41 protein-coding genes, 3 pseudogenes and 1 CRISPR repeat array are annotated in these 41310 nt (G+C 42.0%); of the genes and pseudogenes, 35 read left to right on the top strand and 9 right to left on the bottom strand.

Annotation, left to right across the window (positions count from 1 at the left end; translation table 11 throughout):
• Nucleotides 1-142: 142 nt before the first annotated feature.
• Together NSB28_RS24315 and NSB28_RS24310 are read right to left on the bottom strand one after the other, a co-directional pair.
• A complete protein-coding gene (locus NSB28_RS24315; RefSeq protein WP_109748751.1) occupies nt 143-937 on the bottom strand; it encodes a tyrosine-type recombinase/integrase in 795 nt (264 codons plus the stop codon).
• Nucleotides 938-2155: a tyrosine-type recombinase/integrase gene (locus NSB28_RS24310; RefSeq protein ID WP_257497944.1), complete on the bottom strand. Its 1218-nt coding sequence runs from the start codon at nt 2153-2155 to the stop codon at nt 938-940.
• Between the two features lie 173 nt (nt 2156-2328).
• Between NSB28_RS24310 and tnpB the strand changes: the two are divergent.
• Both tnpB and tnpC read left to right on the top strand, forming a co-directional pair.
• Nucleotides 2329-2631, top strand: a pseudogene (gene tnpB, locus NSB28_RS25225) (IS66 family insertion sequence element accessory protein TnpB); the annotation flags it as partial.
• Nucleotides 2632-2696: 65 nt separating this feature from the next.
• Nucleotides 2697-4316, top strand: a complete 1620-nt coding sequence (tnpC, locus tag NSB28_RS24305; RefSeq protein WP_109748749.1) for an IS66 family transposase — start codon at nt 2697-2699, stop codon at nt 4314-4316.
• Nucleotides 4317-4485: 169 nt separating this feature from the next.
• Here the strand turns inward: tnpC and NSB28_RS24300 are convergent, their stop codons facing one another.
• Together NSB28_RS24300 and NSB28_RS24295 are read right to left on the bottom strand one after the other, a co-directional pair.
• A complete protein-coding gene (locus NSB28_RS24300) occupies nt 4486-6030 on the bottom strand; it encodes a caspase family protein (RefSeq protein WP_109748748.1) in 1545 nt (514 codons plus the stop codon).
• 38 nt (nt 6031-6068) lie between these two features.
• A pseudogene (locus NSB28_RS24295) lies at nt 6069-6595 on the bottom strand (helix-turn-helix domain-containing protein).
• 308 nt (nt 6596-6903) lie between these two features.
• Between NSB28_RS24295 and NSB28_RS24290 the strand changes: the two are divergent.
• Both NSB28_RS24290 and NSB28_RS24285 read left to right on the top strand, forming a co-directional pair.
• Nucleotides 6904-7128 (top strand): DNA-binding protein, encoded by a 225-nt coding sequence (locus NSB28_RS24290; protein ID WP_330665428.1) that lies wholly within the window; start codon nt 6904-6906, stop codon nt 7126-7128.
• A 155-nt stretch (nt 7129-7283) separates the two neighbouring features.
• A complete protein-coding gene (locus tag NSB28_RS24285) occupies nt 7284-7526 on the top strand; it encodes a hypothetical protein (RefSeq protein WP_257497943.1) in 243 nt (80 codons plus the stop codon).
• A gap of 234 nt (nt 7527-7760) precedes the next feature.
• Here the strand turns inward: NSB28_RS24285 and NSB28_RS25265 are convergent, their stop codons facing one another.
• Nucleotides 7761-8042 (bottom strand): helix-turn-helix transcriptional regulator, encoded by a 282-nt coding sequence (locus NSB28_RS25265; protein ID WP_330665427.1) that lies wholly within the window; start codon nt 8040-8042, stop codon nt 7761-7763.
• Nucleotides 8043-8275: 233 nt separating this feature from the next.
• Here NSB28_RS25265 and NSB28_RS24275 point away from each other — a divergent pair, with 233 nt between their 5' ends.
• The 7 genes and pseudogenes from NSB28_RS24275 to NSB28_RS24255 all read left to right on the top strand — a co-directional run bounded on the left by NSB28_RS24275 (nt 8276) and on the right by NSB28_RS24255 (nt 12945).
• Nucleotides 8276-8563, top strand: a complete 288-nt coding sequence (locus NSB28_RS24275; protein ID WP_109748746.1) for a type II toxin-antitoxin system prevent-host-death family antitoxin — start codon at nt 8276-8278, stop codon at nt 8561-8563.
• 180 nt (nt 8564-8743) lie between these two features.
• The gene (locus NSB28_RS25220; RefSeq protein WP_109748745.1) at nt 8744-8830 is read left to right on the top strand and encodes a hypothetical protein; all 87 of its coding nucleotides are present in this window, start codon (nt 8744-8746) and stop codon (nt 8828-8830) included.
• A gap of 37 nt (nt 8831-8867) precedes the next feature.
• A complete protein-coding gene (locus NSB28_RS24270) occupies nt 8868-9101 on the top strand; it encodes a hypothetical protein (protein ID WP_257497942.1) in 234 nt (77 codons plus the stop codon).
• Between the two features lie 585 nt (nt 9102-9686).
• Nucleotides 9687-11378, top strand: a complete 1692-nt coding sequence (locus NSB28_RS24265; protein WP_109748744.1) for a hypothetical protein — start codon at nt 9687-9689, stop codon at nt 11376-11378.
• A gap of 111 nt (nt 11379-11489) precedes the next feature.
• A pseudogene (locus NSB28_RS25215) lies at nt 11490-11624 on the top strand (HTH domain-containing protein); the annotation flags it as partial.
• A 54-nt stretch (nt 11625-11678) separates the two neighbouring features.
• Complete coding sequence (locus NSB28_RS24260) at nt 11679-12383, top strand: helix-turn-helix transcriptional regulator (RefSeq protein WP_257497941.1); 705 nt, start codon at nt 11679-11681, stop codon at nt 12381-12383.
• Between the two features lie 70 nt (nt 12384-12453).
• Nucleotides 12454-12945 carry a cysteine hydrolase family protein gene (locus NSB28_RS24255; RefSeq protein WP_109748742.1) on the top strand — a complete coding sequence of 164 codons (492 nt, stop codon included), beginning with the start codon at nt 12454-12456 and terminating at the stop codon, nt 12943-12945.
• Between the two features lie 211 nt (nt 12946-13156).
• Here the strand turns inward: NSB28_RS24255 and NSB28_RS24250 are convergent, their stop codons facing one another.
• Nucleotides 13157-13921, bottom strand: a complete 765-nt coding sequence (locus NSB28_RS24250; RefSeq protein ID WP_109748741.1) for an IclR family transcriptional regulator — start codon at nt 13919-13921, stop codon at nt 13157-13159.
• Between the two features lie 247 nt (nt 13922-14168).
• On the opposite strand from NSB28_RS24250, the gene NSB28_RS24245 reads away from it, so the two are divergent.
• The 7 genes from NSB28_RS24245 to abc-f all read left to right on the top strand — a co-directional run bounded on the left by NSB28_RS24245 (nt 14169) and on the right by abc-f (nt 21401).
• The gene (locus tag NSB28_RS24245; RefSeq protein ID WP_257497940.1) at nt 14169-15083 is read left to right on the top strand and encodes a dihydrodipicolinate synthase family protein; all 915 of its coding nucleotides are present in this window, start codon (nt 14169-14171) and stop codon (nt 15081-15083) included.
• A gap of 45 nt (nt 15084-15128) precedes the next feature.
• Nucleotides 15129-16445, top strand: coding sequence for an ABC transporter substrate-binding protein (locus NSB28_RS24240; RefSeq protein WP_109748739.1), 1317 nt, complete (start codon nt 15129-15131; stop codon nt 16443-16445).
• A 33-nt stretch (nt 16446-16478) separates the two neighbouring features.
• Nucleotides 16479-17354, top strand: coding sequence for a carbohydrate ABC transporter permease (locus NSB28_RS24235; RefSeq protein WP_109748738.1), 876 nt, complete (start codon nt 16479-16481; stop codon nt 17352-17354).
• Nucleotides 17355-17358: 4 nt separating this feature from the next.
• Entirely contained in the window at nt 17359-18135 is a 777-nt protein-coding gene (locus NSB28_RS24230) for a carbohydrate ABC transporter permease (RefSeq protein ID WP_109748737.1), read from the top strand.
• Nucleotides 18120-18389 (top strand): hypothetical protein, encoded by a 270-nt coding sequence (locus NSB28_RS24225; RefSeq protein WP_257497939.1) that lies wholly within the window; start codon nt 18120-18122, stop codon nt 18387-18389. Before NSB28_RS24230 ends, NSB28_RS24225 begins: the two co-directional genes overlap by 16 nt.
• Before the next feature lie 35 nt (nt 18390-18424).
• Nucleotides 18425-19354, top strand: coding sequence for a homocysteine S-methyltransferase family protein (locus NSB28_RS24220; protein WP_257497938.1), 930 nt, complete (start codon nt 18425-18427; stop codon nt 19352-19354).
• 502 nt (nt 19355-19856) lie between these two features.
• Nucleotides 19857-21401, top strand: coding sequence for a ribosomal protection-like ABC-F family protein (gene abc-f, locus NSB28_RS24215; RefSeq protein WP_109748735.1), 1545 nt, complete (start codon nt 19857-19859; stop codon nt 21399-21401).
• A gap of 20 nt (nt 21402-21421) precedes the next feature.
• Here the strand turns inward: abc-f and NSB28_RS24210 are convergent, their stop codons facing one another.
• Nucleotides 21422-21691, bottom strand: a complete 270-nt coding sequence (locus NSB28_RS24210; RefSeq protein ID WP_109748734.1) for a CD3324 family protein — start codon at nt 21689-21691, stop codon at nt 21422-21424.
• Nucleotides 21692-21718: 27 nt separating this feature from the next.
• Complete coding sequence (locus NSB28_RS24205; RefSeq protein WP_109748733.1) at nt 21719-22771, bottom strand: hypothetical protein; 1053 nt, start codon at nt 22769-22771, stop codon at nt 21719-21721.
• 317 nt (nt 22772-23088) lie between these two features.
• Between NSB28_RS24205 and NSB28_RS24200 the strand changes: the two genes are divergently transcribed.
• The 3 genes from NSB28_RS24200 to NSB28_RS24190 are packed head-to-tail and all read left to right on the top strand — an operon-like array spanning nt 23089 to nt 25434.
• Nucleotides 23089-24138 (top strand): bifunctional glycosyltransferase family 2/GtrA family protein, encoded by a 1050-nt coding sequence (locus NSB28_RS24200; RefSeq protein ID WP_109748732.1) that lies wholly within the window; start codon nt 23089-23091, stop codon nt 24136-24138.
• Nucleotides 24135-25028: a phosphodiester glycosidase family protein gene (locus NSB28_RS24195; protein ID WP_109748731.1), complete on the top strand. Its 894-nt coding sequence runs from the start codon at nt 24135-24137 to the stop codon at nt 25026-25028. Before NSB28_RS24200 ends, NSB28_RS24195 begins: the two co-directional genes overlap by 4 nt.
• The gene (locus tag NSB28_RS24190; RefSeq protein WP_109748730.1) at nt 25003-25434 is read left to right on the top strand and encodes a hypothetical protein; all 432 of its coding nucleotides are present in this window, start codon (nt 25003-25005) and stop codon (nt 25432-25434) included. Before NSB28_RS24195 ends, NSB28_RS24190 begins: the two co-directional genes overlap by 26 nt.
• A 66-nt stretch (nt 25435-25500) precedes the next feature.
• On the opposite strand, the gene NSB28_RS24185 is transcribed toward NSB28_RS24190, so the two are convergent.
• Nucleotides 25501-26127, bottom strand: a complete 627-nt coding sequence (locus NSB28_RS24185; protein WP_109748729.1) for a GNAT family N-acetyltransferase — start codon at nt 26125-26127, stop codon at nt 25501-25503.
• A gap of 124 nt (nt 26128-26251) precedes the next feature.
• Between NSB28_RS24185 and NSB28_RS24180 the strand changes: the two genes are divergently transcribed.
• The 14 genes from NSB28_RS24180 (at nt 26252) to NSB28_RS24115 (ending at nt 39393) form a co-directional block, all read left to right on the top strand.
• Nucleotides 26252-27079, top strand: a complete 828-nt coding sequence (locus tag NSB28_RS24180; protein ID WP_109748728.1) for a MerR family transcriptional regulator — start codon at nt 26252-26254, stop codon at nt 27077-27079.
• Between the two features lie 243 nt (nt 27080-27322).
• On the top strand, nt 27323-27697 hold the full coding sequence (locus NSB28_RS24175) for a GntR family transcriptional regulator (RefSeq protein ID WP_109748755.1): 375 nt from the start codon (nt 27323-27325) through the stop codon (nt 27695-27697).
• Between the two features lies 1 nt (nt 27698).
• Nucleotides 27699-28559, top strand: coding sequence for an ABC transporter ATP-binding protein (locus NSB28_RS24170; RefSeq protein WP_109748727.1), 861 nt, complete (start codon nt 27699-27701; stop codon nt 28557-28559).
• Nucleotides 28556-29206 carry an ABC-2 transporter permease gene (locus NSB28_RS24165; RefSeq protein ID WP_109748726.1) on the top strand — a complete coding sequence of 217 codons (651 nt, stop codon included), beginning with the start codon at nt 28556-28558 and terminating at the stop codon, nt 29204-29206. The genes NSB28_RS24170 and NSB28_RS24165 overlap by 4 nt, the downstream gene beginning before the upstream one ends.
• A gap of 301 nt (nt 29207-29507) precedes the next feature.
• Nucleotides 29508-29783, top strand: a complete 276-nt coding sequence (locus tag NSB28_RS24160) for a CD3324 family protein (RefSeq protein ID WP_109748725.1) — start codon at nt 29508-29510, stop codon at nt 29781-29783.
• 267 nt (nt 29784-30050) lie between these two features.
• Nucleotides 30051-31661 (top strand): ABC-F family ATP-binding cassette domain-containing protein, encoded by a 1611-nt coding sequence (locus tag NSB28_RS24155; protein WP_109748724.1) that lies wholly within the window; start codon nt 30051-30053, stop codon nt 31659-31661.
• A 146-nt stretch (nt 31662-31807) separates the two neighbouring features.
• On the top strand, nt 31808-32446 hold the full coding sequence (locus NSB28_RS24150; protein ID WP_109748723.1) for a DUF1062 domain-containing protein: 639 nt from the start codon (nt 31808-31810) through the stop codon (nt 32444-32446).
• Between the two features lie 119 nt (nt 32447-32565).
• Nucleotides 32566-33678 carry a Gfo/Idh/MocA family protein gene (locus tag NSB28_RS24145; protein ID WP_109748754.1) on the top strand — a complete coding sequence of 371 codons (1113 nt, stop codon included), beginning with the start codon at nt 32566-32568 and terminating at the stop codon, nt 33676-33678.
• 366 nt (nt 33679-34044) lie between these two features.
• Complete coding sequence (locus NSB28_RS24140) at nt 34045-34248, top strand: helix-turn-helix transcriptional regulator (protein ID WP_109748753.1); 204 nt, start codon at nt 34045-34047, stop codon at nt 34246-34248.
• Entirely contained in the window at nt 34245-34706 is a 462-nt protein-coding gene (locus NSB28_RS24135; protein WP_109748722.1) for a hypothetical protein, read from the top strand. The genes NSB28_RS24140 and NSB28_RS24135 overlap by 4 nt, the downstream gene beginning before the upstream one ends.
• Before the next feature lie 668 nt (nt 34707-35374).
• On the top strand, nt 35375-36325 hold the full coding sequence (locus tag NSB28_RS24130) for an ABC transporter permease (protein WP_392391522.1): 951 nt from the start codon (nt 35375-35377) through the stop codon (nt 36323-36325).
• Entirely contained in the window at nt 36322-37290 is a 969-nt protein-coding gene (locus tag NSB28_RS24125; RefSeq protein ID WP_109748720.1) for an iron chelate uptake ABC transporter family permease subunit, read from the top strand. The genes NSB28_RS24130 and NSB28_RS24125 overlap by 4 nt, the downstream gene beginning before the upstream one ends.
• Nucleotide 37291: 1 nt before the next feature.
• Complete coding sequence (locus NSB28_RS24120; protein ID WP_109748719.1) at nt 37292-38044, top strand: iron ABC transporter ATP-binding protein; 753 nt, start codon at nt 37292-37294, stop codon at nt 38042-38044.
• 158 nt (nt 38045-38202) lie between these two features.
• Nucleotides 38203-39393 carry a siderophore ABC transporter substrate-binding protein gene (locus NSB28_RS24115; protein ID WP_257497936.1) on the top strand — a complete coding sequence of 397 codons (1191 nt, stop codon included), beginning with the start codon at nt 38203-38205 and terminating at the stop codon, nt 39391-39393.
• 336 nt (nt 39394-39729) lie between these two features.
• Nucleotides 39730-41171: a CRISPR direct-repeat array (repeat unit 33 nt; unit sequence GTCGAGGCCTGCGAGGGCCTTGTGGGTTGAAAT).
• Between the last annotated feature and the right edge of the window lie 139 nt (nt 41172-41310).

The raw sequence follows: 41310 nt of genomic DNA, 5'->3' as shown, positions 1-41310 counted from the left end.
GTAAGAGTATCCGCAAAATAATCGCCGCTATATTTCAAGTATTTCTCAGTTTCGTATAAACTGTCATGTCCTAAATACGTTGATAGAAACGGAATGGATTCCCTATGACTAATGCCTCTTCTTTCATTTTTATCAAAGGATCTTACTCAAAAGTATGTCTAAAACAGTGAAGGCACGCACCACGTCCATTTTTATTTATCTGATTATTTTTTATTCCCGCCTTTTTTCGGATAATTCGATAATAATTTCCAACAGAATTAGCTGTTAATGGAGTATACCTATCCGTCGACGGAAACAGATATGCTTCGGAATCATTTAGAATTCCCATTGCACCACAATACAAGTATATAATTTCTGACAGCTTCTTATCAAAGGGTACCAATCTTTGTTTGTATTTTTTTGTGACACGCAGGAGGATCAGATCCCTTTTTAAATCAATATCCCCAACTTTAATGTTTATAGTTTCTCCTACACGTAAGCCACAGCAAAACAGTAATCGTAATAACAGCGGCATTTCGTTTTCGATGTTTATGTTTTTTACAGCACGTGGAGCTGTGAAGGAGTCCGCTGTTTTAAAAATATTTTCAATATCCTGATCCGTATACAGATATGGTACATATGTATCTCTTGTCCTAATTGTTTTCGGGATAAAGCAATCGTAGCCATGATCTATCAGGAATAAAAGAAGTTGCCTGATAAAATGAACGTGCCCACTTACGGTATTTATTGAAATTCCATTGCTTATCTCTTTAATCCACCCATCTATTATCGGTTCCTCTATTGATTTTTCTTTAAGATTAATGCTGTAAAGATAGTCATCAAATAGCTTTATCGTATGTCTGTAATGTCTGAATGCCTCTGAAGCTAATTCTTCTTTTCGAAGCATTAGATGTAATCTAATCTCATTACTAAAGATCGATTTGAATTCGTCTGTCATTTATATCACCTCCCCTTGTAAGAAGGCTTTAAAATTTCCAGACACTTCTGGCGGTTCTAAACAATACAGCCTTAATTTCTCTACGTCGATTCTGGCATAATGCTTTATGGCGTTGTTAGAGCTATGCCCTAATATCTTTCTTACGGTTTCATAAGGTATATCATCATTGACCATAGAACTTGCCAAAGATGATCTTAAAGAATGGGGACCTTTCTTTCGGTTTCCGATATCTATATCAGCCAACACTATATATTTCTTTAGTGCATTCCTAATAGTTCCTGTTGTTATTGGATTATGCGGAGCATACACATTTAAAAATATTTCATTCGCTGCTGAAGGAGGTCTAATGGATAGATAATCTTCAATAGCAGCCATAACTTCACGAATGAGCGGGAGATGCAGAGTATTTCCTGTTTTTTCTTGAATGATGTCAATGCCGTTACGATTTCTTATATCTTCCATTTTTAGTTTTACAATGTCACCTGAACGCATCCCCATTCGTGATGCAAGAAGGATGATCGCATAGTCTCTTTTTCCTTGCATAGTGCTGGTCTCAATAGCATCCTCAATCCTTTGAATTTCATCAATTGAATAAACGCTTGGTACTACACAGGGTTTACTATAATGAGGAACAAGTGTCGAATAATCTACACTTAATTCGCCCACCTCAGTTAAATATCTCAAAAATACTCTGATTTCTCCCCAAAGATTGTGATCTGTTATCTTAGCACAGGCTATAGTGATCCCTCTTGGCGATAATTGTTCAAGAGAAGCACACTGTAACTTCTCTAATTCATCAAAAAACCATGATGTTGCATATCGCTTATATTTTATAGTTCCGGCAGCGAGTCCAATGCCAGTTTCATAGGCACAATACTTTTCGATAGCTGCAAGGAATTCAGCAGAAAGCACAAAATGCTTTCCTTTGTCTGAATATGCATCCTTCCACTTATCATCTAAAAGATCATTTAGCCGAAAGATTACCATTTTCAGATTAGAATAATACGGATTGTTGCCATGCTTACTATAATAATCTTGTAAGAATACATTCCCCCTTTCTTGAGTGTAGTAACCAAATCCGTTATCTTGCAGCCATGCAATGATACTGTTACATAAATACCTATATCCTGTAATGGTTACAGAAGTATAACCACGAGCCTTAAGTCTATCTAAAAGTTCGTTTTCTAGTGCATCAAATGATTTGAATTCTTCCCGCATAATCAAAGTCCTCCTTACTGTATGATTGATATACAATAAGGATAAACCGGAAATCCTTATTCGAGAAGTTTTTTTGAAAATGCTGTAACTATAAGCTGTTACAGCAATCTTCTCGAATAACAATACTTCTCGGATAATCCGTATTATTCTAGAACTAAAATAATACGGATCTTCGCAGAGGAATTGATGGTCTTGCCAGAATCATACGTTTCCAGTTTCATCTTGATCCTTATGATAAACATACATTATTCTTGTTTTGTGGCAGGCGTACTGACCGGATAAAAGGACTCCTCTGGGAAGGCGATGGGTTCCTCCTTCTGTACAAGAGGATTGAAAACGGTAACTTTCGATGGCCGCGCACAAAAGACGAAGCGCTGGAGATTACCGCAGACCAGTATCAAATGTTGATGCAGGGCTTAGAAATCATTGCCAGGAGTCCGATTGAAGAAGTTCCGGAGCCGGTGTTTTCCATGTAATTGTGCAAAACAGCGAAAATCTGCCGTTTCTGCTATAATACCACTCAGGAAAGCGAGGTTCGGTTATGGCAGTTAAGTATACGGAAGAACAATTAAATACCATTGATAAGTCGTTTCTTATCCGTCTGCTTTTGCAACAGCAGGAACAATTGGAAACCTTAACAAAGGAACTTCATACATCAAATGAAAAAATGCAGCTTCTGATGGAACAGGTAATCCTTGGTAAACAAAATCGTTTTGGCAGATCTTCTGAAAAGATGGATGATACCAATCAGATCAGTTTTCACGAAGTGGATGGAAGCATCGTATTTTTTAACGAAGCTGAAGCTGTATCTGATCTTAGTGTATCAGAACCGGAAGATCTGGAACTCAGATCTCCAAAGCAACCAAAAAGCAAAGGAAAGAAAGAAGCTGATCTTTCCGGGCTTCCGGTCAAACGGATCGATCATTATCTATCCGAAACCGAACTTGAAGAAGAATTCGGTGAGAAAGGCTGGAAACAGTTGCCGGATGCAATCTCCAGGAAATATCATTTCGTACCAGCAAAGGTGGAAGTGGAAGAACATCACCTTGGTGTATATGCCAGCAAAACAGATGAACATATGGTCAAAGCAGGTCATCCAAAGGCCTTGCTGCATGGCAGCCTGGTATCGCCGTCTTTAGCAGCCGCGATCATTAACGGAAAGTATGTGAATGCAGTTCCGCTCTACCGATTGGAACAGGAATTCCAGCGTTATGGTCTTCAGATCACAAGGCAAAACATGGCAAACTGGTGCATTCGTCTCGGAGAAGAATATTTATCGGTTCTTTATGATCATCTTCATAAAAAATTGTATTCCTATCATGTGATCCAGGCAGATGAAACACCGGTGCTTGTAAACCATGATGGACGGAAAGCGGGTTCTAAAAGCTGGATGTGGGTATATCGTTCCGGACATCTGTATCAGAACCGCCAGATTGTCTTATATGAATACCAACAGACGAGAAACGCATCTCATCCACGGGAATTCCTGAAAGGATATGATGGCATCTGTGTGACAGATGGATACCAGGTCTACCATACGTTGGAAAAGGAGTTGGAAGAACTGAGGATTGCCGGCTGCTGGGTTCACTGCCGTCGCAGATTTGATGAAGCTTTGAAGCTGATCAACAGATCGCATCAAAAGGAATCCGAAGCGTTTCTACTGATGAAACAGATCCAAGCGATCTATCGGGAAGAGGGGAAGCTGAAAGACCTTTCTTCTGATGAACGGCTTAATCAACGGCAGGTGGTTATAAAACCGCTTGTGGATGCCTTTTTTGCGTATCTGAAAACCATAAAAGTATCCAGAAAGGATAAATTTGGAGATGCCGTCGGATACGCGCTGAACCAGGAAAAATATCTTCGGGTATTTCTCACAGATGGAGATATTCCAATAGATAACAATGCATCCGAAAGGGCAATCCGGGGATTTTGTATCGGGAAGAAAAACTGGCAGATGATAGATACGATCAATGGAGCCAAGACTTCCGCAATCATTTACAGTATTGTAGAAACAGCAAAAGCCAACCATCTGAAACCCTTTGATTATGTACAGTATCTCTTAGAAGAAATCCCACAACACATGGATGACACCGACTGTTCATTCATGGAAGATCTTCTTCCGTGGTCAGAAAAACTTCCGTCAGAAATCCGAAAAGCTTAAATATAGGTGGCTGCAAAGCAGCCGCCTAAAAATGTCAAGGTACTTACTATTTTGCGTTTACAGTTCAAGCTATCCGCCGAGGAGTTTGAATAGTAGACAGGGAGCCGGGAAGCCGCTTAGATAGCGGACTTTCCGGCTCTTTGAGTGGGGCGTGATACCTTTTTGATACCTATGTTTTATTTTTTATAAATTCATCAGCCACATTTTCTAATTCCCTAAGATTTTCTAATTCATCAGCATAACGTTTTATGGTACTATTTATTAAATATAGCTTATTTGCTTCTGTCCATTTGTCAGTGTAGCGCTCATCATAATATAAAGTTAAATCTTGTATAGTGGAAACTATTTGTATATTAGCTTGAAACCAATCATGCAATTCCTTTGGTGGCACATTTAAGTTACTTTCATCTAAATATAGTTGGGTTATATCAGTATTTAGTTTTTTTACTGATTGTATTAACTCTTTTTCGGTTATAGTTTTATTGCAATATTCTCGGAAAATTTGTATAAATTTTTCACCTAGTGATATAACCTTAGAAGTTATTGATTTGACTTCATTTATTAATTGTAAGGGATTAACTTCTTCACCATGCATTAATTTCTTAATCATAGTATACGATGGGTTAAAGTTAAAATGTATTCCATTTACCCATTTGATATTTTTTCCTTCTGTATACCAATTTTTCTTATCTTGTGAATCATCTACCCAAGTTGAATGACAAAGAAAATTACAATCAATCATATCATCTTCATCATATCCAAAATAACACCATATAATGTTAGCGGGCTTTCCTTTATATCTTTGTTCAGATTTTTGATTTTGGTATACATCATAATTAATTATCTTTTGATTTATTTCGTCAGCAATATAGGAGATCTCTTCATCAGAGGATTCATAACGCAAAATGATTTTTGCAGATAATCGTTTGGCCATTCCATGATGTACGGGTTCTATTGCATAAATAATATAAAAGTCTGTTTCTTCATAAACTTTTTTTATTTTATATGGATTATAGTGTTGTACTTCAAAATATATAGTGCCACCAATATTAGAACGAAATATTGGGTCTTGTATTCTACTATTACCTTTCCTATTCCAAGCAGTAGCATACTGAAAGATTGCTTGATTAATTGATTCTAATGACTTTTTACCTTGCCTTATTAAAAAAGGATTGTTTAAAGCATCACACAAAAAACTTGTGTATAAACTTATTGGCCTATCTGGGCTGAATCCAGATTTCTGTTCAGAACCACACGAAGCAAGAACTGCATATCCTTTTCCTGCAAAGCTTTCAACAGTTTCTGATAATGCCATTTGAGCGGGAGAGTCAACACTAAAACTGCCAGAATGACAGCTATCTAATATGATTATTTTGCTTTTGAGCGGAGTACTCTCAATTACTTCAATTAAATTTTGAAGATTAAGTAAGTTATCACTAAATGCTAATGTATTTTTACCACCATGACCTGAAAAATAAAAGATAAGAGTATCGTGTTGAGTGGAATAATTAAGTATAAATTTCAGAGCATTTACCATATCATCTATTGTTACATAGCCATTTTTTCCACACAAAATAATGTCGTGGGAATCAACTTTTAGTCCATTAATAAGTGCAGTTTTTACAGCAAATATATCATTTTTACATAGGGGCAAAGGATCATAATTTAATGTAGGATAAAAAGACACCCCCACCAAGATAGCTTTTATTGACATTTGTCACCTCAAACTCTAGTTTTTATTTTTTCTTTGATTCATTTCTTTGTACATCCATCACAAGTTTTCGGCCAGTTCAATTTCCACTCCAAATATTCCTCTCTGGTAATCTCCCCAGCTTTCAGCTCATTTTTCCTAACCAGCCATTCCCGCATAAAATCATCCACAACGCCATATTTAAACCACAAACCCACTGGCGGGTGAGCAGCCAGTCATCACTATCATTATAGCGCACAGAGGTATCATCCGAAGCGTTACACTTCCCCGGATTCCTTACAAGCTGGAAAAGGTTGATTGCGCCCGGATTATCTTCATCCAGCCAAAAGAAGGTTTGCATAATATCTTCCGCTGAACCGGAAACCTCACTAATGAAATTTAACGGATTCACGTCTAAAACTTTCGCTATCTGCAACAACGTATCTTTCTTAGGCACTTGATAATTCGTTTCATATTGGGCTATCCGGTTATCGGCTCCTTTTTCATCAAAGCCTATTCCTACCCCTAACTCTTTTTGTGTCATGCCTCGGAAGTTACGGATAAACTTGATTTTTTCGCCTACTGTCATCTTCTATTCACCGCCTTTTCCCTTATTATAATGGATAATCTGAAAATAGCAAATAGAAATATTAACATTTTTGCGAAATAAATACCTGGCATTAACATATAAGCGAATATATAATACTGATACAACATTAACAACAATGTTAATAGAACTGAATGAGCTGTATCATCTGCCAACAGACTTCCGCCAAGACCCCGTAAGGGCGAGCGAAGAAAGACACTCCTGTAAATGGTGGGAATTTCGAAAAGGAGCAATCCCATAGCCGTATGAGCGGTTGAGGTCAGTTGAAACACTAGCACCAGACGATACAAATGGAAGCCGTAAATCAAAAAGGAGGAGATTTATTATTGAACAACACTTTATTTGTAACAGCCGGGGAAATTGCAGAAGAATTAGGCATTTCAAAACCATTTGCCTACAAACTGGTACGACAGATGAATGAAGAATTAGAAGCAAAAAGTTTTCTTACTATTGTAGGAAGGGTAAGCCGGAAGTATTACGAAGAAAAGTTTTATGGAATAACAAAATCGAATTAAGAAAGGAAGTGGCAGCATGGCAGCCTATAAAGACGAGAAGCGGAGAACGTGGTTCGTGTCGTTCCATTATAATGACTGAACTGGAAAGAATTGCAGGAAGGTCAAGAGGGGCTTTAAAAAAGGCGTGAGGCGGTGGAGTGGGACAGCACTTTCTGATGAAAGAAGGTTCTGATTTAGATATGACGTTTTCTGAATTTGTAGCCGCATACACCAGAGATATGCAGCCGAAGTTAAAGCACAACACATGGTTCACGAAAGAACAGTACCGCGCCTGTGGCGGCCAGAAAACACCGGAGGAAGAAAGTATTCGGGAACAGTTACGGCGCTTGGCAGAGGAAGCAAAAAGAAATGAAGTTAGAATAAAAATTTCAGTCAAAAAAGAAAAGGGAGATAGGTGACTATGCCAGAAATGGAAAAGCAATTAATGTTCCGAATGGCAGTTAAATTAGCGGAATATGGAATTACTGAACAGGACAAAGAAGCTGAAAATCTGGTGCAGCTTTGAAAAAATACCATATAATTAACAAATAAGTTAATAACCTAGGGAGTTCGAGTAATGGACAGAACCCCGAAAAGCCCTCTGGGGCAATTCCCGGTATTTTATTTTTACGACATTTTATAAATTTCATCTTTTACTCTAATTTTCTAACAACAAACACCGATGGAATTTTTACTATAATTGTAGAAGTATAGACCCATTGTAATGTATTGGTATACTGTAGATATTCTATTATACCAAATGATCCGCCTCCTGTGAACTTAGCTATCACATTTATAATGACAACAAGCCATATTAAAGCTACAATACTGGATTTACCAAAATTTTCCAGACTCGGATTGTATCTGTTTCTTTCAAGCTGTATAATCGTTTGCTGTGATACACCTGCGAGGTCGTCAAGTTCTTGTTGACTCATTCTTTTAGTAGCTCAAAACACATATATTTTATTATTAAATTTATAATTATGTTTTTTGTCATCTGCCACCGCTTTTTTCTATGAATATAATATAACTCTTACATATTGTGAAATTTTATATTAACTCTAATGTAGATAAAAACCAAGTTTTCGTGAGAGACAGAAATGCTGTAAAATTTTAAGTTTAATTTCATAGCATTTCATTGTACAATACAGATGAACAATGAAATAACATCAGAGAAGGAGTTGATGATAAGCCTAGTATTTTACCAGTATCTGATTTGAGAAATTATAATGAAGTTTTCAAAAATTGTCGGGCAGGAGAGCCGGTTTTTTTAACCAAAAATGGCAGAGGAAGATTTGTAGTTCTAGACATTGAGGATTATGAAAAAGACAGAGCAGAGAAAAAGCTGTTAGTTAAATTGCAGGAGGCAGAAGAAGCGGTTGCAGATGAAAAAGGGTGGATGAGCCTTGATGAACTAAAATCAGCAATGGAGACGCTTGATGAAACTAAGGATTAATCATTTTGTAGTGGCTGATTTGAAAGCAACTCGGGATTATATCGCAGAGGATAATACAGAAGCTGTAGGAAAGAGGGTAGAACAAATTAAAATAAAGATTTGTGTGAGATAATGAAAAATTATGTTTAGGGAAGAAAGACAAAGAGATATTGTGAAAAGAGAAATGAGACAGGAAGAATTATGGTGTCTGAAATTCGAGCTATATATCAAGTGTCTTCGGATTGTGCCAGAAGAGACTTGTGGGAATTAGAGAGTAAAGGACAATAGGAATTAATCACATTGAAATAGAGGTGGAAATTTGAAAATGTATTGTATACTAATTACCGGGATTCCTGCCGCAGGGAAGAGTACAATGGCAGCGTTTTTATCGGAGTATTTTGGAATTCCGGCAATTTCAAAGGATAAAATTAAAGAGTTAATGTATGATGATATAGGATTTCATTGCAGAAAAGAAAAGGTTAAATTAGGTATTGCCAGTATGAATATTATGTACTATATGGCAGAACAGCTAATGAAAAATAAACAGCCATTTATTTAGAAAATAATTTTGAAAAAATATCAAAAGCACCTCTGCTAAAAATTCTTGAGAAATATACTTATACAGCTATTACTGTAACATTGACGGGAAATTATGGCGACATATACCAGCGTTTTGCAGAGAGAAATAATAGCCTGGACAGACATCGTGGTCATGTTGTAAATGACAGCTATCCTGAAAAATTTCCGAATAGAGATGTTAAATGTATTTCATATGAAGCTTTTGTGAATGGGATTACTGATAGAGGAATGGATAGTTTTGTGGCGAATGGCCCTCATATTGTTATAGATACAACGGATTTTAATAGAATACATATTGAAAAGCTGATAAAAAGGATAGAGGAATACAGAGAGAAAATTTTGCAGGGTTAATGCATATGTCCATATGGAAAAAGATAACAACAAAATGGAATTAGTGTAGATATCGGGAAATTGATACATGAAAAGAACGATATTGTTTCTGGAGCTGAAAAGGTTATGCAGCTCCATTGTAATAACGGAGCTTTAAAAAATAAAACGCGGATAAAACCAATAAAATACTATGAGCGCATGTGATAGGCTCATGCCGAAAAAGAGGGGGATTTACATGGAGTTTAAACTATTTATGCAGGCAGTAGAACAGAAGATTGATAATTTTCGGTCGGAATCAGAGATCAAGGAATGGCTGAAGAATTACGCCAGAACAATAGAGGAGGAGAGGCGTGAAGAATTTCTTAAACAGTTCGAGAAAAAGAAGCGTTTATCCCATAAGGAGGAACTGAAAGCTGTAATTGACTGGTGCAAAAAGATCGAGGAGCAGGAAGAACTGGTTCTTTCCTGCTGCGGGTATGAAGAGTATGGGGAATATTACTGGGATAATGACTGGGTGTATGAGTATGAGGATCCTAATGGAATAGGTGTGCAGCTAAAACAGTTTTATCAATTAGCTGAGCAGTGTGTTTTTGACAAGGACTATAAAACTGCTGCCGCTATATATTGGAATTTGGGGAGTCTGAACTTTACAGCAGATGACCAGAGTGGCGGGGATTCCGTAGATCTGTCGGTAGAAGAACTGGTCCAGGAGAATATTGTTACATTGGATCTTAAGAGGATCGCACTTTTAACTTTATATTCCACGTATCAAGTGACGGAGATGAAGGCGAGGCCCCAAAAACTCTATGAATATTTTACAAGGGAAATGTTTAGGGAAATAAAACTGGATGAGATAATGGCAGTGGGGATTGAGCCCTTGGAACAGTTTGATACCTTTATGGAACTATGGATCACATATCTTCGTGGCCATCAAGAGAGGTGGACATCCAGACTGTTGAAAGAAGCAGTTTTATACCGCTACGGTGAGGATGGACTTTTAGATGAAGCAAAAAAAAGTGCAAATGAGCATCCTAAATTATTTATTGAAATTCTGGAAAAATATTATGATGCCCAACACTGGGAAAAGCTATATCAGGAGGGAAAGGCGGCATTGTCACTGATGGAGCGGAGAATGAAGATCCGCGGATGTGCGGCCCGCCTGATGGCTGCAGGAGCAAGAGCACTGGGAAATGAAGAAGAAGTAAAAAATGCATGTATAGAGGCGTTTTATTCGGAGTTATCAGCAGAGAATTACCTTAGAATGATAACTTGTGAAGGGATTACCGGGATAGAAAAAAATAATGCACTAAACTATCTGGAGTGTGCCTGTAAAAAAGTAAAGGAGAGAGGGCGTAAGCCAGATATTTATTTGAGGTATAAATCAAAAGACACAGATGAATACATAATAGAAGAAAAAGAATATCTGATAATTCAATTTTTTTCACAGAATTTCTGGGCGGTTTTGAGTGAATGTAAAAAACAAAAAGAAGCCTTGGGCTGGACAGGAGAATATATCGGCACAGGTGTTCCGCTGCTGCTTTTTTTGATATATAAAGGAAGTGTTTATCCGCCGGGAATGCAGGCAATTTTAGCCGATATACAATCTAAAATACAGTATCAGAATAAGTATAATGAACCGTCATTTGAATCTGTGGCGAAAATATGGCTGGATCAGGTAAAAGTGGATGAGGATATGGAAAAGGCGATTTTAGTTTACCTGCAGAAAATCATTGATGCCAGAGTGGAAGCTATTGTCTCAGGTGGACATAGGGGGAGTTACAATAAAGCAGCAATGCTTGGGGCTGCGTTGGGAGAGGCAGAGGAATCCAGAGGAATTCTGCCGGGAAAGGCATGCCGCATACAGACGTATCTCTCCAAATTCCCCAGACATCGAGCATTTAAAAGCGAGATGAAAGAATACCAGTGATATGATGCCAGGGTCAAAAGACCTTTTGGCTCCAGCATCATGATATACAGTTAATAAAATGAGAAAGGGGAATAATTATACTTGAAAATAGACCGTCTAATCGGAATTACAATGTATCTGCTGAATCGAAATGTAGTTTCTGCAAAGGAACTGGCAGAGCGGTTTGAGGTATCGGTCCGGACCATTGTGCGCGATATAGGTGCTCTCTCCATTGCCGGAATTCCTATATCATCATCGACAGGGGCGTCAGGCGGATATGAAATACTTGACACCTTTAAATTGAATAAGCAGATTACCACGATGGAAGATTATTTTTTTATTATCACAGCACTCAAGGGTATGTGTTCGGCTTATGACAACAAAAAAATCAATTTAACGCTGGAAAAGCTGCTGACGGCAGGACATTATAAAGATGAGGAACAAAAGGTATTCATTGATTTTGGGGTTGTCAGAGAGGGAGGGAATATTCCTGAATTTGTGCGTGAAATCGAAGAAGCAATCCATAAAAAAAGTATAGTCGAGTTTGATTATACTGACAGCACAGGACAAATAAGCCATAGGAGGGTTGAACCTCTGGCGCTGAACTATCGTTGGTACGCATGGTACCTGTTGGCGTATTGTACCGAAAAAAATGATTACCGATTCTTCAAACTCAACCGCATAACGTATTTAAACGTTACAAATAAATCGATAAACTGCGAACATGGAAATGTCCCGGAATTGCTGGAAAAGAAATGGAGCAATGATACCCGCCGGTATATTCCTATGAAATTATTGTGTAAAGCGGAAGTCCGGGTTCCTGTAATGGAATATATGAAAGGAAAAGTAGTCGAAGAATATGAAAATGGTGATTTTATCATAGAGACACGCGGAATAGAGAACGAGAGAATATGGTTTTCTATGCTCCTGGGTTTTGGTGATTCTGTGAAAGTTCTTGAACCTCAGGAAGTTATTGACATGCTTAAAGAAAAAGCACTGCAGATTCAAAATCTTTACAGAGATTAGTGACATACTGCTGTCATTAATAATCAGTTATAATAGCGGTAACCAAATCACAATATCAGGAGGAACCGCTATGCAGAAAAAAGTATTAGTAATAATAGATATTCAAAATGATATAACAAAGAATTACAAGGAAATAATTGATAATATAAACAAATCCATAGACTGGGCAGTAGAAAATGATATGTTTGTTGTTTACATAAGACACGAAAATTTATCAGACGGTACAAGGACATTTAAACCCAATACGCGCGGGTCTGAATTAGCTTCTGATTTGAAAATAGTATCAAAAAATATATTCACAAAGTACAAAGGAAATGCATTAAGCAGCCAGGAGTACGCAGAGTTTATTAATAAAAATGAAATAAACAAATTCTACATAGCAGGAGCAGACGCCGCTGCCTGTGTCAAATCCACCTGTTACAACCTGCGTAAAGCAAATTATAGAGTCAATGTTTTATCAGATTGTATTACAAGTTATGATAAAAGAAAAATTGATGAAATGCTGCGCTATTATGAAAGTAAGGGCTGCAAAATAATTAGTTTGAATGAGTTTATTTATTAAGCCAATGCACTTTTCCTTTCGCATCTATAACATTCCAAGTGAACAACATCCATGCTGGGCCTTTAACAGCCTACAATCCCGGAAATGCTGACAGAGTGAGCGTTTCCGGGATTGTTATATGGTGTGTTACATGGCAAGACCACATTCCATTTCTACGGCAATACAGCCTTCCTGCCGCCGTTCCTGAATGGCAGGGCTGGTTCAGAAATTTCTAAATATCCAAAGTCATCAAAGGCGCCTCTAATTGTTTTTTTGCTTCAAATAAAATATCGCGGTAAGCCCCTGGATTGATATCTGTCTGGTAAATTGGAAAAGATACAGATACAGCGGCTATGACTTTTCCCATGCGGTTGTGGATTGGAACTGCTATACAGCGTACATAAGGGGAGGACTCTTCGGACTCATAGGCAGCCTGGGTCCTGCGTACCTCCTCCACTTGGGCGCACAGTTCATCCAGGGAGGTGATGGTGTACTCTGTCATGGGCTGCAGAGGGTAATCCCTGTAAAGTTCCAGCAACTCAGCTTTTGTAAAACCGGACAGCAGGGCCTTGCCTAAGGCGGTAGCATGGGCGGGAATACGCTTCCCTGTGTGGGAAGCAATGCGGAGAGGCTGGTTGCTGTCAAATTTGTAGAGATAGATCGTGTCATGTCCGTCTAAGATACCAAAGTGTGAAGTTTGGTTGCAGCGGGCGGATACATTCTCTACTATTTCTTTTGCTATGGAATAAAAAGGATTTGTAGAGAGGTAGGAGTTACCTACCTCAAAACATTTCAGACCGATCCTGTATTCGTTATAGTTTTCCTTCTTCTGTAAAAAATCCATATTGCACATTGTCTGAACCAGATTATGTACTGAGCTTTTGGGAAGGTCTGTAATTGTACAGATCTCTTTAAAGGATACCCCTTTAGGCTGTTCCGATATATATTTCATAATTTCTAAAGAGCATTGTAAAAGACGGTGGTTCTTTGGCTCCATAATCAAATTCCCCCTGGTTTCTTAATAGCACAAGTATAACTGAAAAGCATTCATATATACATCTTACATGATTTTTTGGTAAATTCAAGCAAAAAGATACTTCATAGTAAAAAATAAACAAAAAACAATGATGAAATATAATAAAAATACCATTATTGACAGTGCTGAGGTTCTGTGCTATCATCAATTTAAACAAAGTACAGATATATAAAAAACGTTCATATATATAAACAACGGAGGCGAGACTTTGCAGGGGAAAGAGATTGAAACAGGCACCTATGGGGTTGTTCTTACTCCTTTTGACAGGGAGGGACACCTGAATCAGACGGCTCTGCGCCAGGAGCTTAAATATTGTACAGGGACAAAAGCGGCTGGATTGCTTCTGTGTGGTTCAACCGGAGAATTTGTCTATATGGATCAGCAGCAGCATAAAGAAGTATTGCGCATCGGAATGGAGGAGGCCGGAAGGTATAAGGTGCTTATCGGAGGAGCGAGTGGGGCCACTGAGCATAAAGTACTGGGTCTTTTAAACTATATGGAGGTACTGGGGTATACATATTGCATTATATGTCCGCCGTATTATTATCCTCAGACTCCGGAAAATGTAGTGAGCTTCTATGAAACCATATCCGGGCAGGCCCCGGCAGGAATGAAAATCTTTTTGTACAATATCCCATTCTGCTCGCCGGAGATTCCGCTGAAGTATATGGAAAGACTTCTGAGACTGCCGAATGTGATTGGCATGAAGGACAGCAGCGGCGATATGCTGTACCTGTCTAAGGTGATGGGAATAGTGAATGAAATAAGGCCGGATTTCATGGTATTTACCGGCCAGGATGCGGTTTTTCTTCCAAGCCTTACCATTGGAGCGTCAGGGTGCATGTCAGCGCTGTGCTGGATGCTGGATGAAGCTGCTGCTGATATATGGCAGTCTTATAAAAAGCTTGATTTAAAGCATGCCACAGAAATACAGCTTCGTATAATCCAGCTTGTGCGTCATCTGGATGCCGTTGCTTTTCCTGAAAATTACAGGATTTTATCCGAAATAGTAGGGATAAGTGCAGGAAAGCCCCAGCGCAGCCTGCACAATATGAGTGAAGAATTTTGTTCTCAGTGGATCAGTCAGGCGGTAGAGCTTGTGTGGAAACTGAGAATGAAATAGAGGGGTAACAAAAACTATAAAATAAGTAGAAGGAGGATTTATTCAATGAAGAAAAAGATGTTAAGCGTGATTCTCAGTGTTGTGATGGTGGCAGGAACCTTCAGCAGCTTTACTCGGGAAGTAAGAGCAGAAGATACAGTGGAACTTCAATTTTTACATACGGCCTGGGTTCCCGAACAGTTGGAAGTACTTGAAAAAGCAATTTCAGATTTTGAGGCTGAAAATCCTGATATAAAAATTGTGGAGACACGAAGCAGCTGGACAGACGCACCTTCACAGATCATGACTTCTATTGTCAGCGGCAATGCACCTGACCTGATCATGTGCAATACCTCTATGCTGGCAGAATACAGAGGAATAGGAGCGCTGGCGGACTTAAGCGAATATGTTTCGGAGGAAACACTTGATAGTTTTCTTCCCAGTGCAAAAGCAATGATAACAACCGAAGACGGAAAGATTGATGGCCTTCCCCAGGAAGGCTGCAACTGGGCACTTTTTTACAGAAAGGATCTTTTTGAGGAGGCCGGGCTGGATCCGGAAAAGCCGCCAAAAACCTGGGACGAATTTCTGGAATGTGCGCAGGCCCTGACAAAAGATACTGATGGTGACGGTGTGATTGACCAGTATGGTTATGCGTGGCCAGTGCAGGCGGAAAATGCTTCTGATTACTGGGTAAACTTCATGCAGATGTGCGGGGCTGAGATCTCTGCGTATGAAAATGGAGAATGGATTTCTAAACTTTCGGATGAGGCGGCAGTCAAGGGTACTCAGCTTATGACAGACCTTGTACAAAAATACAAGGTATCACCTGCAAGTATCGTGGACTATGACTGGGAAGCAGTGACAAATGCTTTTGTAAGCGGCGAAGTGGCAATGATGCAAAACGGTGCATGGGTGACCGGTTCTGTAGAGGAGAAGGGACCGGAGCTTGAAGGTAAATGGGGCACGGCAGTTCTCTTTGACGGACCGGAACAAACTGCATACAGGGGATATCCTAATACATTTAACATCCTGGAAGCCTCTGAGCATAAGGAAGAGACATGGAGATTCCTTGACTATTTCTATAATACACCGAGTGATGTAGAAGGCCTTACAATTGCAGGCGCTTTTTGCAATGCCGCAGGTGGAATGCTGTATACTGACGATTTTGTTGAATACGCAGGAGCAAATTATAATGATAAACTGCAGCCTTTCCTGGAGGAGGTTAACGATTGCCTGATACCGCCTCTTGACCCGCAGTGGCAGTCCCTGACCAGTATGTATGCAAATTCAACTGTGCAGCAGATGATCATGGGGAGCGTATCAGTTGAGGAAGGGATGAATACCCTGGATACAAAATTAAAAGAACTGCATGGTGAGTAACCAGAGATCAAAAAGATTTTGAAGAGGTGACAAATGAAAAAAAGAGTAAAGACAGTATTGAGTCCATATCTGTTTCTTTTACCATGTGCACTCCTGATTCTGGTGATTCTCATCTATCCTGTTTTATCCGGGCTGGTGAACAGTTTTTATAATGAAAACCTGATCCGGCCCATAACACCAGTATTTGTGGGAGTGGAGAATTATGCGAAACTGATGAAGGATTCCATGTTCTTAAATGCATTGTGGAGATCCATTGTATGGACTGTAGTTATACTTATATTTGAAATGGCTATGGGATTATTGTTTGCAGTGCTGCTAAGCAAGGATATCTATTGTAAAAAGCTGTTCCGCTGTCTGGTGCTGATTCCATGGATCATTCCTAATGCAATTGCGGGGATCATCTGGAAATGGTTCCTGAACGAGTCATTTGGAATGATGAATTATCTGCTGAAAAGTACAGGGCTTATATCCCACAATCTGGCATGGCTGTCTGATGAAAAGATGGCAGCAGTATCAGTAGTGACAGTAATTATATGGAAAAGTATTCCCTTTGTGGCAATTACGCTGCTGGCCGGAATTCAGGCAATACCGGGAGACCTGTATGAGGCGGCAAAGGTGGATGGAGCCAGGAGCAGCCAATGTTTCCGGTTTATCACGGTTCCCATGCTGAGAAATATTATGCTGATTACGGCGATCCTGACTTCAATATGGAATTTTAACCAGCTGGAGATCATACAGGTAGTGACTAAAGGAGGGCCGGGGGAGGCCACCTTATCACTTCCGGTATATATTTACAGGCTGTTTATGCAGACCTTCCAGACAAGTTATGCATCTGCAGCGGCTGTGGTCATGATGATGGTATTGATTATTCCCTGCATTGTATATGTGAGGAAGCTTTTGAAGGAGTGAGACAATGACAAGAGCACAAAAAAAGAAATACATCAGGATCGGACTTACTATGCTGGTTTTTGTCCTGACAATGATGCTGATTCTGCCCTTTCTCTGGATGATTTCTACTTCCTTCAAGGAAGCAGATGAAATTTTTAAGGAGGTGCCCAAATGGCTGCCCCGCAGGTTTAGCTTTGATAATTATTCTGAGATCTGGAACAGAGGCTATTTTAAGACTTACTTTGTAAATTCCCTGTTTGTTTCCTTTGCAACTATGGGTATATCTCTTGTGGTAGCAATGTTTGCCGGATATGGGATATCGCGGTTCCGATTCCACGGCAGGACCCTTTTCTCTGTGGTCCTTATTGTTGTGCAGATGTTTCCATCCATGCTTCTTCTTATTCCAATGTATATTATTATGAGCAAGCTTGGACTTTTGAACACGCATCTGTCCATGATCATTGCTTATACTACCTTTGCAATGCCATTTTGCGCGTGGATGATAAAAGGATATTTTGATACTATTCCGGTTTCTCTGGAAGATGCGGCCAGAATTGACGGGTGCGGCCGCCTGCGGATCCTGTTTGAAATCATAATGCCTCTTGCAGCTCCCGGAATCGTCACCGTAGCTATGTTTGCATTTATTCTTTCGTGGCAGGAATATATGTATGCACTCACCTTTGCAAGAACAGAGGAGATGCGCACCATCACTGTGGGGATTGCTCTTATGCAGGGGCAGCACGGAAGCGTAAACTGGGGACAGATTATGACGAGTTCTGGAAGAAGATGCACGCGCAGGTGAAGGCGGGGCCGGACGGGAAGCCGGAGTGGATATTCTATCTGCTGGAGAGTGACTGGCTGATCGCGGAACAGCTGGGAATAGTGCATCTGTATGACTGCCTGAAGGGAAAGGCCGTCAATAGTACCGGGGAAACTGGCAAAGTATATGTGACACATGAGATGGTTGATATGGAGGCTTTCGGCGAGGTCAAGCGTAAGATACTTGAGATGAAGGAGAGTCTGCAGTTTGATGAAAACGGCGGGCTGAAGGCATGATTACTGTACCTGCCTTCGGCTGGATAGGAGGAAAATTGGATTTTATTAAATGTATGGAGAATTCCAGGGCTGTCCTTATGGAAGGGGCTCTGGGGGAACGTCTTAAAAGAGAGTATGGATTTGTGATTGACGGCCCTGCCGCTATGGCAGGTCTGGTCCGCAGTGCGGCAGGCAGGGAGGCTCTTCAGGCACTGTGGAGAGAGTATCTGGCTGTAGCGGCCGGGTACGGCCTGCCGTTCCTGGCGATGACGCCCACACGGCGCGCCAACAGGGAAAGAATAAAGGCAGCAGGATTTGATGAGTCGGTTATTAAAGAAAATGTAGAAGCGCTCCGTGAGATTAAAGCAAATGCAGGAACGGAGATGTACATAGGCGGTCTGATGGGCTGCCGGGGGGACGCCTACACAGGGGAGGGCGCTCTTGGGACACAGGAAGCACGCAGCTTTCATGCGTGGCAGGCTGATCTTTTTAAAGAGGCGGGAGCAGACTTTTTATATGCAGGCATCATGCCGGTACTGGCAGAGGCAGAAGGTATGGCCATGGCAATGTCAGATACAGGTCTGCCCTATATCATAAGCTTTACCGTCAGGCAGGACGGCAGGCTGATAGACGGTACTGCCATTGACACTGCTATCAGAGAGATTGACAGCTGCACAGAGAATAATCCTGTTTGTTATATGACTAACTGTGTGCATCCGGATATTGTATACAAGGCTCTGTCACATGATTTCAACAGGACAGAAGCTGTGAGGAGGCGTTTCTGGGGAATACAGGCAAACACATCGCCTCTCCCCTATGAGGAACTGGATGGATGTTCAGATTTAAAGAGCTCTGCACCGGAGGCGCTGGCGGACAGTATGATGAGACTGAGAGATGACTTTGGTTTCAGGATCTTTGGCGGGTGCTGCGGAACAGATGCGTCTCATATGAGGGCTGCCGCAAAAGCCTTGCGGCCCGACTGGTGAACAGTAACCCGGAACCCGAATTAGTGGATAAAAGAGATTGAAATATTGTGCTCAGTATGTTATTATGGCAGCAGAATAATAAAGAGAGGTGTAAAGTGAGAATGGCTGGATTTATAAAATAATCTATTATGAAAACATGTAAATCATATGAACCATTGCGCGCCATTGGGGATTTGTTGTGTTGTCAAAGATGGATTATGTCCGGCCAGCCTCTCTTTTTTTGTGCCCATTTTTTGAAAAATATATAATCTGCGCAGCGCTCCGTTACGCTTAGGCATAAAATACCTGCCTGAATGTAACAGTCGCCAGCGGATGGCAAAAGTGCAAATGTGCAGGCGTATTATGCCGGGCCAGGTATTGTGTGCACTTTGCCCTGATCAGCACATTAAGAGGCCATACCCGGGACATTATGAGAATCGTTTGATAACAGGCGGTTCTCTTTTTTTAGACGCTTTAATATAAGCATGGCGTGCGGACAAAATGTGGACAGGAGTGAAATAATATGGCACAAATAAATGTTTCGGGGCTGACCTTCTGCTATGAGGGAAGCTATGACAATATTTTTGAAAACGCCTCATTCAGTGTGGATACAAACTGGAAGCTGGGGCTGATAGGAAGGAATGGCAAGGGGAAGACAACGTTTTTAAATCTGCTCCTGGGAAAGTATGAATATGAGGGCAGTATTTCAGCACCGTCTTTTTTTGATTACTTCCCATTTGAAATCAGGGAAAAGGATATGGACAGGGACACGATCGATGTGATAGAGACAGTATGCCCGGGTACTGAACTGTGGCGGATATGCACAGAGCTGGCTGGGTTAGAGACAGATGCAGGATTGCTGTATCGCCCGTACAGCAGCTTAAGCCATGGGGAGAGGACAAAGGTGATGCTGGCAGTCCTGTTTTCCAGAGAAAATTATTTCCTGCTCATTGACGAGCCTACAAACCATCTGGACATGCCTACAAGAGAGGCGGTGAGGGATTATCTGAACAAGAAGAAGGGATTTATCCTGGTCTCACATGACAGATGGCTGCTGGACGGATGTGTGGATCACGTGCTGGTGCTGGAGAGGAATCAGATACAGGTGGAGAAGGGCAACTTTACCTCCTGGTGGGAAAACAAGCAGAAGAGGGATGCATTTGAATTCTCAGAAAATGAAAAGTTAAAGGGAGAGGTCAGGAAGCTGGAGGAAGCGTCTAAAAGGACAGCAGCCTGGGCTGCCAGGGTTGAAAAGACAAAGATAGGGTTCAATCCCGTCAAAGAACCTGACCGCAGCAAGGATACGAGAGCCTATATAGGGGAGAAATCTAAGAGGATGCAGCAGAGGCGGAAGAATCTGGAGAGAAGGCAGCAGTCTGCCATAGAACAAAAGTCCCGGCTGCTTAAAAACCTGGAACAGCCGGGAGAACTAAAGCTGATCCCTCTCTCTCACTATAAAGAGATATATGTAAAGGCGGAGGATGCCAGCTTCTGTTATGGCGGAAGGGAGGTACTTGGCCGGTTTAATATGGAGCTGAGACGGGGGAGCAGGACTATTCTGCAGGGCAGGAACGGCTGCGGCAAAACAAGTGTCATTAAGGCGATCCTGACAGCGGAGGGAGCGGAGATCCTGAATCCCCTGCCGAATGAGATAAAGGAGGGCATCCCTGAGATACGCGGCAGGCTGGAAGTGGCGAGAGGGCTGAAGATATCATGGATCAGCCAGGATACCTCATTTTTAAAGGGCAGCCTGGATGATTATATAGAAAAGTCAGGAGTCGGCGCAAGTATGTTTAAAGCAGTTCTGCGTCAGCTGGATTTTGAGCGGGTACAGTTCGAAAAACCAATGGAAAAGTTTTCAGAAGGTCAGAAGAAGAAGGTTCTGATAGCAGGAAGCCTCCTGCAGCAGGCCCATCTGTATATCTGGGATGAGCCGCTGAATTATATTGACATTTTTTCCAGAATGCAGATAGAGGAGCTGATCATGAAATACAACCCTACAATGCTCATTGTGGAGCATGACAGATTCTTCGGAGAGAGATGCGCCCACCAGAAGATACTTCTGTAGGGCACAAATTATCCACGCAGTCAGCGGCCGGACTTGAAAATAATCTTTCTTATGCTTTCAACAGACAGATTAAATTCATCGGCCAGCTCCTGCATGGAGCAGCCGTTTTCTCTATATTTTTCCAGGATCTTTGAATTGCGCTCTATATAGTAGCTTCTGGAGCCGGAATTTTCTCCCCACTTCTTCCGTTCATTTTCTTTGGGAATATAGAGTGTCTCTCCCTGAGTGTACTTCTGTATCTCACGCAGGAGCTCATCCGGCAGTATTTCAGAAGCATTCAGATATCTCATCAGTTTTGACCGTCCTTTCTGCAGGTTTTACTCACCGCTGCTCAAAAACTCTTTAAGGGAAGCATATTCCCGGATTTTGGCATTATGGCTGAGCAGCGTATTGTGAAGGTATTCCTGTATTTTGTGGCCGCGCTGGTTCAAGGCCGTCAGATTATCAGGATCATAGGCATCTAAAATATCCATCTGATCCAGGCCGTATGCTTTTTGGGCAAAGTCCAGCTCCGCCTGCAGGCTGTACCCCCATTGCAGCGTCCTGGCTGCATCTCCTCTGCCGGTATAGCTATACAGGCGGCGGAACCAGTAGGTGCCTTCTTCATACCAGGCAGCCATATCACTGTAATCACAGGTACTGTCCTGTGAGCGGCAGCCTCCGTCCATCTGACTGCAAAGGCCTGTGAGAAATACACGTACTTTTTTAATCATCTCATGAGCGAGTTCACAGCAGTCTTCTATGGTCATGGCATGGATGATCCTGCGGTAGGCGTCAGTATATCCTTCAGGCACAAGAGGCAGTGTATCCAGCACCAGATCCTGCATTTCAGGCCCCTTTTTAAAATACGTGCCATTTATATGCGCCAGTGCTACAGACAGCTGATCTGCGATATAGCAGAGGCCCTTCCTCACATGGCTTAAGTTATCTTCGAAGGCCATGACTTTGTAGGTATCCATGGCTTCAGCGAGCCTGTTAAGTGCTGTTTTCATGGAGTATGAACGATCCTGCAGCCTTTCTCTGGCCAGCTGCTGCAGGTCAGTAAATCTTTTGCAAACTTCTGTATTCCTTGACCAGAGGATGGTGCCGTCAAGCAGGACTGAGGTTAAGCTTTCTTCCAGTGATGCAATATGTTCGAGCCGCTCCCAGGGCATTCCCCAGAAATCATAGCCTATATTTTCTATAACAAAGGTTTTGGCAATGCTCATGCCTTTTTCACTGTTGGGCAGAAAATAGGAAAAGCGGATCTCATTGCCGTCTTCAGGGACATTCCACTGTGGATGGCCCATCAGCAAGTCAACGTCATCAGGCGCCTCTGATTCAATCCTGCGTATAGCCCACTCGTTCATTTCCTCTACATAATATGCCATTTTGACATCTCCTTTCACACATTAGCAGTATTAATTGATCATAAGCCTATTATACTGGATTTAGGAAGATATCCAATACCAAACATTTTTATATTTATTTATTACCCAAAAGGAATAAAAGGTTTTATGACTGAATTCCAGAGTACTGGAGCGTGTATTGGTTTACAACCTTGTTATTTAGATATAATTATGCGCTTTATTCAGGTGGATTTAAGCTACATTATATAAGATAACTTTTGTAGGAGTATAAAAAGCGCTTGCGGGCAGCTGGGTTTAGAACAGCAGTGTCCGCAGATATTTGTGAAGGAGGTCTGTGAATGAATTATCTGGTGATTCCGGCTTATGAGCCGGATGAACATCTTGTGCAGCTGCTGACCGATATGTCAGGCACCCGGACTTTTACCATCTTGGTGGTAAATGACGGAAGCCCTGAAAAATACGATGAGATATTTGAATCTGTAAAAAAATACGGAACTGTTTTAACGCATAAAAAGAATATGGGGAAGGGGGCGGCCCTGAAGACAGCATTTACTTATATTGAACAGATAAATAAAGGCAGATGGGGGATTGTGGTCACAGCAGATGCAGACGGACAGCATCTGCGGGAGGATATTATGGCTGTGTATAATGCCGCTGCCTCACATCCGGGCGAGCTGGTGATTGGAAGCAGGAGGCTGAAAGGCAGGGTGCCTTTAAAGAGCAGACTGGGAAATACAATAACGAGATATATCTTCCGTCTGTCTACTGGTAAAAAAGTGTACGATACACAGAGCGGGCTGAGAGGATTTCCTGTGGACTTTCTGCAGTTCATGTGCAGTGTGGAAGGGCAGCGTTATGACTATGAGATGAACATGCTTCTGGAAGGAACAGAATGTTTTTCTGTCAGAGAAATACCAATTAAAACTGTTTATTTGAATAAAAATGCGGCGTCCCATTTCAGGCCCCTCAGGGATGCGGTGCTGATTTACAAGAATTTATTGAAATTTGCGGCTGCTTCTTTTATAGGCTTTCTTTTAGATTATGGCATTTACGCTGCACTTATCTCACTGCTTGTACAGCTTCCGGCGGAAACACGTCTTATAATTTCCAATGTAATTGCCAGGATATGCAGTGCCTCAGCCAATTATGCCATTAACAGAAATTATGTATTCAGGGACAGCGGAAACGTGCTGAAAACAGGGGCGGAGTATTTTGCATTATCAGGTTTTATCCTGCTGGCAGGTACGTGGGTCCTGGCAGGCATTGGAGGTTCAGGTCTTGTTGATCCTTATATAGCTAAGGTTCTGGTGGACGGTTCTATGTTCCTTCTAAGCTGGTCTGTACAGCAGAGGTTTATTTTTAAGAGGAAAGGGCAGGCAAAGCTATGAAGGATTTCTTAAAAAGGCCGGGGGTATTTGCAGTCCTTTTTGCTGTAGTTCTGATTTTTGCTGACGCTTTTGTAATTCTGGATACTTTTGTCATACCGCACAGCCTTGGAACAGTGGAGGATGATGAGATGCCGCTGATTACTGGTGAAGCTGTCATTACGCAGGATTCGTATAGTGATGATAATATACAGATATCCATCAAAACCATCCGTGAGTATGATACGGCAATATATATTGCAGACGTACAGCTAAGTTCTGCCAAATATCTGCAGACAGCCCTGGCGGATGATACCTTTGGCACAAATATTACACAGAAGACATCAGAGACAGCTGAAGAAAACGGCGCAGTGCTTGCAGTAAACGGCGATTATTACGGTGCCAATTCCAGGGGCTATGTCATAAAGAACGGTGTATTATACAGAGACACGGTGCGCAGGGACAGCAGCTACGGAGATATGGTCCTGTACGGGGACGGCCTGGCAGGAGTAATCTATGAAGAAGAAGTGAGCGCCCAGGAACTGGCAGATGGGGGCGTCAGCCAGCTGTTTGCTTTTGGGCCTGTATTGGTGGAGGACGGGGAAGTGAAAGTCTCTGAAGAGAATGAGGTGGGAAAGGCTATGGCCAGCAACCCGCGGACTGCCATAGGTTATATTGGACCTCTCCACTATATTTTTCTGGTGTCTGACGGGAGGACCGGGGAAAGTGAGGGTCTGTCTTTGTTTGAACTGGCGGGAGTCATGCGGGAATACGGATGCACATTTGCATATAATCTGGATGGAGGAGGCTCCTCAACCATGTACTTTAACGGGAGCGTAATCAACAATCCCACCACAAACGGCAGAAAAATCTCAGAGAGGGCGGTGAGTGATATTGTATACATCGGATATTGAATCCAGTAAGAGAAGATATGCCAGGACATCTCTTTGTTACCTGGCGGTATCTGTACTGTGCATTGTTTTCAGTCTGGTTTATGAAAAATTCAGCTATGGAGAGTACTCAGTATTTATGAGAAATATGTTCCTTTTTCCCCTTCTGGGAGGTATGCTGCCGGCTATTATCCTGCAGCTGACAGGAAAGACAGCGTCTGTGAAAAGAGTGTCATTTAACATGTGGAATGCAGGCATTGCGGTATTTGTGTCAGGCTGCCTTATCAAGGGCGTCATAAATATATCGGGCAGATTTACAGAATACGATAAGTGGTACTGGATAGCAGGGGGAGGTATGCTGGTCCTGGCTGCTGCAGTGGGATTGGCAGGGCGCCATGCCGCCTGTCAGGGCAGAGACAGGCGGCTGTAGGCGCAAAATTTGTTACAGGAACACTGGGGGGTATCAGACTGTACTTTAGGGGTATCAGACCGTACTCTAAATGGAATATTCATAGAGGAAAAATGTCATTTTGCACTTCTGATCCGCGATCTGGAAAGAATGCTCTTTCTGACAGCCGCGCGTCATCCCCTGGTGTTCATAAAACTGATAGTTGCAGCTTGTATCTGTAAATAGAAAGAACTGCTGTATATGTTCAGACCGCATGTAAGACAGCAGTGAATGGAATAATTTTTTGCCGATTCCTTTCCCACGGTATTGAGAGTTTATTGCAAAGAATGCCACTTCCCCCTGATAATTTTTCCGGCAGCTCTTTAATAATTCTTCATCAATGCTGCTTACACAGCCAAATATTTTAGAGACTGACCGTCCCTCTTTTGTGATGTAGAGTGATGCGATGGAGATGAGCAGTTTTATGTCAAGTATGGGTGAACGTTTATACTTACCTATATGTTTACCCATAATAATCCCAACCGGCTGTCCGTTAACGGCGGCTACCCGTGTAAAGGTCTGATTTGCCAGACAGCTGTTCAGGTAGACATGTGCCAGCCTGGCAGCTGTTTTTGGGCTGCTGAATTTATCATAGTTCCATGTCTTTCGTATTATGTCCTCCAGTGCCTGATGGTCTTTTTTGTCATAACTCCTGAGAATAATCTTGTCTTCCATATGTATGTTCCTTTCTGTGTTTTGTTTTTTGGTGTATAATCTACGTAATAGTTCAGGAAACTGAACTGCTGCTGTTTAATATCATAAAGCATACAGTAACTGTACGGTCAAGGGGGAATTTCAGGTGGAAAATGGGAAGTATAAACTTCTGACAATCGGACAATTTGCGGCTCTGCACGAGATCAATAAAAAGACTTTAATGTGGTATGATGAGACCGGGCTGTTCAGGCCCGCTGTTGTTAAGGAGAATGGATACAGGTATTATACGTATTACCAAAGCTCAACACTGGAAACAATCCTGATGCTGAGGGAGCTTGGGGTATCTGTGAGCGAGATAAAGGAATTTATGGAAAAGCGTTCAGCGGAGAAACTGGAGAATCTGCTTGGAGAAAAGATGGCGGAGCTGGACAGGAATATCCTGCATCTGAAGGAGATCAGAAAAGTACTTGTCAGGCAGAGGAAAGACCTGACTGACCTGATAAATATTGACTTGTCAGAAATAAAAATCATTAATAAAGAAGAACAGTACCTTGCAATAGTTGATACCACAAAGGATATGCCCATCGAGGAAGAGATTGAGCTGCAGATTGCGGAAATAAAGAAATACCGGCTGCGAAGGATGTATGACACATCATATGGCTCAATGATATCCGTGGAGAGCCTTGCAAGAGGAGAGTTTGACAATTATTCTGCACTTTTCATGAAGCTGGCGGACCCGTCAAAAAAGAAAGGGCTGCATATCCAGCCACAGGGAAGTTATATGAGGGCATACTGCAGGGGGAGCTGGGACAGGCTTCCGGCCAGATATAAAGAACTGCTGGAATATGCCCGGGAACAGGGACTGGAGCTGCACGGATATTCCTATGAGACGGGAATCAATGAGACAGTCATAGACTCTATGGATGATTACATAACCCAGATAGAGATTCCTGTAGCCTCCCTTATGAGGTGAATACATTTTAAGATTGAATGTATTTTGAGATAAGGTAATGTTTTTTTAAGAACAGAAATGGCAGATTTGAATAAACGGTGCGTATCAGAAAGAGACAGGGAATATGCTGTAATTTGCGGCATGCTCCCTGTCTTTTATGGTATTTATAATTTAGCTATTGACAAAGTGGTTCACTGTATATATACTGTACTTATCAAAAAAGTACAGTATATATACGCTAAGTACAGAAGTGCAGGTGATGAAGTGGAGATAATAATCAGCAACAGTTCGAACAAAGCTATTTATGAACAGATCACATCACAGATTAAAGGAAAAGTAATGAAAGGAGAACTAAAGACAGGAGATCCGCTGCCTGGTATCAGGAGCCTGGCGAAGTCCCTTCATATCAGTGTAATCACAGTCCAGCATGCCTACGAAGAGCTGCAGAAGGATGGATTTATAGAAACGATAGCGGGAAAAGGGACTTATATATCTTTGAAAAACAAAGATTTTCTGAAAGAGGAACAGCTGAGGCAGGCGGAGGATAAGCTTCAGGAAGTGGTGGATATTGCAAAAACAAATGGGATAGGGCTGGACACATTGATAAAGAGCCTTACGCTTTTTTATGAGGAGGAATAGGATGGAGCCGATACTGCAAATCAAAGATCTTACGAAAAAGTACAAAAATTTTACGCTGGATCATGTATCTATGGAAATCCCCCAGGGAATGATATACGGACTGGTGGGAGAAAACGGGGCAGGAAAAACTACGACAATTTCTGCAATTTTAAATATGGTTGAAAAAAATGAAGGCACGATCACTGTATTCGGCAGAGATTATGAACAGGCGGAGAGGGAAATCAAGCAGGATATTGGCGTGGTTATTGACGGACTGGGTCCATACTCCGGGTACTATGTGAAGGATATACATCCAATTATGAAAAAAATCTATGAGAACTGGGACAGAGATCTGTTTTTCGGGTACCTGGACAGCTTCAAGCTTCCGCTGGACAAGAAGATTAAAGATTTATCGAAAGGTATGTCTGTAAAACTGAACTTTGCCATTGCCCTGTCACATCATCCAAGGCTTCTTATACTGGACGAAGCAACAAGCGGTCTGGATCCAGTCATGAGAGATGAGATACTCAGCCTTCTGCAGGAATTTGTATTAGATGGGACCAACAGTGTCCTGCTGTCCACACATATTACAAGTGACCTGGATAAAATAGCAGATTATGTGATGCTTCTGCATGAAGGCAAGGTCATGTTTGTAAAAACAAAAGAAGAACTGGATGTGGATTTCGGTATTCTCCATTGTGGGAAGGATATGTTTAATGCATTGTCAGATGAGGATATTGTATACTATATCAAAGAAGAATTTGAATACAGAGTACTGATCCAGAATAAAAGGGAGCTTAGGGCCAGTATCAGGGATCTGGCTATTGACAGGGCTTCTATTGAAGATATCATGCTGTTTTATATAAGGGGGAAAAAGAGATGACAGGACTTGTTAGAAAAGATTTGCTGGCATATTACAGGAGGTCTACGGTTGCACCTTTTATTATAGAAATAGTGATCGGACTGGGCCTTGTACTATTTTTGAAAAACATATACAGCCTTGTGACAGTTGCAGTTCTGTCCATGCCTATGAACATGTCAGGCTCGCCTACAACATTAAAAGAGATTGAAGCAAACAGTATGGGGGAAAGGTATGCCCTTACACTTCCGTATTCATGGAAAGACTTTGTAAAAGGCAGATTTCTGACGGCTTTTGCAGATGGTCTTGGTTCAGCGGCCACAGGACTTATACTGATTCTGATCCATTACCTTACTGTTGGAACCTTTTCCCTTCCGGTCTATCTGCAGTTCTGGGCAGGCGGTTTCCTGCTTGGATGTGTTTATTTATCTATAAACACCGCGGCAAGTTTTTTTGTGGGGGCAACAGTCACGGCAGTTATATATATAGTTACGGCAGTGTTTACGATAGCAGGCTTTCTGGCATACATACTATTGGACATAAAACTGGATACGCTGGTGACGGCAGAACCTGTATTTTTGTGGATGGCAGGAATCATAACGGCGGCAGGTATTTCTCTGCTGTGTGTGGCTGTGGCATTTACGGCTGTGAAGAGAAGCAGGAGGCGCTGAGTCAGGATGAGGAGATTAATTCTAAAAAAGGGTAATGAAAAACTGCAGGAGATATGTTATGATAAAAAACAGTGACAATTATCGCATTTTATGGGAGAGTCCCATGTATTTATAATAAAAGGAGGCATGTTTTATGAACAGGTATGTTATGGCTGCATAGCACTGGCTATTGCAACTGAGGCTGCGCACTTCGGCGCAAAGATGCACTGGAATATAATATTGCGCGGGCGGTAATTTACGCCGCAATCGAATTTGCCATAGCCATTGCTTTCCGGAAGCAAAAATATATCAGGAGGGCAATATGGGCTATAGGAGGGCAGAGCAGATTCTGCCGGCACACATCATAGAATTAATACAAAGTTATGTAGACGGAGAATGTATCTATATCCCCAGGAAAGAGAATGAAAGACGGAGTTGGGGAGAGAGGACAGATGCACGCAGAGAGATGCAGGAGAGGAACCAGAAGATCTATCTGGATCATATAAAGGGCGCTAAAGTTAAAGAACTGGCGTCGGCATATTTCCTGTCAGAGAAAAGTATCCAGCGGATTCTCCGGGAGAAAAAAATAGAAAAATGACACAAGGGTGCAAAGATTCCAACGCCGGAGGCGGATTAAAAGGATCTTTGCACCCTTGTGTCATTTTTGCATGTATATGCACGTCCGCATGTTTCTGCCGCCTGCTTCCATTTTTCAGGAGGCAGAGACAGGGATTATTTTTTTGTCTAAAAATGTTTGAGGTGGTATCAGGATTCTGAGGACATTATACTGTATGTCATATAACGGCAGGCAGCCGCCTGGAAATGGGAGAGCAGCAATACTTATAGAAAAAACAGGGGGGATATTTTGTTATACAGGATAAATAACGGCATAATCAGATATGCCGCTGATACAATCATAGAAAACATTAATATTGAAATTAAAGATAATGAAAAAATAGCTGTTATTGGCAGGAATGGTTCTGGTAAAACATCTCTGCTCAGATTAATAGCTGAAGAAATTGAGCTGAGTAAAAGGGACAGTGATGAACATATTTATATAGAACAGCATGGCAAGATCCGTATTGGTTATTTAAGCCAGATACCTGAGGAGGACCTGGACATTACATTAGAGGAAGAAATTAATAAGGTATATGAACCTGTTCTGCAAATGATGGACAGGATGGAAGAATTATTAGATTTAATGGTTATAGATCATTCGGATAAAATAATTTCAGAATATGCAGATATCCAGGAAAGGTTCTTCGGGCTGGGCGGTTATGATTATGCAAAAGATATGGATATAGTCCTGGGAAAGCTTGGTTTTGGGAAAAGTGATTATAAAAAGTACCTCAATGAATTTTCCGGAGGGGAGCTGACAAAGATATCCCTGACAAAGGTTATGCTGGAACACCCGGATATCATGCTGCTGGATGAACCTACAAACCATCTGGATGTGAATATGATCGAATGGCTGGAAAACTTTATTAATCATTATGAGAAAGCTGTGGTTATCGTATCGCATGACAGGATGTTTCTGGACAGGACAGTGAAGAAGATATATGAGATAGAGCATAAGACTGTAACAAAATATTCAGGGAATTATACAGATTATGTGAGCCAGAAGCTTATAGAAAGAAATCTCCAGGCTAAAAAATATGAGGAACAGCAGAGAGAGATCGCACGATTAAAGGAAACAGCAGAACGTTTCAAAAATATACCCACGAAATCAGCCATGGCAAGAGCAAAGCTTAAATATATTGAAAGGATGGAGAAGGTAGAAAAACCTAAAATGCCTGATTTAAGGACCTTTCATATGTCTCTGGAACCGGCAGTAAAACCTGCCCGGGAAATATTTAGAAGCAGCAGGCTGCGTATCGGATATGATAATCCCATGTATGAATTAACTGTCCTGATCAAAAGAGGAGAAAAGGTGGGGATCATAGGAGGGAACGGTACTGGAAAAACCACATTACTGAAGACTATTACAGGTGAGATGGAGCCTCTTAGCGGAAGCTTTACATGGGGAGAGAATGTACAGATCGGGTATTTTGCACAGCAGACAGTGAATCAGGCGTCTGACAAAACAGTGTTAGATGAATTCTGGGATGAGTTCCCTCTGTTAGGGCAGAATGAAGTCAGAAAGTATCTGGGGGCATTTATGTTTACACAGGAGAGTGTCTATAAAAAGACCGGAGATTTATCCGGGGGCGAACGTGCCCGTCTGGAGCTGGCAAAAATATTTAAAAAGGGCCCCAATGTATTGATTCTGGATGAACCGACTAATCACATGGATCTTCAGGGAAAAGAGGCACTGGAAAATATCATAATACAGTATACGGGGACTGTGCTGTTTGTGTCCCATGACAGGTATTTTGTGCAGAAGGCAGCCGACAGACTGCTGGTAGTTAATGAAAATGGAATAGACGATTATCCCGGGACTTACAGCAGCTATATAAAAGATAAAAATAAAGCATGAGGAGGAAATTTAATTATGGGTGACCCCTATCACGCTGCATAGCAAAGGCTATTGCAGGAATTAGAGAAAGTCCCCGCAGCTTGCGGGAATAAACAGGCAGTGGCCTTTGCAGATCCTGATTAAATAAAAAAGGAGATGCAGAAAATATGGGCTGCTACGATAAAAAAATATGTAACTGTGAATGGAATGAACATTTACAAAAATTTGATAATTATCCGAACCATGCGGATTATGTAATACATCCCCAAAGTTCATACAGAATAATAAGGAACTGCCCGGGATGCGGCTGTAAAACATCGTATGTCAACACAGGAAACTTCAGGGTGAACGCCAACGGGAACAGGGTAGATATCTGGCTGATCTATCAATGCGAAAAGTGCAGACACACCTACAACGTTACGTTATATGAGCGTGTCAGTCCGTCCTCTGTGGGGGAAGATTTCCGGCTCTTTCAGGAGAACAGCCGGGAACTGGCTCTGCGCTGGGGGTGTGACAAGGGGCTGTTCCAGAGAAACAGGGCAGAGATAGACCTGGAGAATATAGAGTATACTATAGTTCATGTCAGGCAGGTAGGCAGGCTGGAGGGAAATATCAGTATCTGTATACGGAATCCATTTGAATTAAAGATAAGGACTGAAAAGGTTCTGGCAGAAATACTGGAAGTCAGCAGGAGCCGTCTGAAGAGTATGATAAAAGAAGGCAGGGTAGAGATACAGGGCAGATATATTGGGAGGGAAAGTAAAATAGAAGTGAGGCAGGATGCGCCCCAGGGGCCGCTATATTAGTATACGACCAGCAAACTGAATACTGGCAATTGTGAATCAGATACACTGCTGTTATAATGAAAGAAGATGAGAAAGAGACAGTTAAGTCTAAGTCAGATGAGGAGGAAATCATAAAAACTATGGATATAGTAAGATATGGAATCGCAGGAATGGGCTCAATAGGAATGATGCATGCAGATAAACTGTTGTCAGGGAGCATACCGGGCGGAATTCTCTGTGCAGTATGTACAGGGCATACAGAAAAGCTGCAGTCTTTTAAAGAGAAATACCCGGATGTCAGGATATGCGGCAGTTACCGGGAAATGCTTTCATATGTGGATGCTGTGCTGATAGCGACACCCCATCCGCTGCATCCTCAAATGGCAATAGAGGCATTTGGTGCAGGGAAGCATGTACTGATTGAAAAACCGGCGGGAGCGGATACAAAGCATGTGCGCCTTATGAATAAGGCAGCTGCAGACTCAGGAAAGGTATTCGCGATCATGTACAATATGCGTATGAATCCTTTGTATAAAAAAGTGAGGGAGCTGGTCAGGTCCGGTGAACTGGGGGCCCTAAAAAGGATAACCTGGCTTGTTACAGACTGGTACAGAAGCCAGGCCTATTATGACACGGGAACATGGCGGGCTACCTGGGAAGGAGAAGGCGGCGGGGTTCTTATGAATCAGGCTGTCCACAATCTGGATCTTTTGCAGTGGATAACCGGGATGCCAGATTCAGTGCAGGCTTTTATGCAATATGGGGCCGGTCACAATATACAGGTAGAAGATGATGTGACAGCATATTTGCAATTTCCGGGCGGGGCAACAGGCCTGTTCGTGACGGCGACACACGAAGTCCCCGGCACAAACCGCCTGGAGATAGCGGGGGACAGAGGAAAACTTGTTGCAGAGAATAATGAGATCATTTTTTATCGAAACAGAATCAGTGAGAGGGAATTTAATATTATAAATACAGACCCCTTTGCAAAGCCAGAAAACTGGCGCTGCCACGTACCGGTAAAAGAAGGCGGAGACGGCCATGCAGGCATACTGCGGGAATTTACAGATGCTATCTTGTATGGAAAAAGGCTGACAGCCCCGGGGGAAGATGGAATCCTGGGACTGACGCTTGCCAATGCCATGTACTTGTCAGCGGCTCAGGGGAAACAGGTAGATCTGAAAACGTGGGATGATGATGAATACTATGAACTTCTGCGGGGGAGGATTGAAAAAGAGAAGTATTTAAAATAACTGAGAAGGAAGCGGAAATACCTCAATTGTAAATCGAAATGCAACCCTTTCGATTTCTAAATTAACCAATAGTTACAATGAAGCGGAAATATTGGTTTAACAGTAACAAATTGAGTCAACTATATTTAACTTATGCAAAATATAGTTGACATTTTTGCTGCAATTGATATAATATATAATATGAGTAACGGAGGATCAGTAACGGAGTAAGAGAAGAATACAGAGAAAGCTTAACTGATAAGTTCCGCTAATAGAGCAGCGGATATGCCAGGACGGCCGGGGACAATATAGAGCAAACCGGATACCGCCTTGCAGCAAGTAAACTGGAGTATATTTACACAGATACGCTCTGGAACGGACAGGAATATGAAGAATTTAAAAATAAAGATAGCCCGGATGGAGATGGGGATATCTCAGATCCAGCTGGCAGAAATGGCAGGTGTCACGCGGCAGACAATAGGCATGATAGAGGCCGGTGATTTCAACCCATCCTTGAGGCTATGCATTGATATCTGCAGGAGTCTCAATAAGACTTTAGATGAGCTATTCTGGGAGGAGGATTTGAAATGAGAAATGGAGAGTTAGATGAAAGACAGAAGCAGAAGAGAGTGGAGGCCGGGAACAGGTCTTTTTGGATCGTAATAAGCCTGTGTCTTGCCATGAACTTTATTACTCTGTTTTGGGATGTGAGTGATAAATATATGTCTTTGGGGTACAGTCTGATAGTCCTGGCAGGAATCCTGTCTTATTCCGCCGGAAATATCAGAGAAGGGATCTGGGATTCCAAGCTTCCGGCAGGACCGCTGGGCAGTCTTCTCTTTAGCTTCTGTTTCTCAGGCATAATCACTATCTTTTACTGGGGAATGCTCATAGCTGCAAGAAACCCGGGAGATGATTTGCCGGTTAATAAAATGGCTGGTATATGTTTTTCTGTGGTATTTGTGATCACCTTTGCTATTTATTTTGTAATGGGATGGCTGACAGACAAAGCAAGAAAAAGAAATGAAGAAAAATACGCAGATGAATAAAAAACCGTAACTGTTCTATATCTTCACAGTCACATAAAATCTAAATACTGGTTTTCCGTATTGGGGCAATGCATTATTAGCGAGCTGCTGTGGAAGACTGGTATTTTTTATTTAATACTAAGCTTCGTTCTCCATAAAATACAGTCCTCCGGCATAAAATCCGGAATGTTATGTGGCCTGGGAAAGTTGAGAAAAATTTTCATAAATAATTTTTTTTTAAATTTACTGTTGACTTTTTTTCCGCTTGTGTGTTAATATTCGCATGCGGTGCGCAAGAGATGCCATGTATAAGAAGCAGGCATGAGGCGCATTTTATTTTGAATTATAGTTAGTTAAAACTAACCAATATTTGGCATTCTCTGAAATTTATCATTATGTGGTTACCACGGATCTGGATTGAGAGTACGAGATTGAGATGTGTATTCAGGAGAAATAGGGCAGATGAGGCAAGCCATATACTGCAATATGCCAAATACTGCAATCTGTCAAATGCTGCAGTTCTGGTAAAGCCGGGACAGTGATAAAAGCTGAGATAAACTGTATGTATGGGTTAGATATAACTAACAGAAATGGAGGTATGCTGTATTAAAAAGTGGAGGTTAACAATCATTTTGTCTGTCAGCCTTATTTTACTATCGGTATTTTCGCTGTTCCAGGGGGTACTTGAAATGACGGTAACAGGGCTGGTCAGCGGGGATTTTGAACAGATCGAGATTCTGATGATCTCGCGGCTTCCCAGACTTCTGGCTATAGTATGTACAGGAATAGGGATGAGTGTGGCGGGGCTTATCATGCAGCAATTGTGCATGAACAAATTCGTTTCGCCCACAACAGGGGCTACCATATCGTCTGCTCAGCTGGGGATATTGCTGGCACTGCTGTTCCTGCCTTCATCTACATTGTGGGGAAGAGCCATATTTGCTTTTATAGCAGCAGTCTTCGGAACATGGACATTTGTATGGTTCATACAGAAAGTTCAGTTCAAAGATATTATTATGGTTCCTTTGGTGGGGATCATGTTTGGAAATGTCATTGGAGGGATCACCAGTTATCTGGCTTACAGGTATGAGATGACCCAGGCACTGTCATCCTGGCTTGTTGGACATTTCTCGCTGGTAATAAGAGGAAGGTATGAGCTTGTCTATCTTGTACTGCCCCTGGTAATCATTGCATTTATCTTTGCCAATCATTTCAATATTGTTGGGATGGGAAAAGATTTTTCTAAAAACCTGGGTGTCCGCTACAATCTTGTCCTTTTTATGGGACTGACGATTGCTGCCCTGATTACGGCCAGCGTAGTTGTGGTGGTAGGAAGCATTTCCTACATAGGTCTGATCGTACCGAATATAGTGGCGATGTTCAAGGGGGACAAGATCAGAGGAACTCTGACAGATACTGCATTGTTTGGAGCTATATTTGTCCTTGTCTGTGACATGATCGGGCGTGTGATCATTATGCCGTATGAGCTTCCAATCGAACTGATAGCAGGTGTGCTTGGCAGTCTGATATTTATCGGCCTGCTTATCTGCAGGCTGAATAATGGAAGAAGGGGGATACGCTTCAGGCATTCTGCAAACGGCTGTACAGCCCCACCGGCAGATGGAGGTGCAGAATCATGAACTATGCGGGGAAAAAAGTAAATACTAAAAAAATGATCATACTTGCCATACTGGTTCTGGCGGCGGCAATCGCTTATATCTTTGTTTCTGTTAATTTTAAATATTTTGGCTATACAATGAAAATCAGGATACCAAAGCTTGCTGTGATGCTTATCACCGCTTTTTGTATAGGAAGTGCTTCTATTGTATTTCAGTCGATTATTAATAATACAATAGTAACTCCCTGTCTTCTGGGAATGAATTCATTATACGCGCTGATCCATACTGCTGTCGTCTTCTTTTTTGGTTCCGCCAGCCTGCTGGCCAGAAATAAAAATTTATCTTTTGTAGTGGATCTGGTGCTTATGGGAATCATTGCCACGGTAATATACAGTTATCTGTTTAAAAAGACAAAACATAATGTACTATATGTTCTTCTGGCAGGCACAGTTATGTCAACGTTTTTTTCAAGTATGCAGAGCAGCCTGACAAGAATTATGGACCCTAATGAATATGATTCTCTTCTGGCTTCCCTGGTAGCCAGCTTCAGCAATATAAATTCAGACATTATTGTTTTGTCGCTTGTGATGATCGCTCTTGTAATCCTTATCCTGAGAAAAGAACTGGTACTGCTGGATGTCATTACATTGGGAAAAGAGCAGGCTATTAATCTGGGGGTAGACTATGACAGGACAATTAGGCGTCTTCTGCTTGGAGTGACACTGTTTATCGCCATAGCTACTGCCATGGTAGGCCCAATTTCTTTTCTTGGACTGATCATAGCTAACTTATCACGGCAGCTGTTCAAGACATACAGGCACACATACCTGATTGCCGGCTCGGCTTTGATCGGTATGGCAGTTCTTGTGGGGGGACAGATCGCAGTGGAACAGATTTTTGCATACAGTGTACCCATCAGTGTATTTATCACAGTTGGAGGAGGACTCTATTTTCTATATCTGCTGCTAAGGAACAGGAGGGCGTAAAATGCTTATAGAAGGACTTACTAAGAAATATGACGATAAGACAGTAGTTGATTCTGTCACCTTTGAAATTCCGAAAGGGAAGGTGCTTTCACTGATCGGCCCAAATGGCGCCGGAAAATCTACTGTAATGGGGATTATTTCACGTCTGGTGGCCAGGGATGCAGGACTGGTGAGCTTTGACGGCAAGGATATTTCGAAATGGAAGAGCAGGGAGCTGGCAAAACGGCTGGCGATATTGACACAGTCGAACAATATACAGATGAAACTGACGGTCAGGGAACTGGTTGCCTTCGGAAGATTTCCATACAGTGGGAATCGTACTACGAAGGAGGATGAAGAAATCATAGATAAAGCCATTGCTTATATGGAGCTGGAGGAATTTCAGGACAGGTTTATTGATGAATTGTCAGGAGGACAGCGTCAGAGAGCCTATATTGCTATGGTCATTGCACAGGATACAGAATACATTCTGCTGGATGAGCCTACTAATAATTTGGATATTTACCACGCAACTAATATGATGAAAATAGTACGCCGCCTTTGTGATGAACTGGGAAAGACAGTGATACTTGTACTTCATGAGATTAACTATGCAGCTTTTTATTCAGATTATATCTGTGCTTTTGTGGATGGAAAAATTGCCAAATTCGGTACAGTTGAGGAGGTGATGACAAAGGAGAATCTATCACAGATTTACCGGGTAGATTTTGAAATTCAGGAAATAGAGGGGAAACCTCTCTCAATTTATTATTAACCATTGACACTGTCAAGAATCCAGGGCGTTCTTGAATCAATAAGCAGCCCGCACAGGGCTGATTTCGAATGCTTTCGGGATTTCGGGGACACGAAGTGCGGAGAAAACCGCAGGGATCACAATTATTTTGTACAATTAATATAAGGAGACAATAATTAATGAAAAAGATACTTACATTAACACTTGCAGCTATGATGACTATTTCACTTGCAGCCTGCACAAGCCAGAAAGAGGAAAAAGGAACTGAAGCAGTTACGGAAAATAAGGTAGTTACTGAAAAAGAAAGTGAGACAGCAGCGCAGGAATCAGAAGTACAGGAATCAGAAGCGCAGACTGAACAGGAAACTTTTGGTGCAGGAATTACAGAGGCGGATACTGTAGAAAGTGAGAAGGATACAGAGACAAATACCGGGGCAGACACTGAAACTAATACAAATGAAGCAACAGAGGCATCCACAGAGGCGGACGGAGCTAAAGTGCAGGACACAATTACAGTCACATCCCTCAATGGAGATGGGGAAAAGACAGAGGTGGAGGTTCCATATGACCCGCAGAGAGTTGCGATTCTCGATATGGCGGTTCTGGATATGCTGGACAACTGGGAGTTGGGAGACCGCGTGGTGGGCATGCCTAAGTCTTCACAGATAGATTATCTTATGGAGTATAATGAAAACAAAGAAATAACAAATCTGGGAACATTGAAAGAAGTTGATATGGAAGCTCTTATGAGCAGCGAACCGGATATTATCTTTATTGGAGGACGACTGAGTGCACAGTATGAAGCATTATCAGAAATTGCCCCTGTCATATACACAGCAACAGATTATGATGCAGGTCTCATACAGAGCATAAAAAATAATTCAGATATGATTGCTTCTATTTTTGGTATGCAGGAAAAAGCTGCAGAAGAACTTGCAGGCTTTGACCAACGGGTAGATGCACTTGCAAAAGCTGCGGAGGGAAAAACAGCAGTGATAGGTATGGTCACCAGCAGTAATTTTAATACGCTGGGAAACGGAAGCAGATGCTCATTGATAGGAAATGAAATTGGATTTGAGAACCTGGCAGACAATGTAGATTCAACTCATGGAAACGAGTCATCATTTGAGCTTCTCGTATCACTGAATCCGGATTACATATTTGTACTGGACCGCGATTCAGCTATCAGCACAGAAGGAGCGCAGCTGGCACAGGAAGTAATGGAAAACGAACTTGTACAGAAAACAGATGCATACAAAGAAGGAAATATTGTATACCTGACTCCAACGGTATGGTATCTGGCGGAAGGCGGAATCACCGCCATGGATGTCATGCTCAGTGACCTGGAGGCAGGGATTCTGGGAAAATAAAAAAGAAAATGTGAATAGTTAATCAAGAAACAATAGGAATCCTGTTTGCAGATAGAATACTGCAGATAGGATTCCTGATTGAGCTAATATGAAGTTGTGATGGATATTGATCTGGTACATTAAAGTAAGAATGTAGAGGTATACTTTAGTTTTGTGAGTGATCAGGTGCGAATGTGGAGTGAACATAAAAATCCTGAGTGATTCGCACCAAAAATTGAGAACTTTACATACCGGATAATTATGGAATAAAAATAATATCGAAAATTATTAGAGGGATATTGTGGAAATGGTATAAAAATGGTAGAATGAGATGGGAAGTAGTTGGTAATATTTGCTGTCGAGGCCTGCGAGGGCCTTGTGGGTTGAAATTTTGTTTATGCCACTCACAGTAAGATATAGATTTCGTCGAGGCCTGCGAGGGCCTTGTGGGTTGAAATGCTCGCTCTCCACATAGGGTGATAAAATGTAAACGTCGAGGCCTGCGAGGGCCTTGTGGGTTGAAATCACCACGAACACAGTAACAGCGGCCGCAGTCGGGGGTCGAGGCCTGCGAGGGCCTTGTGGGTTGAAATCAGTAAAGGCTTTCTTATCGATAATAAAATAATACGTCGAGGCCTGCGAGGGCCTTGTGGGTTGAAATACTTACTCCACATGGATAGTTGAGTTCCAGACGGTCGTCGAGGCCTGCGAGGGCCTTGTGGGTTGAAATTGTTTCTTGCGCCACTATACAACACCTCCCATATTGTCGAGGCCTGCGAGGGCCTTGTGGGTTGAAATTTTCGGCCTTTAGTGCAATCCATCAAATCTTTTGTCGAGGCCTGCGAGGGCCTTGTGGGTTGAAATAGCAGATTCGAAACTGTCTACTACAACAGCCTTTGTCGAGGCCTGCGAGGGCCTTGTGGGTTGAAATTCCTCACCTCAAAATGTTAATTATGCCATCCAAGTCGAGGCCTGCGAGGGCCTTGTGGGTTGAAATCGGGTTGAGGGAAGGTGAGGTGTGTAGTCTCTTGTCGAGGCCTGCGAGGGCCTTGTGGGTTGAAATGTCATGTAGGAGTTGTCTTTCATCAAATTCCAAAAGTCGAGGCCTGCGAGGGCCTTGTGGGTTGAAATGATTCTCGTAAAATCAGACGATGGAAAAGTATACGTCGAGGCCTGCGAGGGCCTTGTGGGTTGAAATCAGAAGATTACGAATTTGATGACTTTGCATTTAGTCGAGGCCTGCGAGGGCCTTGTGGGTTGAAATTGTAAATGCTGATGACAACGGAGCAGTGAGCGTGGGTCGAGGCCTGCGAGGGCCTTGTGGGTTGAAATAACACAATACGCACACACTTTTATGGCACGAAAGTCGAGGCCTGCGAGGGCCTTGTGGGTTGAAATTTAAACCGGGGATCATACTTGATTGTAAAACTCTGTCGAGGCCTGCGAGGGCCTTGTGGGTTGAAATGATAGTGTTTCCAGTGAATCAGCCTGCTGCCTAGTCGAGGCCTGCGAGGGCCTTGTGGGTTGAAATGTGATGTACTTTGCCATTCCCACAAGTCCATTCGTCGAGGCCTGCGAGGGCCTTGTGGGTTGAAATCCATAATCTCTCACTTTTAAATTGTACATAAGCCGTCGAGGCCTGCGAGGGCCTTGTGGGTTGAAATGATTCCCCGGTAAATAAAGTTTTTTTCTGCAATGTCGAGGCCTGCGAGGGCCTTGTGGGTTGAAATCAGATCGTTGTTGCGATATTTGTAATAGTCGAACATGTCGAGGCCTGCGAGGGCCTTGTGGGTTGAAATGGCTTACGCCCCATGATACCACCCTGATGTTAGAATATAAATAGTACAAGTCAAAATGAGAATTTCTCATTAGAAAAATCATGGTACAATATAGGTACCTCACTGAAGGAGAATCTCATTATGACAAAACACTATGACA

The sequence above is a fragment of the Murimonas intestini genome (genome assembly GCF_024622195.1).
GTDB lineage: Bacteria > Bacillota > Clostridia > Lachnospirales > Lachnospiraceae > Murimonas > Murimonas intestini.
This window is presented reverse-complemented; position numbering and strand designations above follow the sequence as displayed.

Excerpts from the sequence above, each read along its gene's own strand:
- abc-f (WP_109748735.1), top strand. The coding sequence starts at position 19,857 with ATGGCACAAATAAATGTTTCGGGGCTGACCTTCTGCTATGAGGGAAGC.
- NSB28_RS24130 (WP_392391522.1), top strand. The coding sequence starts at position 35,375 with ATGACGGTAACAGGGCTGGTCAGCGGGGATTTTGAACAGATCGAGATT.
- NSB28_RS24200 (WP_109748732.1), top strand. The coding sequence starts at position 23,089 with ATGAATTATCTGGTGATTCCGGCTTATGAGCCGGATGAACATCTTGTG.
- NSB28_RS25220 (WP_109748745.1), top strand. The coding sequence starts at position 8,744 with ATGGTGTCTGAAATTCGAGCTATATATCAAGTGTCTTCGGATTGTGCC.
- NSB28_RS24135 (WP_109748722.1), top strand. The coding sequence starts at position 34,245 with ATGAGAAATGGAGAGTTAGATGAAAGACAGAAGCAGAAGAGAGTGGAG.
- NSB28_RS24225 (WP_257497939.1), top strand. The coding sequence starts at position 18,120 with ATGCACGCGCAGGTGAAGGCGGGGCCGGACGGGAAGCCGGAGTGGATA.
- NSB28_RS24230 (WP_109748737.1), top strand. The coding sequence starts at position 17,359 with ATGACAAGAGCACAAAAAAAGAAATACATCAGGATCGGACTTACTATG.
- NSB28_RS24260 (WP_257497941.1), top strand. The coding sequence starts at position 11,679 with ATGGAAGATTATTTTTTTATTATCACAGCACTCAAGGGTATGTGTTCG.
- NSB28_RS24125 (WP_109748720.1), top strand. The coding sequence starts at position 36,322 with ATGAACTATGCGGGGAAAAAAGTAAATACTAAAAAAATGATCATACTT.
- NSB28_RS24150 (WP_109748723.1), top strand. The coding sequence starts at position 31,808 with ATGGGCTGCTACGATAAAAAAATATGTAACTGTGAATGGAATGAACAT.
- NSB28_RS24115 (WP_257497936.1), top strand. The coding sequence starts at position 38,203 with ATGAAAAAGATACTTACATTAACACTTGCAGCTATGATGACTATTTCA.
- NSB28_RS24270 (WP_257497942.1), top strand. The coding sequence starts at position 8,868 with ATGTATTGTATACTAATTACCGGGATTCCTGCCGCAGGGAAGAGTACA.
- NSB28_RS24140 (WP_109748753.1), top strand. The coding sequence starts at position 34,045 with ATGAAGAATTTAAAAATAAAGATAGCCCGGATGGAGATGGGGATATCT.
- tnpC (WP_109748749.1), top strand. The coding sequence starts at position 2,697 with ATGGCAGTTAAGTATACGGAAGAACAATTAAATACCATTGATAAGTCG.
- NSB28_RS24120 (WP_109748719.1), top strand. The coding sequence starts at position 37,292 with ATGCTTATAGAAGGACTTACTAAGAAATATGACGATAAGACAGTAGTT.
- NSB28_RS24205 (WP_109748733.1), bottom strand. The coding sequence starts at position 22,771 with ATGGCATATTATGTAGAGGAAATGAACGAGTGGGCTATACGCAGGATT.
- NSB28_RS24300 (WP_109748748.1), bottom strand. The coding sequence starts at position 6,030 with ATGTCAATAAAAGCTATCTTGGTGGGGGTGTCTTTTTATCCTACATTA.
- NSB28_RS24185 (WP_109748729.1), bottom strand. The coding sequence starts at position 26,127 with ATGGAAGACAAGATTATTCTCAGGAGTTATGACAAAAAAGACCATCAG.
- NSB28_RS24210 (WP_109748734.1), bottom strand. The coding sequence starts at position 21,691 with ATGAGATATCTGAATGCTTCTGAAATACTGCCGGATGAGCTCCTGCGT.
- NSB28_RS24265 (WP_109748744.1), top strand. The coding sequence starts at position 9,687 with ATGGAGTTTAAACTATTTATGCAGGCAGTAGAACAGAAGATTGATAAT.
- NSB28_RS24165 (WP_109748726.1), top strand. The coding sequence starts at position 28,556 with ATGACAGGACTTGTTAGAAAAGATTTGCTGGCATATTACAGGAGGTCT.
- NSB28_RS24240 (WP_109748739.1), top strand. The coding sequence starts at position 15,129 with ATGAAGAAAAAGATGTTAAGCGTGATTCTCAGTGTTGTGATGGTGGCA.
- NSB28_RS24235 (WP_109748738.1), top strand. The coding sequence starts at position 16,479 with ATGAAAAAAAGAGTAAAGACAGTATTGAGTCCATATCTGTTTCTTTTA.
- NSB28_RS24195 (WP_109748731.1), top strand. The coding sequence starts at position 24,135 with ATGAAGGATTTCTTAAAAAGGCCGGGGGTATTTGCAGTCCTTTTTGCT.
- NSB28_RS24145 (WP_109748754.1), top strand. The coding sequence starts at position 32,566 with ATGGATATAGTAAGATATGGAATCGCAGGAATGGGCTCAATAGGAATG.
- NSB28_RS24310 (WP_257497944.1), bottom strand. The coding sequence starts at position 2,155 with ATGCGGGAAGAATTCAAATCATTTGATGCACTAGAAAACGAACTTTTA.
- NSB28_RS24290 (WP_330665428.1), top strand. The coding sequence starts at position 6,904 with ATGGAAGCCGTAAATCAAAAAGGAGGAGATTTATTATTGAACAACACT.
- NSB28_RS24170 (WP_109748727.1), top strand. The coding sequence starts at position 27,699 with ATGGAGCCGATACTGCAAATCAAAGATCTTACGAAAAAGTACAAAAAT.
- NSB28_RS25265 (WP_330665427.1), bottom strand. The coding sequence starts at position 8,042 with ATGAGTCAACAAGAACTTGACGACCTCGCAGGTGTATCACAGCAAACG.
- NSB28_RS24160 (WP_109748725.1), top strand. The coding sequence starts at position 29,508 with ATGGGCTATAGGAGGGCAGAGCAGATTCTGCCGGCACACATCATAGAA.
- NSB28_RS24255 (WP_109748742.1), top strand. The coding sequence starts at position 12,454 with ATGCAGAAAAAAGTATTAGTAATAATAGATATTCAAAATGATATAACA.
- NSB28_RS24315 (WP_109748751.1), bottom strand. The coding sequence starts at position 937 with ATGACAGACGAATTCAAATCGATCTTTAGTAATGAGATTAGATTACAT.
- NSB28_RS24285 (WP_257497943.1), top strand. The coding sequence starts at position 7,284 with ATGAAAGAAGGTTCTGATTTAGATATGACGTTTTCTGAATTTGTAGCC.
- NSB28_RS24250 (WP_109748741.1), bottom strand. The coding sequence starts at position 13,921 with ATGGAGCCAAAGAACCACCGTCTTTTACAATGCTCTTTAGAAATTATG.